This window comes from Microbacterium sp. LMX7-1.2 (genome assembly GCF_040675935.1).
Classification (GTDB): Bacteria; Actinomycetota; Actinomycetes; order Actinomycetales; family Microbacteriaceae; genus Microbacterium.
This window is the reverse complement of sequence record NZ_JBEGIL010000001.1, coordinates 1,901,569-1,956,512: the sequence shown is the minus strand read 5'-3', so window position 1 is coordinate 1,956,512 and position 54,944 is coordinate 1,901,569. Positions and strand designations below refer to the sequence as shown.

The following is a 54,944-nucleotide window of genomic DNA, read 5'->3' as shown; positions in this document are numbered from 1 at the left end:
AAGTCGTGGGCGACGAGCCACTCGCTCATCTCCTTGCGACCGCCGAGCTCGGTGACGAAGTCGGCGTCCAGCCACGGCTTGTAGACGCGCAGACGCGGGTTGGCGAGCAGGCCGTAGCGGTAGAACCGCTCGATGTCGTTGCCCTTGTAGGTGGAGCCGTCGCCCCAGATGTCGACGCCGTCCTCCTTCATGGCGCGCACGAGCAGCGTGCCGGTGACGGCGCGGCCGAGAGGAGTGGTGTTGAAGTAGGTCTTGCCGCCGGAGCGGATGTGGAACGCGCCGCACGCGAGGGCCACGAAGCCCTCCTCGACCAGGGCGGTCTTGCAGTCGATCAGACGCGAGGCCTCGGCGCCGTACTCGAGCGCGCGGCCGGGGATCGACTCGATGTCGTCCTCGTCGTACTGCCCCAGGTCGCCCGTGTAGGTGTACGGCACGGCGCCCTTGTCGCGCATCCACGCGACGGCGACGGAGGTGTCGAGTCCTCCGGAGAAGGCGATGCCGACGCGCTCGCCGACGGGCAGGGACTGGAGGACCTTGGACATGCCTTCCAGTCTATCGGCGGCGTGTCGCCTGTTTCGGACGCGGTCCGCCCCGGGTCATCCCCGTGCCGCACCGTACTTGCGGAAGGCATTCTGCTTCGACGTGCGCAGGGCGAGGCCGATCATCGTCCAGGAGTCGCCGGCGAGGCGCGCGGCGCTCACGGCGTCGCGGAGGCGTGCGTCCGCGACGTCCCTGTCTGCACGTGCCTGTGCGATCTCTCGGAGGTGCGAGCCGTCGCGCAGACTGTCGGCGGGGATGCTCGCGAGGAACGCCTCGACGTCTACTGCGTCGCCTGCGGCTGTCGTCGTGCTCCTGATCATGTCGTCTCCTCAGAGGTAGGTGAACCGGCTAGGCCTCAGTACGTCGGCGTGGATCACGAGTGCAGGATCGTCAGCGGGGACGAGAACGATCTCGAGCAGCCGTCCCGACGACGCAGGTCCGATGACCAGGATGCGCAGCTCGCCGTCGTACTCCTGCTCCCGGTAGCGAACCATGTGGTCGAGCGCGTGGAAGATGTCCTCCTCTGTGATCCCGTGCTTCCGGGCGCTGGTCGCGATCCGGATTCCGTCATCATACTGTTGACGCACGAGGATCGTCAACGATTCGTTTACGTGGAGGCTCCATCCCTCCAGGAAAGCGCGCACATCGCCGTGGCGGACGTTATCGAAGGCCCCTCCTCAGAAGGTGGGGAAAGTCCCGGCACAGCCCGGTTCCGTGGAGGGGAGCCCCATCCTCCTACGCCGGCGTCATCTCCTGCGCCGAGACTTCCGCCGGCTCCGCCTCCGACGTGGCCAGGGCGCCCAGGGTGCGACGCTGGTGCGCGGCGTAGCCGCCGCCCCACGCGGTCAGAGCCTCGACCAGAGGCATCGCGCCGCGGCCGAGGTCACTCAGCTGGTACTCGACCTTGGGCGGCACCTGTCGATACACCGTGCGGATCAGCAGTCCGTCGTCTTCGAGCTCGCGTAGCTGACGGGTGAGCACCCGTGCGGTGGGTTCGTCGAGCAATCGGCTGAGTCCTCCGAAACGCAGCACCTCGTGCTCGTCGAGCAGGCTGAGGATGCTCGGCTTCCAGGCTCCGCCGATCACCGCGATCGAGATCTCCGCATCGCAGGCGTCGCCCCACTCGCGGACGATGCGTGCCGTCTTCTCTCTCATCGGGCCGCCTTTCCTCGCGCCGATAGTATCCAGAATGGCAGTATGTAACAAGGAAGACCGTACTTGCCCGAAGGGTACTCAGCGCACGAGACTGAGTCCGTGACCTCCCCCGTGCCCGTCGCCCCGGCCCGACCGCGCCCCTCGCGGCATCCGTGGCTCGCCATGATCCCGCTGCTCCTCGGCATCCTGATCGGCGCTCTCGCGATCAGCAGCGTGTCCACCGCGCTGCCCGCCGTCCGCGGCGATCTGACGCTCTCCGACAGCGGGGCGCTGTGGCTCGTCGACGTGTATGCGCTCTCGCTCGCAGCCACCCTGATCCTCGCCGCACGCATCGGCGACGCCTTCGGCCGCAAGCGCATCGTGCTGCTCGGCCTCGCCGGCTTCGCGGCGCTCAACCTCGTCGGCGGACTCGCGCAGGACGGACTGCTGCTCATCGTGGTGCGGGCGCTGCTCGGCGTGGCCGAGGCGTTCGTCGTGGCCGGTGTCGTCGCGACGATCGGCGCGCACTACCAGGCGCGGCAGCGCGTGCTCGCCTACGGCCTGTGGACCGCGACGTTCGGCACCGGCAGCGCCCTCGGGCCCGTGCTGGGCGGGCTCGTCACCGAGGGGCCGGGATGGCGGTGGCTGCTGCTCGGCAGCGTCCCGCTCGCGGTTCTCGCCGGTGTGCTCGCGATCTGGCTGGTGCCCGACTCGCGCAGCTCGCGCCCGGCATCCTGGGACGTGCTCAGCATCGTCTCGTCGATCGTCGCCCTGGGGGCGCTCGTGTTCGCCCTGCACGAGGTGCTCGCGGCACCGGTCCCCGCGGCGGTCGCCGGCGTGCTCGCCGTCGTGACGCTCGTCTACTTCATCCGCCGACAGCGCCGGCTGCGCGATCCCCTCATCGACATGCGCCTCTTCACGGTGCCCGGATTCAGCCCGGCGGTCGTGCGCATCGTGGCGGCGAGCGGCGTGTCCTCGGCATCCGTCCTGCTCGTGAGCCTGCACCTGCAGGACCTGCGCGGGTTCACGGCGGCGGAGGCGGGGATCGCGATCCTGCCGCAGGCGGTCGCGATCGCGCTCGGCGGCGTGGTCGCCCCGCTGTTCCTGCGCTGGCTGACCTCGCCCGCGCTGACCGTGCTCGCGCTCGTGATCCAGGGCATCGGGCTCGTCTGGCTCGCGCTCGGCGCCGACCTCGTGGCGTTCCCGCTCGTGCTCGTCGGGGCCGGGTTCGGGGTGGCTGCGACGCTCGCGGCGACGACCCTGTTCGACGTCACGACAGAAGACGACGCGGGTCAGGTCGGAGCGATCCAGGAGGTGTCGTTCGCGCTGGGCGGAGGACTCGGCATCGCCCTTCTCGGCACCATCGCGACCGTCGTGGGCGTGGGCGGGTTCGCGGTGGCGCTGATCGTCGCGGCGGTCGCGGTGGTCGCCGCCGCGCTGCTGCCGCTGTGGCGTCGTTCATCGACGGATGCCGTCGCCCGATGACCCCCGCGATCGACGAAGGAGACTCCATGTCGCGCCCCCGCCCCTCCGTCCACTGGGTGCACGCGCACCCGCAGGGGAGCTCGTTCAACGCGCGCCTGTTCCGCGACGGCGTCGACGCGCTGTCGAGGGACCACGACGTCGAGGTCACCGATCTGTACGCGCAGGGCTTCGATCCCGTGCTCGGCCCCGCTGACCTCGGGCAGCCGCACGGACGCGACGGCAACCTCGTCGACCTGATGGGCGAGGCGTACGCCGCGGGGGACGTCCCCGCCGACGTGGTCGAGGAGCAGCGCAAACTCGCCGCCGCCGACCTCCTCGTGCTGCAGTTCCCGCTCTGGTGGTACGGGCCGCCGGCGATCCTCAAGGGGTGGTTCGACCGCGTCCTCACGAACGGTTTCGCCTACGGCCCGACGGACCCTGAGACCGGCCTGCCGCTGCGCTACGGGGAGGGCCTCCTCGCCGGTCGCCGTGCGCTCGTGATCGTGACCGCAGGGGAGGACGATCGGTCGATCGGCAGCCGCGGCATCAGCGGAGACATCGACTCTCTGCTGTTCCCGCTCACGCACGGCACGCTCTGGTACACGGGGATCGAGCCGCTCGACCTGCACGTCGTGCACGACGCCGACGGACTCACCGTCGACGCGATCGAGGCGGAGAGCGCACGTCTGCTCGAGCGTCTCGCCGGGATCGACACGGAAGCCCCGAGCAGCCCGTACCGCCGCCTGCGCGACGGCGACTACCGGGGCACGCGTGCGCTGCGGGCGGATCTGCTGCCGGGGCGCACCGACCTCGGCATCCATCGGCTCGTGCGCGACTGAGCGTCAGCGATCCCGGCCGCCGCGATCGAGCATCTCGTCCAGCACGTTGCCGATCACGGTCGAGACGTTGTTCCGATAACCGTCGTGGGACAGCGCTCCGGTGAAGCAGATCGAGCCCACGCTGAAGACGGCTCCGCCTCCAGCTCGTTCGAGCCAGGTCATGTCCGACCGGACGTCCGCGCTCTCCGACCCGCCGAGTCCCGCGCGTGAGGCCATCACGTCCTCGCCGGCGAGCAGGTAGAAGTCGCTGTGACCCGTCGACGAAGCGAGCACGACGGTCTCCGCCGGACTGCCCCGGTCGGGGTCGAAGCGGTCGATCTCGTCGCCCGACGAACCGTCCATGATGAGGCCGAAGTCCCCGATCACCTCGTCCGTCACGCCCGCGAACACGAACTCGAGATCGCTCGGGAGATCCGCGGACCGCCGGTACCCCGGGGCCTTCGAATCCCACCCCTGCGCCGTCATCCCGACGCCGGTGAGGGCGTTGGGCCAGCGGCCCCGCAGCCGCCACAACCCTCCGGGTTCGCCCGTGGTGCTGTGGAAGCCCTGCCCCGGAGGGGTCTCGGACGGCCGCGTCCCCACGGCGCCGCGGCGGATCTCGAGCAGGTGGGGTCGGTCCGCATCCTGGCTGGTGACCCAGTAGAACCCGTTGCCGCCCAGGTACATGAGCGATCCACCCCGGTCGGCGTGCGCGTCGAGCGCATCGAGCATCCGCGCGCTCACGTACTCGGGGTGGCTGCCCGTGATGACGACGTCGTAGCCGTCGAGCAGCGCCGCGCCGTCTCGGTGCAGGTCATGATCGGTCACGACGTCGAACGCGCGTCCCTTCTCCATGAGCCAGTCCACGAGGTACAGGTCGGCGCTCAGGTGGCGCGGTGCGTCCTGCAGCCAGGCGCGGTAGTCGGGGCGGAGGTTGGGGATAGGTCGCAGGTGCGTCGAATAGCAGCAGGTGCTGCCGTCGGAGTGCAGGTCGTACATGCTCAGGCCCCACTCCGGATGCTCGGCGAGCTCGAGGTCGCGGTGCCCTGGGTGGATCGGATGATCGCTCATCTGATCGCCCTCGAAGTCGAGGCGCGTCACCATGCGCTCGTTCGCATAGGCGATGTAGGTGAAGGTCGGCAGCAGCACGGCGATGCGCGCGTGCGGCCCTCCCGCGCGGGGACGCACCGCGAACGGGACGTGGTCGATGACGCCGTCCGCGCGGAGCTCGACCGCGTACACGCCGGACTCGAGATCGTCCGGCACCGCGAAGCTCAGGCTGGGCGGCCACCCCGCGTCGTCGAGGTCGTCGTCGTGGAAGTGGATCGCGCCGTACTGCTCGGGCACCTTGGTGAAGTCGATCTCCTGGTGCCGCCAGGTCGATCCCGTCGCGGCCCGCAGCGGGGCGTTGATCACGATGCCGTGGCGTTCCTGACCGGAGGCGTCGGCGGCCTCCGCGCTGCCGATCCGGCGCTCGAACCGCCAATCGGCGACGGTCGCGCGCGCGCCCGAAGCATCCGCCCGATCGATCCGCGGGTTCTCGATCTTCCCGTTGAAGACGCGGTCGGGCGCCCACCGGGCAGCACTGCGCGGGCAGGCGGCGGCGGCGATCACGGCCGCCGCGGCGACAGCATCCGGGAGCACGGCCGGGGGCGTCACCCCGGTCCAGGTCTCGCGGCGGTCGCGGAGCTCTGTGCACCGGATCACCGCATGGAGGTCGTGGGAGACCTCGACGCGGAACCGGTACCAGCTGCCCGCGCGCCACGGCACCGTGAGCGCCGCAGCCTCGCCGTCGGCACCGCGCAGGCTCAGCGTCCCGTTCGCATCGACGACGACGGAGACGGCGACGGAGCCGTCGGTCGTGAGCAGGGACACGACCCCCTGCTCACGACCGGCATCCGGCAGCGTCGGCTGCATCGTCAACGAGACGACGAGCCCTCCGAGCGGTTGCGCGCCGATCTCCGGCACCACGACGCACGACCCGAGGTGCACATCGCGCTCGCCGCCGGAGATCGACCGCGCTTCGAACGACGGCACCGGCAGGATCCGTCGGCCCGGCCCCTGAGGGTTCTCGTCGCCGTGACGCAGCCGCACCAGATCGACCTCCACCGCGGATGCCGTGGCGCTGACCATCAGGTCGACGACCTCCCCCGGTTCGGCGGAGAGAGTGTTCAGGTATCCGGTGAGCGTCATGTCTGCAATCCTTCGGGAAGGGGCCGGTCAGGGAGGGGTCAGTCGCACTCGGTCTTGTACCAGAGCTTCTGGCCCTCGGGGCTGTCGACGTCCTCGCTCGTGAGGATCTCGACCGGGGCGTCGACCGTCTGGTCGACCTCCTCGCCCTTCAGCTTCTTGGCGATCTGCTCGATCGCGAGCTCGCCCATGGCGTAGGGCTGCTGCGCGACCGTCGCCTGCAGCACGCCCTCCTGCAGCAGCTCGACGTTGGCGGCACCGGCATCCCAGCTGACCATCTTGACGTCGCCGACCACGCCGGCGTTGCGGAGAGCCACCGCGGCTCCCGTCGAATTGAGGAAGTTCGTCGTGTAGATCGCCTTGAGATCGGGGTACTTCACGAGCGTGGAGGCGGCGTTCGCCTGGATCACGTCCGCCGAGATCTCGGGGTAGGAGATCGATACCACCTCGATGTCCGGGTAGTCCTTCAGCGCATCCTCGAAGCCCTTGATGCGGGCCTGGGTGATCGGGTTGGTGGCGAGCGACCCGATCGCGGCGATCTGGCCCTCGCCTCCGATGAGCTCGGCGAGATACGCGGTGATCTCCTTCGCGCCCTCGTAGTGGTTCGATGCGACGAACGAGTCGTACAGCGCGTCGTCGTCGAGCTGTGCGTCGACGTCGATCACCGTCACCCCGTCTTCGCGCGCGGTCTGGATCGGGATGCCTCCGGCGACCGGGTCCGCGGGCGTGTAGATGAGCGCGTCCGGTGCGCTGGTCAGCACGTTCTGCACGATCGTGGTCAGCTGCGCCTGGTTCTGGTTCTGCGGGGCCTGCAGCTCGCCGACATCCATGCCGAGCTTCGTGCCCGCGGCCTGGGCGCCGCACGCGACCTGCACGTAATACGGGTCACCGGACTGCGGGCCGGCGATGGCGATCGTGGCGCCGGTCACGGCATCGCCCTCTCCGCCTCCCGCTGTTCCGCCGTCATCGGCGGAACAGGCGGCGAGCGGACCCACCAGCAGAGTGGTGGCGGCGAGCGCGAGGAGGATACGGCGACGCGGACGGACGGATCGAGCGTTCATGGGTACTCCTGTGTGTGGATGAGGGTGTGCAGGGTGGAGGTGAAGTGAGAGGACGTCAGCTCGAAGCCGAGCTGGATCTGCGGAGACTGCGCAGCCGGCGGAGCCGGTCGAGGTAGAGGGCGCCGACAAGCACGGCACCGGTCACGACCTGCTGCCAGAAGCTCTGCAGACCGGCGATCACGAGCCCGCTGGCGAGCACGACCGGGATGGCGTTGCCGAGGGCGGTGCCCGCGATGGTCCCGACGCCGCCGAAAAGGCTGGCCCCGCCGAGGATCGCGGCGGTCGCGGCGGTGAGGGCGTCGAGGGAGTGGCCGGAGATGTTGGTCGTGCCGTACACCGAGAGCGACAGCCAGCCGGCGAGCCCGGCGAGGAGTCCCGAGAGGCCGTAGATGACCGCGAGATGCCGTTTGACCGGGATGCCGGCGCGAACGGCGGCCTCCTTGTTCGAGCCGATCGCGTAGGTGTGTCGGCCGAACGCCGTCGCCTGCAGCGCGATGGCGGCGATGATCGCCACGATCGCGGCGACGAGCACCACCCACGGGATGCCGATCAGGCGGCCGACGCCGAACTGCGACATTGCGGTCGGCATGCCGCTGAGGTCCTGTCCGCCGGTGAACACCTGGGCGAGGCCGAGCGCGGCGCCGAACATGCCGAGCGTGACGATGATGGGGTTGAGGTCGGCGTAGGCGACGAGAAGGCCGTTGATCCAGCCCAGGAGCAGGCCGCTCGCGATCGCGACGCCGAGTCCGAGGAGCGCCGAGGTCCATCCGTCGCCGCCGACGCGCTGCATGACGATCATGCTGACGACGCCCGAGAACACGAGCACGGAGCCCACCGACAGGTCGAAGCCGGCGGTGATGATGACGTAGGTCACCCCGACGGCGAGCACGAGCATGATCGAGCCCGCGAGGAACATGTTGCGTACGTTCGCGGCGCCGAGGAAAGGCTGGCCGTTGACGATCGCGAACACGACGATCAACAGGATCAGCGCGCAGGTGACGACGAACAGCGGATGCTGCCAGGCACGCTCCACGCGGTCGCGCCAGGTCGGAGCTTCGGGGGTGGGGACGGGAGCGCCCATCGTGTCGAGCGAGGTCATCGGTCTCCTCCGATATCGGTGCGGTCCGTGGAGGTCGACGGCGCCGTCCCTCCGGTCATGGTGGACACCAGGAGTTCGAGGCTCGCTTCCTGGCGGGTGTAGCTCGCGACCCGCTGGCCGAGGCGCAGCACCTCGACGCGGTCGGCGACGCTGAGCACGTCGGACATGTTGTGGCTGATGAGCACGACGGCGAGCCCGCGGTCGGCGACTCGGCGCACCATGTCGAGCACGCCCTTCGTCTGCACGACGCCCAAGGCCGCCGTGGGCTCGTCGAGGATCACGACGGTGCGCGCCCAGCTCACGGCACGTGCGACCGCGACGCCCTGGCGCTGACCGCCCGACATGTCGCTGACCGAGCCCCGGCGCGGGTCGGCGGTGACACCGAGCTGCGCGAACTCGCGCTGCGCGACAGCGGCCATGGATCGGTTGTCGAGGAAGCCGAGGGCGCCGAGCAGGCCCTTCCGTCGCGTCTCCCGACCGAGGAACATGTTCGCCACCGGGCCCATGTCGGGCGCGAGCGCGAGGTCCTGCCACACGGTCTCGATGCCTGCGGCCTGGGCGTCGGTCGGGCCGCTGGCGCGGAACGGTTCACCGCCGACGAAGACCTCGCCCGCGTCGGCGGTCAGCGCTCCGGACAGCACCTTGACGAGCGTGGACTTGCCGGCGCCGTTGTCGCCGATGAGGGCCGTGACCTCTCCCGCTCGGCAGTCGAAGTCGGCCCCGCGGAGCGCGTGGACGTGGCCGTAGGAGACGCGGATGCCGCGGGTGCTGAGGGCCGTGTCGAGCGGGACGGATGCCGTGTCGACCAGCCTTCCGGAGCCGCGGAGATCGGAGTTCATCGGGATGCTTCCTTTCTGACGTTCGCCCGCGATCGTCAGGACGTCGGTGTCATTCCGTTTCACAGCGTGATGTGAACCGTTATCAGGGCAATGTAATGAAGTCACAGAAAATTGACAAGACCTCGGTCCTGGATTGTGAATCTGTTACATATCAGAAACACGCTGTGATAGATTCCCGTCTCGGCGGGTCACCAACCGAAGGTGATCGATCGTCTAGGAGGTGCGGATGAGCGCAACGACTCCCCAGCGCAGGCGCGCGGAGATCGAGAGTCTGATGGGGGACCGCGCCGAGGTCGACATCCAGAGCCTGGCCCTGCACTTCGGGGTCTCGGAGATGACGATCCGTCGTGATCTCGGTGCACTCGAGGAGGACGGCGTCGTCCGAAGGCTCGTCGGCGGTCGGGCACTGCTCCTCGACGCCAAGAGCCGCGAACCCGCCCTCTCGACGAGGTCGACCGCGGCATACGAGTCCAAGTCGCACATCGGCCGCGCCGTCGCCGACCTCCTCTCCGACGACGAGGTCGTCTTCATCGACGGCGGCAGCACGGCCCTCGCGGCGGCGCATTCCCTTCGCGGCACCGGGCGCAGGCTCACCGTACTGACTCGCAGTCTGCTGATAGCCGCAGAGCTCGCCGAGGAGCCGCACGTCGAGATCTTCATGCTCGGGGGGCGCGTGAAGTCCTCCGAGATGCTCACGACGACGTCCACGATGTCCGACGACCTCCGCCACTTCAACGTCGACACCTACGTGATGGGGATCAGCGGAGTGCATCCCACCAGGGGGCTCACGGATTACGACCCGGATGAGAGCGCAGGGAAGCGGCTCGCGCTCGAGCGCGCGGATCGGGTGCTCCTGCTCGCGGATCACTCCAAGCTCGGACGGGTCCTGATGTCGCGGGTCGCAGGGCTCGACGTGGTCAGCACTCTCGTCACCGACGCTGACGAGCAGAATGAGGTGCTCGCCGCATTGCCCCCGTCGGTATCCGTCGTGCGCGTGGAGCCGACGCCGTGACGTCGCGCTCGGCGGCGACCTCGGCGGTCGTGCGGACTGAGTCGCCCCGGGAGGCGGCCGAGCTCTTCATCGCCGTGACGCGCACCGGTTATGACGCGGTCCGTCTCGCGGTGTGAGGCGGACCGGGGTCGTGCGGGGCAGGCCTCAGGCCAGAACGACGTCTACCCCCAGCGCGGCGTACGTGTGCACGGCCCGCCGGTCGCACGTGAGCAGCGGGACGCCCGCGGACTTCGCGGCGAGGGCGACGAGGCCGTCGTAGACGGCTCCGCCCGCGATGCCGGCTGCGGAGAGCGTCTGCACGGCGCGCAGCGCTTCTCGAGGAGGGAGAGCCGACGACGCCGGGAACGCGGCGGCGATGAGACGCTCGGCACCTCGGGGAGTGACGCGGGCCGCGCCCGGGAGTCGGGTCAGCACCGAGTACGTCTCGACCATCGCGTGTCCGGCGAGGCCGAGGGAGCGGCCCCGGCACGTGTCGCTCACGCTGTCGTGCAGCGGGTTCTGCTCGTGCAGCAGCGCGATGGCGGCACTGGTGTCGAGCAGGAGGTCAGCGCTGGTCGGCAAGGCGCAGCTCGCGGATCTCGTCGGGAGTGAGGGCCGGACCGCCTGTGATCACGAGGCGTCCGTCCTTCTCGACGACGTTGTCGGGAGCCTCGACCTCGATGCGCACCCCGGTGCCGTCGATGATCAGATCGACCGGACCCGGCAGCATCCCGAGCCTCTCTCGGATGCTGGCGGGAATCACGATCCGCCCTGCCTTGTCCATGGTCGCTTGCATACCATCACGATACCATTCTCATGGCACCTCACAGCCGGGGACGGGAGAGCGGATGCCGTCGCCACGGCGTGCCCGCCCGCGACTCGGCGACGCGACGACCGAACCTCTCGGCTTTCCCTCACGAGCGGTGGCAGAGTGAGCGGGACGGAGGTGCACATGGGTCAGGCGGTGCTGTGGGGAGCGGTCGCGGCCGCGCCGCTGTTCGTGGGAGCCGTGCTCGCACTCCTGCGCTCATGGCCGCCCCGGTGGCTCGGCATCGTCCTGGGCTTCGGCGCCGGCGCGCTCATGGCTTCGATCGCGTTCGAGCTGTGGGAGGAGGGGCTCGCGCTCGCGGGTCCCATCCCGCTCGTCGTGGGCGTCGCGCTCGGAGCGCTGAGCTATTACGTCGCCGACCGCATCCTCGACGCCCGGGCCGCGAAGACGAAGGGCCCGGCAGGAGGGGGGCAGCTTGCGGTAGGAGCGCTGCTCGACGGCATCCCCGAGCAGCTCGTGCTCGGCATCGGTCTGGCATCCGGCGAGCCGGTGAGCGTCGCGCTCGTCGTAGCGATCCTGGTGTCCAACCTGCCCGAGTCGATCGGCTCGGCCGCCGATCTGCTGCAGGGCGGCATGGCACGCTCGCGCGTGCTGCTGCTGTGGGCCGGGGTGACCGTGGTGTGCGCGGCGGCGACCGTCGCCGGCTTCGGCCTTGCGACCGTGACCGACGACAGCTTCCGCGCTGCGGCGAGCGGCTTCGCGGCGGGCGCCCTGCTCGTGATGCTGGTTGACTCGATGGTGCCCGAGGCGCAGTCGAAGGCGAAGGAGTCGACCGGGCTCGCGACCGTGCTCGGCTTCGCGCTCGCCGCGGGCCTCGCGCTCGCGACCTGAGCCTCCCCGTCGGACCCGACATCCGGCGGTCCGTCCGCCGGGGATCGGCCGCATCCGGCGGGTTCCCGACCGTGTCGGACGGCGGGATGCTGGGCACGACGTCGCACCCGCGCGACGATGGACACTGTGAACGAAGGAGTTCCCATGACCGACACGCTCACCCGCCCGCCCTTCGATCCCGAGCTCGAGGCGGCCCTCGCGCTCGTCGGCGACCAGATGCCCTCGACGCTCACCGCCGAGATGATCCCGCTGCTGCGGCAGACGCCGATCGCCGGCGACGACGAGGTGCGTCAGGTGCTCACCGACCGCGGCTTCGTGTGGCGAGACGAGACGATCCCCGGTCATGACGGCGACGAGATCGTCGTCACCGTGATCCACAAGGACGGCCGCACGGGCACCGGGCCCGGGTTCTTCCACACGCACGGCGGCGGCATGATCATCGGCAACCGCTGGCTGGGCGTGGTCGGATTCCTCGACTGGGCCGAGCGCTTCAACGGCGTCATCGTCACGGTCGAGTACCGTCTCGCACCCGAGTTCCCCGATCCCTATCCCGTCGAGGACTGCTACGCCGCCCTGCGCTGGACGGCCGAGCACGCCGACGATCTCGGCATCGACACGACCCGTCTGCTGATCGGCGGGGCCAGCGCGGGCGGCGGGCTGGCCGCCGGCACCGCGCTGCTCGCCCGGGACCGCCGCGGACCGGAGCTCGTCGGGCAGCTGCTCATCTACCCGATGCTAGACGACCGCGACGAGAGCGTCTCGACGCGCCAGATCGACGGTGTCGGCGTGTGGGACCGCGGCTCCAACATCACCGGATGGACCGCCCTGCTGGGCGACCGCAAGGGCACGGACGACGTCTCGATCTACGCCGCCCCCGCGCGGGCCACGGACCTGGCGGGACTCCCTCCCGCGTTCATCGACTGCGGCAGCGCGGAGGTCTTCCGCGACGAGGACGTCGCCTACGCCTCACGCCTGTGGGAGGCCGGCGTGCAGGCCGAGCTCCACGTGTGGGCGGGCGGGTTCCACGGCTTCGACATGTTCGCACCCCACGCCGCCGTGGCGCAGGCGATGCTCGCGGCCCGCGACGACTGGGTGAACCGTCTGCTCGGATAGCAACCTCCGCGCACTAGGGGGTCGGGAGCTCGACCCCCTAGTGTGGAAGCCCCGCGCGATGGAGCCCGACATGCAAGATCTGCTGGGGCGGCTCACCGCCCTCGACCCGGATGCGAGCGAGACGCTCAAGGTCGTCACGTACTTCGACGCCCTCGTCGCGCGATCGGTCGGCGTGGAGAGCATGCTGCGTGGGGCGGCCGTCCTGAGCGGCGCCACGGTCGGGCAGCGCGACGGCGCGCACATCATGCGCGTGAGCGCGGACGGTGTCCGCATCGAACCGCGGGCCCCCGGCGAGGCGCACCTGCAGCGCGAGAGCGGCCCCGACGCCGTGGCCTGGATCGAGCGCGAGGGCGATCCGCACACGAACGACGCCATGATCCTCGAGAGGCTGACGCTCGCGCTCGGCATCCTGCGCGCCCGGAGATCCGTGGGCCCGGAGAGTGCGGTCGAGCTCGTGATCAGCTCGTATGCGGCTCCCGACGAACGCGCGGGCGCGCTCGCGCGGCTGCGCCTCGGTAGCGACCAGCTGCGGGTCGTCGCCTCGCCGCCGGACCCGGCGCCGGCGCCTCGGCATCCGTCCGCGGTCGTCGCGACGCGACACGGCCTCACCCGCGCCACGATCGTCGGCGCGGATGCCGATCTGACGGCCGTGTGGGAGAGCGGCGTCTCCCCGCGCTGCGGGATCGGCACGACCGCCCCGGGTGACGCCCTGCCGGAGTCGTGGGAGGGGGCGCTCATCGCCGCGCGCCTGACGAGCGACCTGGAGCCCGTCGTCCGAGCGGAGGATCTCGGGGCCGCGCTGATCGTCGCGCAGGCGGCGGAGTCGGGGCCTGTCCACCCCGATGCTGAAGCGCTCGGCCGGCTCGATGCGCGCAGCCTCGAGCTGCTCGACGCGATCGCCGAGGAACGCAGCGTGCGCGGCGCCGCCGCACGCTTGGGGCGCCACCATTCCAGCGTGCAGGAGAAGCTCACGTCTCTGATCGACGTGCTCGGCTACGACCCGCGCACCTCGCGCGGTCACACCCGGTTCGTGCTGGCACGGATGCTGCTGACCCTCGCGTCCTGAACCGCCGGCATCCGCCCCTAGTACCCCGGATACTCCTTCAGCTTCTCCTCGAACTCGGCGCGGTCGGCGTCGCTGAGCACGGCGCTCGCGATCACCGCGATCTGCAGGCCCTCCAGTGGTTCGCCGGTGCGAGCGTTCTGCGCCTCGCGGGCGGTGCGGAAGTCGCCGGTGGGGTCGTTCGACAGGTCGTAGATGTTCGCGTAGAACCGCAGCGGATCGGGGTAGTTCTCGGTGTAGTACTCCCACGTGTGCTGCAGGCGCGGGTCCTCGTTCCCGTACAGCTTCGCCTTCATCGACGGGTCGAGGCTGGAGTACTCGTCGTTGAAGGAGTAGAGGTAGGCGAGGCCGTGCTCGGCCACGACGTCGTCGATCAGGGCCATGACCGCGAGCTTCTCGTCGTAGTCCTGGATCGGCGCGGTGGTCGCCCACCCGACCGAGGTGTACTCGACGAGCATCGACTCGCCGCCGTAGCCGTTGCGCTCCGGACGGAAGTCCTCGTCGCCGACCTGCACCCACTCGTACCCGAACTCGGCCGTGACCCGGGCGCGGATGTCGGCGAACAGCGCTTCGGCCTCGGCCTGCACCTGTTCGAGCGACTGCTGACGCAGGATCTGCTCCGGGTCGGTGCCCTTGATGCCCGGGTAGGCCTCTTCGTGCTTCTGCTCCTCGGACTTCATGCCCTCGTAGGTGCCGGCGGCCGAGGTGCGCAGGGCGCTCACGCCGCCGATCGTCGCGACGTTCACGACGAGGGCGATCGCGAGGGCGATGGCCCCGAACGTGCGACCACGGCTCGTGACGAGCGCACCGATCCCGATCGCGACCACGACGAGCTGCAGGGCGATCATCGTGATCCCGTAGAGCGCGTCGGTCGCTCCGACGGCGAGCGTGATGAGCAGGATCAGGGCGAACAGGATGCCGCCGATCAGCGCGATCCAGCCGAGAACGTTCGCGCTTTTCCGCTCCTCGGGACCTGCCGTCGCACTGCCGGTCGCCGCGGGGACGCCGGGCTGCTGCACGACGCTGACGCCGGAAGGGCGCCGCGCACCCCGGTAGCCGCCGGGCGGCGGCACAGGAGGCGCGCCCTCGGTGCCCGCGACGTAGCGTGCGCGCTGCTTCTCGTGGTCCATCACCATGGCCTGTCCGTCCCGGATACGGGCTCGTTGCCGCCCTGCTGCTGGTCGCGCTCCTGCGTTCCTTGCTCGAGTTTCTCCTTGAGATCCTCGAGCTTGTCCTCCGAGGGCTGCGGCTCGTCCTGCGGCTGCTCCTCCTCCTCGGGAGGGGTCTGCTCCTCCTGCTGCTTCTGCTTCAGCCGATCCTCGAGGCCGTCCTTGCTCTCCTGCATGTCGCGGTTCGGGTCGGGGGACTGCTGCTGCGCCTCCTCGCTGCTGCACTCGGAGGGCATCTCCGTCGTGACGGTGAGCGCCTCGCCGTACAGCTGGGCCGCCGCGGTGCCGTCGCCGTCGGCGCGGGCCGCATCGCCCATCCGCTCGATCACGAGTGCGAGGTTGATCCGCACGCTGCACACCTCGAGGCCGGTCGCGAGGTCGAGCGACTCCTCGAGCTCCGCGCGCGCCTCGGGCAGGCGTTCAGCGCCGGCGAGGGCGGTGCCGACGTTGAAGGGCGCCTTGTACGGCTCGAACCAGTTGAGGAACTCCTGACCGCGGGCGGCGGATTCCGAGCTCGAGAAGTCGTCGGCGACGTAGGCGCTGATCGACTGGTGGGCGAACGCGTACATGCTGAGCAGCTTGCCGACGAACAGCAGTGCGGCGAGGGTCAGGGGCAGCGTGCCGATCGCGATCCAGCGGCGGATGCGGCGGCGGCGCCGGTTCGAGGCCAGCAGAGCGGATGCCGCCTCGGCGCGCATCTCGTCGGTCTCGGTCACGGTGGTCATGCGTCACCCCCGGTGCTCGGCGTCGTGCGGGGAGCGCGGAGGTGCCGCAGTCGCGCGATGAGCATGCTCGCCCGCAGCAGCTCGACCGCGAGCAGGGCCGCGACGACGAGCGCTGCGATCCAGTACAGCTCGATCACATTCCCGACGCTGCCCGACTCGGCGTAGGCCGTGGTCGTGGACGGCGCCTCGGGCAGCACGAGCTCGGCGTCCGCACTCCGATGCTGGTATTCGACGCCCAGCTGCGAGGCGATCCGCTCGAGGTTCGTCTCGTCGATGACCGACAGCGCATCCGCCCCCTCGTACTGGATGTAATCACCCGGGGTGCCGTCGACCGCGCCGGTCGTGAGTCGCATGGGACCGCCCTCGGCCGTGCCGTAGCCGAGCACGGCCCCGGCATCCGTGTACCGCGCGCTGCCGTCGAAGGGCTCGGGGGCCGAGTCGACCGTCTGCTCCCCGTCTCCGAAGTAGAAGACCATGCGCGAGCGGTCGGGCTGCGTCTCGGCGGCGTTCGCGAGCGTGTCGCCGAGCAGCTGGTTCGCGATGCCGACCGAGCTGCCCCGCGACTGGCTCGTGACCTCGGGGCGCAGCACGTCGAGCGACGAGATGAGCGCGGTGGTGTCGGTCGTCAGCGGCAGGCGGAGATCGGCCGAGGCGGCGGAGGTGATGAGCGCGAAGCGCGCGCCGGGGTACTCGTCGACGATGGACTGCACGTCGGCGCGCACGCCGTCGAGGCGCGGCTCGCCGTCGCCCCAGTCCTCCGCGACGATGCTCGCCGTGGTGTCGACCACGAGCACGATGTCGGTGTCGGTCGCGAGCGTCTGCGTCGATCCGCCGGGGATCCCGGGTCGCATCAGCATCACGAACACGGCGAGCAGCATCACGAGGCGCATCGCCCACAGGGCCTTGTCGCGGCCGCGCGCCTTCACGAGCGCGAGCACTCCGATCGCCGCGATCGGCGCGCACAGCAGCACGAGCAGGAACACGTTCAGGACCGGTTGGAGGATCACAGCTTCACCCTCCACAGCACCACGACGAACGACAGCATCCCGATCAGCAGCACGACGATCCAGAGATCGGGGGTGTCGGTCCACACGACCTGCGCCTGGCCCTGGAGCTCGGTCGCCTCCTGCTCCTGCACCTGCGTGACGATGTCGCTCACGGTCGTGGTGTCGCGCAGGCCGTAGGCCGCACCCCCGGTCGCCTCGGCCGCGCGGGCGAGCTCGGCGCTCACCTCGGCATCCTTCCCCTGCACCGGGTTGAGCGCGAACACGCGCACGCCGACCGACTTCGCGTAGGCGGATGCCTCGTCGAGCGTGACGATCGAGGCGCCGTTGATCTCGTTGTCGGTCGCGAAGATGATCGAGCGCGAGCGGTCGTCGTCGGGGTGATCGAAGGCCATGGTGCACGCCGCAAGACCGTCGCCGATGAGCGAGGCTCCGTTGCCGTTGAGCGTGCCGACCCAGTGCTCGGGGATCTCGTCGAGGTAGTCGAAGCTCTCGCTGATGCTCTGCAGATGCCCGCGGATGAACGCGTAGTCGTCGGTGAGCGGGAAGATCTGCACGGGCGAGCTGTTGAAGATCGTCAGTCCGATGCGCTCGCCCTCGAAGTCGTCGAGCAGTTCCTCGAACACGGTGAGCACCTCGACGTCGACCTCGCTCATCGACCCGGAGACGTCGAGGCACAGCATGATGTCGCGGCTCGTGTTCACGGGCTGGATCGTCTGCGACGACATCGGCCGGGCCGCCACCACGCCGGCCGCGAGCATCGCCACCACGCCGATCGCGAGGATGCCGGAGAGGCCGAGGACCCGTCGGTTCAGGGCGCGGCGGAAGGAGGGTAGTGCGCGCAGACGCTCGGCGCGGGCGATGCGCGCGTGGTCGTGGACGTCTCCACGGCCGCCGCCGCGCAGTCCGAGCAGCACGCCGACCACGATCGCCGCGACGAGGACGCCCGCGACGACGAGGACCAGCCATCCGTTCGCTAGTGCCACGAGCGCACCACCGTCCTGGCCGCCTCGGCACCCGCGAGCGGATCGATCGACGGCCCCTGCCGGAAGATGCTCGGGTAGTAGTGGCGGCTCATGGCGTCGATCAGCGCGGGGTGCACGCCACGCGACACGAGGTCATCGAGGGCGAGCACCGGAGCCTCCAGGCCGCTGTACTCGTTCACGAACGTGCGGACGACGCGGCTCAGCTCGAGGTTGGCGTTGCGCGCGGAGAGCGCCCGGCCGCGGTAGTCGTCCTCGATGCGCTGGATCGCCTCGAGGTACTCGACCCGCAGCTGCGAGAGCACGTCGACGGTCTGCAGGGTCGGGATGTCGCCCGCACGGGTCAGCGTGAGGTCCCGCCGCGGGCGGGTGAGCGCGACCACCAGCCACGCGGCGGCGATGAGCAGCACCAGGATGCCGATCGCGAGCAGGATCCAGCCCCAGCCGTACTGCGCCGGCGGGTAGAGCTCGTCAGAGCCGGGCATGGGACCTCCGGTTCAGCAGCTGCAGCAGCTGTGCGACGGCGTCGTCCTGGTCGGCCAGTACTCCGTGGCTGATCTCCATGCGGGTGAGGAGCTCCGCGAGACGCGCGGCATCCGCCTCGGTCCGCGCCGTCAGCTCCTGCACGATGTCGGTGTCGCCCTGCACGAAGTCGGGCACCTCCCAGAGGCTGTCGACGTCGCGGCGGGAGATCGCAGTGCGATGGTCCAGCACGGGCTCGGCGTCGCGCACGGTGAGCCAGAGCACGTCGTGCTGCACGCGCAGCCGGCGCAGCATCCGCTCGGTCTCCTCGGTCACCGGCGCCTCGTCGGTCACGACCACGACGATCATGCGCCGCGAGATCGTGCGGGCGACGTAGGAGAGGAGGGCGTCGCGGTCGCTCGGCGCCGTGCTCTCGTCGATCGCCCGGTCGATCGTGCGGAGGGCGTGCTCGAGAGCGCCCTCGCTGCGTCCCGGTGCGCGGCGGCGCACACGGTCGGCGTCCCCGTACACGAGGCTGAAGTCGTCGCCGTGACGGAGGGCGAGCACACCGAGCACCCCGGTGCTGAGGATCGCGAGATCCTTCTTCGACTTCTCGTCGCGGGCCAGAGCACCCATCGACCGTCCCGTGTCGACCACGAACATCACGGTGTGCATGCGCATCGCCCGGTGTCGCTTGACGAGCGGTGTGCCGAGTCGGGCCGTCGCGCGCCAGTCGATGTCACGCACCTGATCGCCGTACTCGTACTTGCGCAGGTCCTCGAAGTCGAGGCTGCGCCCGTGCAGCAGCGACGCGTACGCGCCGTCGAGCGCGTGCAGCGACTTGCGCGACGAGTGGATGAAGAGCTTGCTCTTCACCTGCGTGATCAGGCTGGACATGGTCGGGTCGTCAGGGAGTGGGGACCGCGCCGAAGATCTGGTCGATGATCTCCTCGCTGCGGATGCCCTCGGCGTCGGCCTCGAAGGTCAGGAGCACGCGGTGGCGCAGCACGAGGTTGCGGAGGGCGCGGATGTCCTCGGGGAGCACGTGCGCGCGGCCGTTGAGCAGCGCGAGAGCGCGAGACGCCTGCAGGAAGGCGATGCTCGCACGCGGGCTCGCGCCGTACTTGATGTAGCGTGCGCGCTCCTCGCCGATGTACGGCGCGGGGTTTCGGGTGACGTAGGCGATCGACACGATGTAGTTGCGGATGGCCGGGTCGACGTATATGCGCGAGGCGACGTCCTGCAGCATCCGCACGTCGTCGAGGGTGATCGCGCTCTCGACGTGCCGGTCCGGGTCGAGCACGCCCGAGTCGATGCGGCCGAGGATCTCGAACTCGTCGGCCGGGCTCGGGTACTCGACGATCTCCTTGAGCAGGAAGCGGTCCATCTGCGCCTCGGGCAGCTCGTAGGTGCCCTCCTGCTCGATGGGGTTCTGCGTCGCGATCACGAGGAACGGCTGCGGCAGGTGGTGCACCTCGCCGCCGATCGTGGTCTGGTGCTCCTGCATGGCCTCGAGCATCGCGCTCTGCGTCTTGGCGCTCGACCGGTTGATCTCGTCGAGCAGCACGAAGTTCGCGTGCACGGGGCCGAGCACGGTGCGGAACGACCCGGTCGCGGCGTCGTAGATCTGGTTGCCCGTGATGTCGCTGGGCAGCAGGTCGGGGGTGCACTGGATGCGCTTGAACTGCGCCTTCACGGTGTCGGCGAGCGTGCTCGCGGCCGTGGTCTTGGCGAGACCGGGCACGCTCTCGAGCAGGATGTGCCCTCCGGCGATGAGCGCGATGAGCAGGCTCATGCGCAGACGCTCCTGGCCGACCATCTTGGCCGAGTACGCGTCGGAGACCGTCTTCAGCACGGCGCCGGCTCGGCGCAGCTCGGCGTCGGTCGGGGCCTCGGACCTCGTGGATGCGGAGGGGGAGGCCGGCACGGAGCTCGCGGCGGCGTCGGCGCGCGTGGCCGGAGGCGCCGGGGGTGCGGGAGGGGCGGGAGGCGCGGCCGCGGCGGACGGCGCTGGTGGCGGCGGCGGGGTCGATCCCGCGGAGGTTCCGGGCGCGTAGGGCTCGTTCATCGGTCTCCTCGTTCCACGGGGACACCGAGACGATCCCCCGCGCACCAGCGTAACCGCATCCGCGGACGCCCTTCGGGGTGGCGGGTGGGGACTTCTCCCCATGCGCCGGGGAGACGCGGGCCGGGCTCTCAGACGGGCACGGGGTCGGATGACGCGCGCCGGCGTCCGATCCACACGACGAAGCAGGCGACGCCGATGATCGCGATCGCGATGCCGACGATGTAGCCCGCGACGCCGAGGTAGCCGCCGGGAATGAAGTGCGGGTTGAGGAAGGGGTACGGGTACCAGTACTCGGCACCCGTGGCGGGCGCGATCACGAAGTTCGCTCGGATCATCGTGTACACGGCCCACGCGAGGGGGAAGGCCGCGGTGATGAACACCGTGCCCCACGGCAGTGCCCGTCGCCGCGGTGCGAACAGCACGTCGATCAGGAGGATCAGCGGGAAGACCACGTGCAGCACCTCGTTGGACCACGGCACCGTGACGCCCTGGGGGAGCTCGTATCCGCGGAGGAGCGTGTTGTAGACGATGCCCGTCACGATCATGTAGGTGCTCGCGCACACGAGCAGGATCGCGAGCCACGAGGGCTCCTGCTCGCGGTCGCGGCGATGGCGGATGCTCCAGAGGGCCGCGATGATGAACGCCACCGCGGCGATCACGTTCGAGTCGATCGTGAAGAAGCTCAGGAAGTTCCACCACACGGTCGGCAGATGGCTGCCCCACGGTGTCGGGTCGACGGCCGCGAGTTGCAGCGTCAGTGAGAGCTGCGCGATCACGGCGGCAAGGCCGAGTGCCGCGGCTGCGAGTCGTGCGTAGGGCCACCAGGTCGTCATATTCGCCTCCGCGCACACTTTATCCATGTGTTGCGGTTTCCGACCTAGACCGGCATCCCGATATATCGCTAGGGTCGGAGCCATCGACGGCACGGCGCGGCGGAGGGGCCACATGAGCGACGGCACGGCAGAGCGGACGAACGACGCGCGCGGCAGACGCTGGCGCGGGAGGGTCGGGCTCAGCATCCAGTCGAAGCTCCTGATCATGCTGCTGGCGGTGAGTCTCGCCTCCTCGGTCATCGTCGGCACGATCGGCTTCCTCAACGGCCGGCAGTCGCTGCACGACTCGGCCATCGACCAGCTCATCACGATCCGCTCCATGCGCGCGGCCGAGATCACGACGGCGCTCGACGCCGTCAAGCGCGATGCATCGCTGCATTCCCGCAACCTCAGCGCGCAGGCGCTGTCGACCTCGATCAACGAGGGCTTCGCCGAGCTGCAGCAGGAAGAGCCCGAGCCCGAGGATCGCGCGGCGCTCGAGACCTACTACTCCGACGTCTTCATCCCCGAACTCGAAGGTCGCACCGGCGACTCGTACGGGGACGAGGCATTCATCCCCGACTCCGTCGCCGGCCAGCATCTGCAGGCGCACTTCACGACCCAGAATCAGGACTTCGACGCGGACTACGACACGCTTCTCGACGACAACGACCCGGATGACGGGTCGAGCTACGGGGCCGCGTCCGAGCAGTACGGCGACTACTTCAGCCGACTCGTGCGCGAAGCCGGCTACGAGGACGCCCTGCTCATGAACCTCGACGGGGATATCGTGTTCTCCGCGTACAAGGGCGTCGAGCTCGGCAGCAATCTCATGTCCGGCCCCTACCGCGAGACGGCGTTGGCCTCGGCCTACGCCGAGGCGATCGCCACGAACTCGGTCAGCACCGTCGTCCTCACCGACTTCGAGCGCTGGATCCCCTCCCTGAACGTCCCGACGATGTGGGTCATCTCGCCGGTGGGCAACGACAGCCGCATCACCGGTGCCATGGCGTTCCAGGTGTCGATCGACACCATCAACGCCCTGACCACCGGGAAAGAGGGATGGAAGGAGCAGGGGCTCGGCGACACCGGCGAGGTCTACCTCGTCGGACGCGACGACCTCATGCGCAGCAATTCGCGCATCCTCATCGAAGACCCGGAGGACTACGAGAAGCGCGCCGTGAACGGCGGGATCGCTCCGAGCATCGTGAAACGCGCGGTCGAGGTCGACGGCACCGTGCTGCTGCAGCCCGTCGACACCCAGGCGGTCGAGGATGCGCAAGCTGGCGAGTCCGGCACGACGACGGGCCGCGACTACCTGGGAGGAGACAGCGTCACGGCGTACGCGCCGCTCGAGGTCGAAGGGCTCGACTGGGTCATCATCGCGCGCATCGACTCCGCCGAGGCCTTCGCGCCGGTGAGCGACTTCACGCGCACCGTGCTGCTCTCGCTGCTCGGCATCCTGCTCGGCGTCTCGCTGCTCTCGCTGCTGCTCGCGCAGGTCTTCACGAGACCCGTGCACCGGCTCGTCGGCGCCGTGCACCGCGTCGCCGCCGGGGATCTCGACGTGCAGGTGCCGCAGGGGTCGCGCGACGAGTTCGGCGACCTCGGCCACGCGTTCAACGACATGGCGTCGAGCCTGCGCATCAAGCAGGAGCTCATCGACGAGCAGCAGGTCGAGAACGAGAAGCTGCTGCATACGCTGATGCCCGAGAGCGTCGCCGCGAAGTACAAGAAGGGTGACGAGGCGATCTCCGAGGCGCACGAGAACGTGTCGGTCGTGTTCGCCGAGCTCATCGGCTTCGACGACTACGCGCGCGGCCTGTCGCCCGAGCAGGAGATCAGCCACCTGAACACCCTGATGCGCGGATTCGATGAGGCGGCCGAGAAGGCCGGCGTCGAGAAGGTGCGGACGCTGCGCGGCGGGTACCTCGCCTCCTCGGGTCTCGTGGTGCCGCGCGTGGACAACGTGCGGCGCAGCGTCGACTTCGCCAGGAACCTGCTCGGGGTCGTCGAGCGGTTCAACGCGCAGAACGGCACCTCGATCGGACTCCGCGCCGGTGTCGACAGCGGCACGGTCACGAGCGGTCTGGTCGCGCGCACCACCCTCGCCTACGACCTGTGGGGCGACGCCGTGAACCTCGCGTATCGGGTGCGTTCCGTCACGGGCGACCCCGGCGTGTATGTGAGCCAGACCGTCTACGACCGCACCCGCGAGATCTTCACGTACTCGGAGGCGGGCACGGTCGAGGCCCACGGCGGCACAGAGACCGTCTGGAAGGTGGCCTGACATGGTCGAGGACGCGTTCCGCGACGGGTGGGGCTGGTGGGTCATCGCCCTCGCGGTCGGCGTCCCCGTGCTGCTCGTCGTCCTCACCGAGCTGATCAACGGACTGCGGCGTCGCAACAACCCGCTCGCCGGTCCGCTGCGTCTGCTGCGCAACGGCGTGATCCCGATCGGGGCGCTGTTCGCGCTGCTGGCCTTCGCGATCCAGTCGCCCGCCGATCAGGTGTGGACGCGGATCGTCGCGACGGTCTTCGGCTTCCTCGTCATCCTGCTGCTGCTGTCGTCGTTCAACGTGGCGTTGTTCGCGAACGCGGCCGAGGGCTCTTGGCGCAAGCGCATCCCGACGATCTTCGTCGAGATCGCGCGCCTCGTGCTCGTGGCGCTCGGCCTCGCGCTGCTCTTCTCCTGGGTGTGGGATGCCGACGTCGGCGGTCTCTTCACCGCCCTCGGCGTCGGATCCATCGTGATCGGCCTGGCCCTGCAGAACGCGGTGGGCGGCGTGATCTCGGGTCTGCTGCTGCTGTTCGAGCAGCCCTTCAAGATCGGCGACTTCCTCGATGCGGCCGGGGTGCGCGGCCGGGTGGTCGAGGTGAACTGGCGTGCGGTGCACATCGACACCGGCTCCGGCATCCAGATCGTGCCGAACTCGAGCCTCTCCGGCGCGTCGTTCACGAACCTGTCCGAACCCGAAGGGCCGTATTCGGCGGAGGCATCGGTGAAGTTCGCGACGGACGACCCGCCGCACGAGGTGATCGCCCTGCTGGTCCAGGTCGGCGACGGACTGCCGATGCTCGCCGCCGGCGAGCGGACGAGCGCGAGCTACTCCGGAGCCGGCGCGTACGGCGTCTCGATCCCCGTGGCCGGACCCGCGGATGCCGGGCGCGCACTCTCGATGTACCTGTCCTGGCTCTGGTACGCGGCCCGGCGTCGCGGATTCGCCCTCGACGGCGACGACAGTGATCCGATCGCCGAGCCCGCACGGCTCGTCGAGGCGCTCACCGCGATCTCGGGAACGCTGCACCTGCACGACGACGACCTGGAGGCGATGCTGCAGGGCTCGCATCTCGAGCGTTACGGCGTCGGTGAGGTCGTGCTCGCGAGCGGGGTCGTGCCCGACGAGGTGCGTGTGGTCGTGTCGGGTCGTGCGGTGCTGGCGCTCGAGGTCGACGGCGGACGTGTGGAGTTCGCCGCGGCCGAGAAGGGCGACATCATCGGGCAGACGGCGCTCACGCGCGAGCGCACGCAGGCGGTGACCGTGGCGGGCGAGATCCTCACGGTCGTCGTGCTGCCGCTCGCGACCGTCGACGAGCTGATCCGCACGCGGCCGCGTCTCGCGACCGAGATCGGCGAGTCTCTCGAGCTCAAGCGCAAGCTGGCGGGCGAGATGCTGCAGAGCGTCGAGGCCCAGCGCGGAGCTCTGCGCCGGGGCGGGTCGATCAGTCCCCGCTGAGCGCCGTTCAGCGCGACCGGCGACCCCAGCGCAGGCGGGTGACGAGCACGCCGAGCAGGCACAGCGCCCCGCCGAGGAACATGAGCGGCGTCGGCACCTCGCCGAGGATCGCCCAGGACAGCAGGATCGCGATCGCCGGGACGACGTAGGTCGTCGCGGAGGTCTGGCCAGCGGTGCTGCGCTGCAGCACGTACGCCCAGGTCGTGAACGCGATGGCCGTGGGGAAGACGCCGAGGTAGATCACCCAGAGCGTCGAGTCGAGCGGAGTGGTCTGCACCGCGCCGATCAGGCTCCCCGTCCACGGGAGCAGAGCGACCGTGCCGGTGACGGCGCCGAGGAACGTGAGCGTGGTGGCGTCGGACCCCGCGTTCAGCAGTCGCTTCTGCAGCAGGGTGCATCCCGCGTACATGACCGCGGCGAGCAGAGCCAGAAGCAGCCCGGTGATGTCGGGGCCGGCATCCGTCGTCGAGTTCATGCCTATCAGCACCACACCGAGGAACGCGATGGGCGCACCGACGATCAACGGCTTCGGGAAGCCCTCGCGCAGGAACAGTCCGCTGAAGACCACCACCATGAGCGGAGCGAGGTTCACCACCATCGCGGCAGTGCCGGCGTCGAGCGTGCGCTCGGCCGCATTGAGGGCGAGGTTGTACACGCAGAACCACCCCACGCCCCACACCGCGATGAGCCACCAGTGCCTCCGCTCGGGAAGGCGGATTCCGTGCCGCAGAGCGATGACCGCCAGCACGAGGCTGCCCACGGCCATGCGCAGCAGAGCCAGTGATCCCGGTTCGAAGTGCGGTCCGGCCCCACGGATGCCGATGAACGCCGAGGCCCACAGCACGACCGTGACCAGCGCGGCCGCAAGCACGAGAGGCCCCTGGCGGCGTGGCGTCGTGGCGGTGGCGTCGCTCGGGAGCTCGGTCTGTGCCATCTTCCGATCGTGGCACCGGCGTCCGACATCCGCGACCGCCGCGAACGACAGCATCCGTCGCTTTCCCGCCACCGTCCTCGGTAGGGTGACGACGTGCGCAACGGGCGCACGATCGAGGAGAGCGGGTGGGGACGATGCTGTCGCCGTACAACGCGTCTGTAGCGGGAGAGATCGAGGAGCGCTGCCGGGCGTTCCGAGCAGGGCAGGAGAGCCTCCAGGGGCTGCAATCCTTCATCTCGTCCCGACAGAACCTGTTCGAGAACGACCGCTCGGGCATCGCTCTCGCGACACTGGAACTCGACGCCGAGCTCGAGCACGTCATCTACGCCGAGGCCGAGGACCGGGCGTCCGCCCTCCGAGCGACCGATGAGTATCTCGCGCGCTTCGGCGTCGATCGAGCCTGACCGAGTCCGCCGACCGCTTACCGTCGCACTTCGTGCCGCTCGTTCGCGTCTCGGGCGGCACGAACTGCGACCGCAACCATCACCCACCTCCGAAACGGCCCCGAAACCACGCTTCGGTAGGATGGGATCGCCCGAAGAGGGCCAGCTCATCAGCCGGTGCAAACCCGGCGTCAGCAAGGGGGACACCCATGCCAGGAATCGTGATCGTCGGCGTCCAGTGGGGCGATGAAGGCAAGGGGAAGGCCACCGACCTGCTCGGCGAGCGCACCGACTGGGTCGTGAAGTTCAACGGCGGCAACAACGCCGGACACACGGTCGTCGTCGGCAACGAGAAGTACGCGCTGCACCTGCTGCCCTCCGGCATCCTGTCGCCCGGCGTCACCCCGGTCATCGGCAACGGCGTCGTGATCGACCTCGAGGTGCTCTTCCACGAGCTCGAGGCGCTCGGCGCCCGCGGGATCGACGTCTCGCGCCTCAAGGTCTCGGCCAACGCGCACATCATCACGGCCTACCACCGCACGCTCGACAAGGTCACGGAGCGCTTCCTCGGCAAGCGCAACATCGGCACGACCGGCCGCGGCATCGGTCCGGCCTACGCCGACAAGATCAACCGCGTCGGAATCCGTGTGCAGGACCTGTTCGACGAGAACATCCTGCGCCAGAAGGTCGAGGGCGCCCTCGACCAGAAGAACCACCTGCTCGTGAAGGTCTTCAACCGCCGTGCGGTCACGGTCGACGAGATCGTCGAGGAGCTGCTGTCGTACGCCGAGCGGCTGCGACCCATGGTCGCCGACACGGGCTACCTGATCGCCGAGGCCCTCGACCGCGGCGAGGTCGTCGTGTTCGAGGGCGGCCAGGCCACCATGCTCGACATCGACCACGGCACCTACCCGTTCGTGACCTCCTCGACCGCGACGGCCGCGGGCGCGGCATCCGGTTCAGGTGTCGGTCCCGGGGCCCTCGACCGCATCGTCGGCATCGTCAAGGCGTACACGACCCGCGTCGGCTCCGGTCCGTTCCCGACCGAGCTGTTCGACGAGCAGGGGGACTGGCTGCGCTCGCGCGGCTTCGAGTTCGGCACCACGACCGGTCGCCCTCGCCGCGTCGGCTGGTACGACGCCCCGATCACCCGCTACGCGACGCGGGTCAACGGCATCACCGACCTCGTGCTCACCAAGCTCGACATCCTCACCGGCCTCGAGCAGATCCCCGTGTGCGTCGCGTACGACGTCGATGGCGAGCGCTTCGATGAGGTGCCCGTCAACCAGACCGACTTCCACCACGCGACGCCGGTGCTCGAGTACTTCCCGGGCTGGACCGAGGACATCTCGACGGCCCGCACATTCGACGACCTGCCGAAGAACGCGCAGGACTACGTGCTCGCGCTCGAGGGGATGAGCAACACGCGCATCTCGGTCATCGGCGTCGGCCCCGAGCGCGACCAGGTGGTCGTCCGCACTGACCTGCTCGACTGACGCACCCGCCCGTCTATTTGCGTCATATGCGCATCGGCGGGCGGGTATTCGCGCCAAACGGCAGAAACAGACGGGTGGGGAGCGGGACATGACACGGTTCTGGCTGGGCGGCTACGGCGCCGCCATGCAGGGTTCCGCCGACGGCATCGGCCTGCTGGCGGGGGACGAGCAGACCCCCACCAAGCTCTCATACCGCGGCGCGGTCACGCAGACCCCTTCGCCCTCGTGGCTCGCGCAGCATCCGACCCTGGACGTCGTCTACGCGGCTCTCGAGGGGGATGCTGCAGCGCAGGCGTTCCGTCGTACCGGCGAATCGACGCTGCAGCCTTTCGGCGACCCGGTCGAAGCGGGCGACTCCGTGTGCCACGTCACGGTCGCGCCCTCGGGGTCGTATCTCGTGGCGAGCTGCTACGGCGACGGACGCGTTGTGCGGATCGGCATCGCCTCCGACGGGTCGCTCGTGCCGGATGCCGCGAACAAGGCCGCCGAGCTGCGCGCGGCGCTGCTCGGCGAACCGGCCGAGACCTCGGCTCCGGCGGGCGTCGCGGTCGCGGCATCCGATCCCTATGCCGGTGCTCTCACCGCGACGGGCCAGGAGCGCGTCTCACACGCGCACGCGTCCGCGTTCCTCCCCGACGGGCGCATCGCGACCACCGATCTCGGCTTCGATCTCGTGCGGTTCTGGCGTCCGACACCCGCGGGACTCGCGCTCGACCACGAGGTGACCCTGCCGCTGGGCACGGGACCGCGGCACATGGTCGTGCATCCGAGCGGCCACTTGCACGTCGTGACCGAGTACTCGTGCGAGGTGTTCACGCTCGCGGCGGGTCCGGACGGCATCTGGCGCGTCGTGTCGTCGGTGCTGTCGAGTCCGATCGCCGAGGTCGGGGTCGACTTCCCCGCGGAGCTGGCGCGCACGCGCGACGGCCAGTTCCTGTACACGGCGCTGCGCGGCAGCAATACGGTCGCGACGCTGCGGGTGCGCGGTGCGGGCGAGACTCTCGACCCGGTGGCGCTCGCCGACTCCGGGGTCGACTGGCCGCGGCATCACCTCGTGCACGAGGGCAAGCTGCTCGTGGCGGGGCAGCGCTCCGACACGATCACGCTGCTGGACCTCGACGAACGCACGGGCGCGGTGCTCGGCATCCGCCATGAGGCGCAGGTGCCGACGCCCACGCACTTCCTGCCGGTGCGCTGACCTCGGGGCGTCGGGGATCTCGCACGCCGTCGGCCGGAGGGATGCTGCGCGCTTGACTTCAAGTTAACTTGAGGTTCTACGGTCGAGATCATGACTCTCGACACGGGGACGACCCCGACCATGCGGGCTCCCGGGATCCTGAGCCGTGGCTACCTCTGGATCACGATCGGCGCGTGCGCGCTCGTCTTCCTCGGGGCTTTCGAGTCGCTCGCGGTCACGACCGTGATGCCGGCCGTCAGCGCCGACCTCGACGGCGAACGCCTCTACGCGCTCGCCTTCGCCGGCCCCCTCGCGACCGGGGTGATCGGCATGGTCGTCGCGGGCACCTGGGCCGACCGCCGCGGACCCGTCGCCCCGCTGTTCGCCGCGGTGGCCCTGTTCGTCGTGGGACTGCTCGTCGCGGGTCTCGCCCCGAGCATGGAGATGCTCGTCGCCGGTCGCTTCGCCCAGGGACTCGGGAACGGCGGCCTCATGGTCGCGCTGTACGTGGTCGTGGCCCGTGTGTACCCGACCGCACTGCATCCGGCGATCTTCGCGGGCTTCGCGGCCGCCTGGGTCGTGCCCTCTCTCGTCGGGCCGACCGTCGCGGGAGCGGTGACGGAGTTGTGGAGCTGGCACTGGGTGTTCCTCGGCGTCGTGCTGCTCGTGATCCCGGCCCTGCTCATGGTCGTGCCGGCGCTCCGCGGACTCGTGGGCGCGGGGGACCCGACCACGCCGTGGGCCCTGGGGCGACTGGGTTGGTCGGTGCTCGCAGCCGCCGCCGTGCTGGGTCTGAGCCTCGTGGGCGACATTCCGGGCGCGGGACCCGTCCTCGCCGCGGCGGCCGTGGTCGTGGCGCTCGTCGCGGTGCGTCCGCTGCTGCCGACGGGGGCGCTGCGGGCGCGACGCGGTCTTCCCTCCGTGATCCTCGTGCGCGGACTCGGCGCCGCCGGATTCTTCGGAGCGCAGGTGTACGTTCCGTACCTGCTCACCGACCGCTACGACCTGTCGCCGACCGTCGCGGGCCTCGCGCTCACGGGAGGCGCGCTCTCCTGGTCCGCCGCGGCGACCGTGCAAGGACGGATGGGCGCGCGGCTGTCGAGCGTCGCCTCCGTGCGCCTCGGCACGGCGCTCGTCGCGACAGGTGTGATCGGCGCGCTCGCCGCCGTGCTCGTCACTGCACCCCTCGCGGTGATCGTCGCCGCATGGATCCTCGCCGGCGCAGGCATGGGCCTCATGAGCCCGCGCACGAGCGCCCTCACCCTGGAGATGTCGGCGCCCGAGGCGCACGGTTTCAACAGCTCGGCCATGACCGTCGCCGACTCCTTCGGCAGCGCCCTCGCGCTCGCCGTGACCGGGGTGCTGTTCGCCTCGGCCTCCGTCGTCGACCCGTTCGCCACGGTGTTCGCGCTCGCCGCCGTGATCTCACTCGCGGCCGCCGTGCTCGCGCCTCGGGTCGCGCCGCGCGAGTGACATCGGACAGGGCCGGTGACCTTCCACCTCCCGGGGCCGACACCCCCGACACGTCGAATCCGACCCGCCCGGAACAACGCACCCGTGACTCGACGTTGCTTCTGAGCAAGACTGGGCGACGGATGCGGACCGTCGACGGAGAGGTGACCATGGCTGCGGAGAAGAACGACGAATACGACCTGATCGTGCTGGGCGGCGGGGCGGTGGGCGAGAATGTCGCCGACCGAGCCGTGCAGGGCGGGCTGAGCGCCATCATCGTCGAGAGCGAACTCGTCGGCGGCGAATGCTCCTACTGGGCGTGCATGCCGTCGAAGGCGCTGCTCCGGCCGGCGCAGGCGCTGCGCGCGGCGCAGAAGGTGGGAGGGGCGGCACAGGCCGTGACCGACACCCTCGACGTGCGAGCGGTGTTCGACCGCCGCGATTCGTTCACGAGCAACTGGTCCGACGACGGGCAGGTGAAATGGCTCGACTCGGCCGGCATCGATCTCGCCCGCGGCCACGGTCGGCTGACCGGCGAGCGTGAGGTGACGGTGACGGATGCCGACGGTGGAACGCGTGTGATCAGGGCGCGTCATGCGGTCGCGATCAGCACGGGATCGGATGCCGTCATCCCGCCGATCCCGGGGCTGGCCGATGCCGAGCCGTGGACGAGCCGCGAGGCCACGAGCGCCGAGGAGCTGCCCGAGTCCCTCGCCGTGATCGGCGGCGGCGTCGTCGCGGTCGAGATGGCGACCGTGTATGCCTCGCTCGGCTCCACCGTCACCGTGATCGCGCGCGGCGATCTGCTCGGCTCGCTCGAGCCGTTCGCGGGAGAGCGCGTCTCGAAGGGCCTGGCCGAGATCGGCGTCGACGTGCGCACCGGCACCGGCACGACGAGGGTGTCGCGCGGCGACGACGGCGTCACGATCGAGCTGTCCGACGGGTCGACGGTCACGGCATCCGAGGTCCTGGTGGCGACGGGGCGCCGGCCGCGGAGCGGCGATGTCGGCCTCGAGGTCGTCGGGCTCGAACCCGGCCGTTGGATCGACGTCGACGACACCCTTCGCGTCCCGGGTTCGGACTGGCTCTACGCCGTCGGCGACGTCAACGGGCGCGTGCTCCTCACGCACCAGGGCAAGTACCAGGCGCGCGCGGCCGGAGACGTGATCGTGGCGCGTGCGAAGGGGGATGCCGTGGACGACGCCCCGTGGGGGCGGCACGTCGCGACCGCCGACCACTCCGCGGCTCCGCAGGTGACGTTCTCGTACCCCGAAGTCGCCTCGGTCGGCCTCACAGAGGCGCAGGCGCGCGAGGCGGGGCATGAGGTCGCAGTGGTCGACTACGACCTCGGATCGGTCGCGGGCGCGAGCGTCTACGAGGACGGCTTCGAGGGCCAGGCGCGACTCGTGATCGACAGCGCGCGCGATGTCGTGCTGGGAGCGACGTTCGTCGGGCCCGAGGTCGCCGAGCTGGTGCAGGCGGCGTCGATCGCGGTCGCCGGGGAGGTGCCGATCGCGCGGCTGTGGCACGCCGTGCCCGCCTATCCGACGGTCAGTGAGATCTGGCTGCGGCTCCTGGAGGGCTACGGACGCCAGTCGGCCTGAGCATCCTGTCCTCGCAGGCAATCCACTGCGGGCATCGTGACGAACAGATCGGGAATTGTTTCGCACATTGACGACCCTTCGCGCAAGAGCGGGACGGATGTCGCACACCTCTTATACGCTCATACCCACATCCGAGGAGGCAGGACCATGAAGGCTGTACTCGCAGGAACCGTCATCGCCGAAGCAGACGAGAGCGACCTCGCCCGCATCGAGGGGAACTGGTACTTCCCGCCGGCGTCGATCACCGAGGGGGTGCTCGTCGAGAGCCCGACCCCGTACACGTGCCCGTGGAAGGGTGCGGCGCAGTACTACTCGGTTCGGGCGGGTGACGAGCTGCACACCGACTACGCCTGGTCGTACCCGACCCCCTACCCGTCGGCGTTCGACCGCGTGGGCAAGGACTTCTCGGGCTTCGTCGCCTTCGATCCCCACGTGCAGATCGAGGCATGACCACCGTCTGGCGGCGCCACGGCGCCGATGTCCGACTCGTCGATCGACCGACTGGAGCACAGCCATGATCGAATTCCGCAACGTCACGAAGAAGTTCCCCGGTGGCGCCGTCGCCGTGAACGACTTCAGTCTGGTCCTGCCATCGCGGAAGACGACCGTCTTCGTCGGGTCGTCGGGATGCGGCAAGACCACCCTGCTCCGCATGATCAACCGCATGGTGGAGCCGACCTCGGGAGAGGTCGAGATCGACGGAGAGAGCGTCCTCGCGGGCGATCCCGTGGCACTGCGCCGCAGCATCGGCTACGTGATGCAGAACTCCGGGCTCATGCCGCACTTCACGGTCATCGAGAACGTCGCGACCGTGCTCCGCCTCAACGGGGTGAAGAAGGCCCAGGCGCACCAGCGCTCCCGCGAGCTGCTCGACACGGTGGGTCTCGACCAGGCGCTCGCCGACCGGTACCCGAGTCAGCTCTCGGGAGGGCAGCAGCAGCGCGTGGGCGTGGCCCGCGGCCTCGCGGCCGACCCGAACATCCTCCTCATGGACGAGCCCTTCGGCGCGGTCGACCCGATCGTGCGGGCCGACCTGCAGCAGGAGACGCTGCGTCTGCAGCACGAGCTCGACAAAACGGTCGTGTTCGTGACGCACGACATCGACGAGGCGTTCCTGCTCGGAGACCAGGTCGTGATCCTCGACAAGGGAGCCCGCATCGTCCAGGTGGGCAGCCCCAGCGAGATCATCGAGAACCCGGCCGACGATTTCGTGGCGACGTTCATCGGCGCCGACCGCGGCCGTCGAGCGCTGCACCTCAAGACGACGCCGCACGGCACCGTGGTCGTCGACTCCGAGGGGCGCACCCAGGGTGCGATCGTCGCCGAGGCCGAGAAGGCCGACGGGCCGCTCTCCGGTCCGGACACGGCTGCCCTCGATGCCCTGCAGGGCGGTCACCCGTGAACTGGGTCGGCGACAACCTCGGGCTGATCCTCGACCTGACGCTGGTGCACCTGCGTCAGAGCATCATCCCCATCGTGATCGGGTTCGTCCTGTCGCTGCCACTGGGGTGGATCGCCTGGCGGTTCCGGCTCGTGCGCGGTCCGATCATCGTGCTGACGGGGCTGCTCTACACGATCCCCTCGCTCGCGCTGCTGATTCTGCTGCCGGCCACGCTCGGCTACTCGGCGATCAGCGAGTCGAACCTCGTGATCGCCCTCACGATCTACGCGATCGCGATCCTCGTGCGTGCAGTGTCGGACGGCCTCGACTCGGTCGACGACGACGTTCGCCAGGCCGCCACGGCGACGGGTTTCGCCGCGTTCCGGCGATTCTGGGCCGTGGAGTTCCCGCTCGCCGGTCCCGTGATCCTCGCCGGCCTTCGCGTCACCGCCGTCAGCACCATCTCTCTCGCGACGGTCGGCACGCTGATCGGCGTGACGAATCTCGGCTACCTGTTCACGAACGGGCTCGAGCGCCGCATCATCGCCGAGGTCGTCGCGGGTGTCATCGCGGTGGTGGTCATCGCCCTGATCATCGACCTGATCCTGCTGCTGCTCGGGCGCGCGCTGATGCCGTGGACCCGAGCCTCGAAGAAGTCGACCGCAGCCCGTGCCATCGCCGTGGGAGCTCCCGCATGAACCTCTTCGCCGAAGCCTTCGCCTGGATGTTCGCGCCCGAGCAGTGGACGGGAAACTACGCGTTGCCGAAGCTCCTCGGCCAGCACCTCCTGCTCACCGCGATCTCGGTCCTGATCGCGGCGGCGATCGCGCTGCCGGTCGGGTGGCTCATCGGCCACACGGGCAAGGGTCGGGAGATCGCGGTCGCGGTATCCGGTGCCGCACGCGCGATCCCGGCTTTCGGTCTGCTGATCCTGCTCGTTCTCCTCCTCGGAGTGCTGCGCATCCCCGAGGCGGCCGTCATCACGTTCGTGCTGCTCGCGATCCCCTCGCTCCTCGCCGGCGCGTACACGGGACTCGAGGCCATCGACCGGCGCGTGATCGACGCGGCGAAGTCCATGGGCATGACGGGATGGCAGGTGTTCTGGAAGGTCGAGGTGCCCCTCGGGCTGCCCCTGCTCGTCGGCGGCATCCGGTCCGCTCTCCTGCAGGTGATCGCGACCGTGACCATCGCGGCCTACGTCAACCTCGGGGGACTCGGCTACCCGATCATCCAGGGCATCCCGCTGCGCCGCTTCGACCAGGTGCTCGCGGGCGCCCTCCTGGTCGCCGTGCTCGCACTGATCGTCGACCTGCTCCTCGCCGCCGCTCAGCACGCGGCGGTCCCGGCCGGCCTCCGCGCCGCCGGTCGACCCACCCGCCGACGTGCTCGCGCAGACGCGGCGGCGACGGCATCCGCTCCCGCCACGGCCTGAGCCAGCCGCGGAACCCACCGACCCTTCGTCACACAGCAGCAGTTCCAGAGAAGAGGAATCCCATGTTCACATCACGAGGCAAGCGCTCCGTCTTCGCCGTCGGCCTGGTGGCCGCGGCGGCACTCGCCCTGTCGGCCTGCGCGTCGAGCAACCCGCTCGACGAGCCGACCGACTCCGGTGAGGGCTCGGGCAACGGCGACACGATCGTCGTCGGCTCGCAGGCGTACTACTCCAACGAGATCATCGCCGAGATCTACGCGCAGGCGCTCGAGGCGGCCGGCTTCGACGTCGAGAAGAAGCTCAATATCGGGCAGCGCGACGCATACATGCCGGACGTCGAGTCCGGCGCGATCAACGTCTTCCCCGAGTACACGGGCAGCCTGCTCGAGTACCTGTCGGACGACGAGGTCACCGTCACGAGCCCCGAGGACGTCTACACGGCCCTGGGCGACGCGCTGCCCGACGGCCTGTCGGCCCTCGACTTCGCCGAGGCCACCGACCAGGACTCCTACACGGTGCTGAAGAGCTTCGCCGAGGAGAACGACCTGAAGACGATCGGCGACCTTAAGAACGTCACCACCCAGGTCACGATCGGCGCTTCGCCCGAGTTCGAGCAGCGTCCGTACAGCCCGGCTCGTGCAAAGGAGGTCTACGGTGTCGACCTGGCGTTCTCGGCCACCGGCCAGACCACGCTGGAGTCGTTGCTCGCCGGAGCGATCCAGGTCGCGGACATCTACACCGCCGACCCGGCGTTCGAGACCGAGGACATCGTGGCCCTGGAGGACCCCGAGAACCTCATCATCTCGTCGAACGTCGTGCCGATCGTGTCGAGCGACATCGCCGACGAGGTCTCCGACGTGCTGAACGCGATCAGCGCCAAGCTCACGGGCGAGGAGCTCGTCGCCCTCAACGTGCAGAGCACGGTCGACCAGAAGTCCTCGGCCGACATCGCCAAGCAGTGGCTGACGGACAACGACCTCCTCTGAGTCGTCGTCTCACATGAAGCGCCCGGGGCCTCGGCCCCGGGCGCTTCTGCGTGAGCGCAGCGGGCTAGACACGAGCATCCTGCCGGGGCACCCACACCTGCTTGATGATGATCAGGATGGATGCCGCGACAGGGACCGCCACGAGGGCGCCGAGGAGTCCGAGCAGCGTGCCGCCGGCCAGGGCACCGATGACCACCAGCGATCCGGGGATCGAGATCGCCTTGTTCATGACCCTGGGCGTGATGACGTAGGCCTCGACCTGCATGTAGACCAGGTAGACGATCGCGAAGATCAGCGCACCGATCGGATTCGTGAACAGCGCGAGCCCGGTGCCGATGATCCAGAACATCACCGACCCCACCAGCGGGATCAGCGTGATACAGAAGGCGACGGTCGCCATGAGGGGCGGGAACGGCAGTCCCAGGAACAGATACAGGAGGAAGGCGAGGATCGCGTTGAAGAACGCGAGCACCACCATCCCCATGACGTAGCCGCCCACCGAGTCGGTGATCTGGTCGGTGATGTCGCCGGCGCGAGCCCGGTCGCGCGCGGGGGCGAGGCGCAGCAGACCGGTCTTGATGGCCGGCAGCGTCGCGACGAAGTACAGGGTCAGCACGAGCACGACGATCGCGCCGGAGATGCCCGTCGCGATCGACGCGCCGATCTGCAGCGCGCCTCCGCCGATCGCGGCGATGTTGCCGGGGTCGGTGAGGAACTTCTGCACGTCGGCGACGAGGTCCTCGAACTGGTCGCCGAACTGCGCCTCGAGCGTCGCGTAGATGTCGCTGCGCGTGAATTCCTGGATCATGCCGGGCACGGAGCGCACGAAGCTCGCGATCTGCTCGATCACGATCGGCACGATCATCCAGAGGATGAGTCCCACGACGACGATGAGCGCGAGGATCACCACCACGACGGAGATCGCCCGTGAGAGCCCGCGACGTTCGAGGAACCGGACGGCGGGGTCCAGCCCGAGGGCGGCGAACAGGGCGAGTGCGATGTAGATGAGCACGGTCGACAGGCTCGTGAGTGCGAGGCCCAGTACGAGCGCGGCGAGTCCGCCGAGAGTCACGAGGAACCCGAACACGAAGGGGCGGTCGATGCGCGTCCAGAACGACCGGCTCGGCGTCATGGGCTCGACCACGGTGCGGGCGGTGGCGACGGCATGGTGTTCACCGGTGGTCGGCGTCGCATCGGCGGGCGCGGACGTCGCAGCGACCGATGTCGGGGGAGCGGATGCGGGTGCCGCGGGCGTCTCGGGCGCGGACTGCTCTTCTTCGCTCATGTGCTCACGATAGCGGGCGGGCAGCCTCGGGCCCCCGTCGTCGCGCGTCATCCGGCGGGTCGGTGGGACCCCGGTGTCCGTAGAGTAGGGGCATGACCGCCGCCGACGATCCCCGGGCTGAACTGCTCCGCCTCCGCGCCAGCATCGACAACATCGACGCCGCGCTCATCTTCATGCTCGCGGAGCGCTTCCGCGCCACGCAACAGGTGGGCCACCTGAAGGCCGAGCACGACATGCCGGCATCCGACCCCGGCCGCGAAGAGCAGCAGGTCGCGCGTCTGCGCGCGCTCGCCGAAGAGGCGCACCTCGATCCGGAGTTCGCCGAGAAGTGGTTCAACTTCGTCGTCGCCGAGGTGATCCGCCACCACACGGAGGCCGCCGAGGGGCGCTGACCCCCGGCTCGCGGCCGCCCTCGCGCCCGCTTACTTCACGCTGCCTGCGGTGAGGCCGCCGACGAGGCGCTTCTCGATGAGCATGAAGAGGATGACGACGGGCAGGATCGCGACGATCGAGACGCCGAACACGTACTGCCAGCTCGTCTCGTACTGACCCACGAACTTCGTCAGCGCGACGGACAGGGGCTGGTTCTTGTCGGTGGAGAGGATGACGAGCGACGCGGCGAACTCGTTCCAGCACGCGACGAACGTGAAGACGATCGCGGTGACGATGCCGGGCCAGACGAGCGGCAGGTTGATCTTGAAGAGGACTGTGAGGCGTCCGGCGCCGTCGATCTGGGCGGCTTCGTCGACCTCCTTGGGGATGCCGGCGAAGAACGAGTGCATGATCCACACGGCGAACGACAGGTTGAAGGCGGCGTTGATGAAGATCATCGCGGCCCACGTGTCACCGAGGCCGAGGGTCGTGAACTGGCGGAACAGGCCCGAGGTGAGGACGGCCGGTTGCAGCATCTGCGTGACGATCACGAGGAACAGGAAGACCATGCGCCCGGGGAATCGGAAGCGCGCCGTGTAGTACGCGGCGGGTAGTGAGACGAGCAGCACGAGCAGCGTCGCGAACACGGAGATCACGACAGTCGAGATGAGGTTGTACGGCAGCGGCGTCTCGGGCGTCGACCACATCGTGAAGTAGTTCTCCCAGTGCCATTCGACGGGGAGGTAGGTGGGGTCGACGGAGCGGATCTGCGACTTGGTCTTCACGGACCCGAAGAACATGATGAGGTACGGCAGCACGAAGATCGCGAGCACGAGGAACCCGGCGGCGGTGCGCAGGATGACGCGGGGGAGGGTGACCTGGTCGGCGGTGTACCGGCGCTTGCGGCCGGGCAGACGCGGGGCGGGGGTGGTGCCGGCGGTGGTGACGAGGGCGGTCTCGGTCAGGGTCACGGTCAGACCTCCTTCATGGGCTTGACGGCTTTGACGTAGACCGCGACGATCACGATCACGATGAGGAAGGCCACGACGGACAGGGCGCTGGCGACGTCGACCTTCTTCTGCAGCTCGATGTATTTGAAGATCATCGTCATGATCGTGTCGGCGTCGTAGCCGGGGATGGAGCCGGTCATGACCTTGAGGATCGGAAGGGAGTTGAAGACGTTGATGATGTTGATGAGGATCGCGACGGCGAGGGCGCTGCGCAGCTGGGGCAGGATGATCGTCCAGTAGGTGCGGGCGGGACCGGCGCCGTCCATCTTCGCGGCCTCGATCGCGTCGGCCGGGACCGTCTGGAGCCCGGCGAGGATCGTGTAGGTCGTGAACGGCAGGGACACGAAGATCGCGATGACGATCGACCAGGTGAACGCGGTGGCGGGGTTCTTGGTCCAGCCGTAGCCGACGGCGTCGTCGGACAGGCCGATGTCGTAGAGGAACTTGTTGAACACTCCGAAGTACGGCTCGAGGCTGTAGTAGAACACCATCGTGGTCATGACCACGGAGGCCGCCCACGGCACGATCACGGCCATGCGCACGATCTGGCGTCCGGGGAACGCCTTGTTGAGGATCTGCGCGAGGCCGAGGGAGATCGCGACGGTGAAGAACACCACGGCCACGACCCACACGATCGTGCGGCCGAGGATGGGCCAGAACTCGGCGAACCCGAACACGGTCGCGAAGTTGTCGAACCCGACCGAGCCCTTGTCGAGGCCCGACAGGGAGATGTCGCGGGTGGAGTTGAAGAACATCACCCCGGCGGGGAACAGCACCACGCCGATGATGAGCACGAGCGCCGGAGCTATCCACGGCAGAGCCTGCAGCAGGTCCTTGACGCCGGGCTTGCGCGGCGCGGGGTCCGACCCGGCTCCTCTCGCTCGGGACCCGGTGGCGCGGGGACGGCCGGTGGCCGCCCCCGCGGGGTTCGAGGATTCTGTGGTCTGGCTCATGGGATTCTCGAACCTCTCCGTGATGGGTGTCTGCGGATGCGCGGCTCAGCCCGCGTCGACCTGCGCCTGGATCTCGGTCAGCACGTCCTGCGCCGACTTCGACTGCAGCTGTCCGAACAGCGACTTGAACGCACCGTCGGCGGCCGACCACTTCGGGTTCGTCGACGGGTAGAACTGCGCGTCCGGGAGCACGTCGAGGAACGGCTTCAGCTTCTCGTCACCGCCGAGCTTCTCGGCGCCGGACTTGGTGACGGGCAGGAAGCCCTCGGCCTGCACCCACGGCACGTACACGTCGGCGGAGTAGTAGTAGTCGAAGAACTTGGTGATGGCGTCCTTCTTGTCGTCGTCGTTCTGGAAGGCCATGAGCTGGTCCATGACGCCGAGCGTGAACGCCGAGCCGTCCTTCGTCGGGATCGGCACGATCGAGTAGTCGAGGTCGGGGTTGCCCTCCTCGATCTGCCCCACCGTCGGCGGCAGGCCCACCTGCATCCCGATCTTGCCCTGGATGAAGATGTCCATGAGGGGCGAGCGCTGCGTCGAGCCGGGGTCGGCCTGCGTCGCACCGGCGTCGATCATCTTCTTGATCTGCTCCGCGCCCGCGAGGTTCTCCGGGGTGTCGATCGTGATCTCGGACGCGTCGCCGAACGATCCGCCGCCGCCCCACAGCCACACGGCCGCCTCGGCCTGGGCCTCCTCCGAGCCGAGCGGCATGCCGTAACCGGCGACGCCGCCCCCGAGAGCCGACATTTTGGTCGCGGCGTCCAGCAGCTCGTCCCAGGTCTTCGGAGCCTCGGTCACACCGGCCTGCTCGAGCAGCGCGTTGTTCACGAACAGCGCACGCGCCGAGGCGATCAGCGGAAGCGCATATGCAGTGCCGTCGACCTCGGCGTTCGCGATGAACGAGTCCTGGAAGTCGGAGTACGTGTCCTCGGAGACGACGTCCTTCGCCGGGTACAGCAGCTCGTCGCCGACGAAGCCGGCGAAGGGGCCGCCGTTGTAGATGTCCGGAGCCTCGCCGGCCTGGATCTTCGTCGAGACGACCTTCTCGAGGTTGTCCCAGGACTGCACTTCCAGCTTGACGTCGATGTCGGGGTTCTCCTTCTCGAACCCGGTGATCACGTCCTCCCACAGACCCTTGGTCGCGTCGGAGTAGCTGGGGACGAGCATGTCGAGCGTGGTCTTGCCGTCGGCGTCGCCTCCGTCGCCTCCCGAGCCGCCGCTGAAGCCGCACGAGGCGAGTGTGAGTGTGGCGGTGGCCGCGAGTGCGACCGCGCCGAACCGCAGTGACTTCTTCATGTGTTGCATTCCTCACTGTTGGTGATGGTGATCGGGAGGGCAGTGCACGGTGTCGCGAACGGTCGTACGCGACGATGCGTAGAACGAGAATGATTATTTGTCAGGCCTATGAACTAATCAAGAGGTTTCTCGACGGTGTTCTGGAATCCTGTGTTTGAACGTCATACTATGATTGATATTGACGTATTTCGATCACAAAAGTGCATCAATCACGTCGAACGAGATCCGAAAGGCGAAGCCATGACCACAACCTCCGCCGGCGCGCACATGCGTGACGAGCTCACCTCGCAGCCCGAGACCTGGGCGAAGGCCGCCGATCTGCGCGATCAGCAGGCTCTGCTCCCCGCCGCCGGAGCACGCGTGGCGGTGGTGGGATGCGGCACCTCCTGGTTCATGGGGCAGGCGTATGCCGTGCTGCGCGAGACCGCCGGCCTCGGCGAGACCGACGCGTTCGCCGCGTCCGAGTCGTTCGTCGACCGCGGCTACGACGCCGTCATCGCGCTGAGCCGATCCGGCACCACGACGGAGGTGCTGGAAATCGCCGAACGCCTCAAGGGACGCTCCCGCGTGATCGGTGTCATCGGCGACGAGACCTCACCGCTGGTCGGCATGGTCGACGACGCCCTGCTCCTCCCGTTCGCCGACGAGAAGTCGGTCGTGCAGACGCGCTTCGCCACCACAGCACTCGCGCTGTTCCGCGCATCGTTGGGCGAGGATCTGACCCGAGCCATCGACGACGCCTCCGCCGTGCTCGCCGCGGACGACGATCCCGCCCTGGGCGACGCCGAGCAGTACACGTTCCTGGGCCGCGGGTGGACAGTGGGCCTCGCGCACGAGGCCGCGCTCAAGATGCGCGAGTCCTCCCAGTCGTGGACCGAGTCCTACGCCTCCATGGAGTACCGGCACGGGCCGATCGCGATCGCGGCACCCGGCCGCATCACGTGGCAGTTCGGGGACGCCCCCGACGGCCTCGCGGCGCAGGTCGAGGCGACGGGAGCGCGTTTCGTGCAGCATCCGATCGATCCGCTCGCCGACCTCGTGCGCGTGCACCGCGTCGCCCTCGACCGAGCCCTGGCGCGTGGCCTCGACCCCGATCAGCCGCGCAACCTCACGCGATCCGTCATCCTGGATGCATGACGCCAGCCTCTCTCGGAGAAGCCGATGACCACATCTGACGGCGCGCGAGCGCCCCTCACCGGGGCGCCGTCTCTCGGCGAGGGGCCCGCCGTCCTGGCGTTCGACGTGGGCGGGACGGACATCAAGTCGGCCCTGTTCGCACCCGACGGGACCGCGCTCGACCTGCGTCGCACGCCCACCCCGGTCGTCGAGGGCGATCGCACGGCGGCGGTCATCGACCGTCTCGGCGACCTCGCCCGCGAGCTCACGTCCGCGCACCCCGACGTCGTGCCGCGTGCGGTCGGGCTCGTCGTCCCCGGCATCGTGGACGCGGATGCCGGACTCGGCGTCTTCGCGAGCAACCTGGGCTGGCGCGACGCGCCGATCCGCGACCTGGCTGCGCAGAGACTCGGGCTGCCGGTCGCGTTCGACCACGACGTGCGCGCGGCCAGCTGGGCCGAGCACCGCCTCGGTGGCGCTCGGGCCTACTCGGACTCGGTCGTGCTGGTGATCGGCACGGGGATCGCCGGCGCGCTCATCCTCGGCGGCGAGCCGTACACGGCAGGCGGGTACGCGGGCGAGATCGGGCACTCGCCGATCGCCGAGGGGCCGATCTGCCCGTGCGGCGCCCGCGGCTGCCTCGAGGCCGTGGCCTCGGCCGGGGCGATCGTCCGCCGCTACCTCGACGCCACGGGCGAGGTGCCGGACGGAGCCAAGGACGTGATCGCGCGCGCCACGGCGGGCGATCCGATCGCGGCGGAGATCTGGACCTCGGCCCTCGACGCACTCGCCCTGTCGCTCGCCCAGCTCACCGCGGTCGTGGCGCCGCAGGCGATCGTGATCGGCGGAGGGCTCTCGCGTGCGGGCGGGGCGCTGTTCGACGAGCTGCGCGCGCGACTCGCGGAGCGGCTGAGCTTCCACCGCATCCCCGACCTCGTCCCCGCCGAGCTCTCCGGCAACGCCGGGATACTCGGGGCGGCGCTGCGCGCGAGGGAGCTCGCATGATCCTCACCGTCACCCCGAACCCGGCGCTCGACCTCACCTGGCGCGTGGATCGGCTGACCCTCGGTGCCACGCACCGCGCGGATGCCGGAGCAGCCCGCGCCGGCGGCAAGGGTCTCAACGTCGCCAGGGTGGCGCACGCGCAGGGCGCTTCGGTGCTCGCCCTCGCCACGGCGGGCGGCCGCACCGGCATCGCGCTCGCGGCCGATCTCGGTGCGAGCGGCGTCCCGCATCGGCTGGTGCAGGTCGCGGCGCCGACGAGGCAGACGGTCGCGATCGTCGACGAGGAGCTCGGCGACACCACCATCGTCAACGAGCGGGGCGCGAACCCCACGGATGCCGAATGGGCGGCGCTGTTCGGAGAAGTCGTCGACGCGTTGCCGAGCGCCCGCACGCTCGTGATCTCCGGCAGCCTCCCTCCCGGAGCGCCCGACACCCTCGTGCCGCTGCTGATCGGCACGGCGCGGGACGCCGGCGTCCCCGCGATCGTCGACACCTCCGGCCCCGCACTGCTCCGCGCGGCGGAGGCGGGAGCGGCCGTCCTCAAACCCAACGCCGCCGAACTCGTCGAGGCGACGGGCATCGACGACCCCGTCGCCGGGGCCCGCGCTCTGCTCGCGCTCGGCGCCGAGCTGGTGCTGCTGTCGCGTGGCGCCGAGGGCATGCTCGCGGTCACTGCGGACGCGGTGCGGCAGGCCCGACTCGACGCCCCGCTCGCGGGAAATCCCACGGGCGCTGGCGATGCCGCTGTCGCCGCCTGCGCGGTGCTGTACGCCGACGGCGAGCGCGACCCCGAGACCGTGCTGCGCCGCGCCACCGCCTGGTCGGCCGCCGCTGTGCCGATGCCGCTGGCCGGTGAGATCTCCGACGACTGGGCGGCGCTCGAAGCACGCCTCGTCGTCCCCGCCATCCCTCGAGAGGAAGAACTGTGACACTCGTGTCCGCCCGCGAACTCGTGACGGACGCCGCCTCCCGCGGCACCGGCATCGGCGCGTTCAACGTGATCCACCTGGAGACCGCAGAGGGGCTCGTGCGCGCCGCCGAAGCCGCGCAGTTGCCGGTCGTGCTCCAGATCTCGCAGAACTGCGCCGACTACCACGGAGGCCTCGAGCCGATCGCCCTGGCCACGCTCGCGGTGGCGCGACGTGCGGCGACGCCGGTGGCGGTGCATCTCGACCATGCCGAGCGCCCGGAGCTCGTCGACGAGGCGATCGCGCTCGGCTTCGGCTCGGTCATGTTCGACGGCGGTGCGCTGCCCTACGACGAGAACGTCGCGCTCACGGCCGCGGTCGTGGAGCGGGCGCACGCAGCCGGCGTATACGTCGAGGGAGAGCTCGGCGAGGTCGGAGGCAAGGACGGGGCTCATGCCCCCGGTGTGCGCACCGATCCCGCGGAGGCGCGCGCGTTCGTCGCGGCGACCGGCGTCGACGCCCTCGCGGTCGCGGTGGGTTCCTCGCACGCGATGACCGATCGCACGGCATCCCTCGACCTCGATCTGATCGCTCGACTGCACGAGGCGCTCGACGTTCCGCTCGTGCTCCACGGGTCCTCGGGCGTGCCCGACGAGGTCATCGCGCAGGCCGTGCGCGCGGGCATGACGAAGATCAACGTGTCGACGCACCTCAACGGCCACTTCACGCGCGCCGTCCGCGGGGTGCTCGAGGCGGATGCCGCGCTCGTCGACTCGCGCAAGTACCTCGCTCCGGCGAGGGACGCGCTCGCGCACGAGGCTGCGCGCCTCTTGCGGCTCTTCGCGTTCGCACCCGTCACGGCAGGATAGAGCCATGAAGCGCGCCGCCCGCCTGAACGCGATCCTCGACCTGCTCGCCGCCGACGGCGAGGTCGGAGTCGACGACCTTGTGGCGCGGTTCGGTGCCTCCCCCGCGACGACACGGCGCGACCTCGATTCGCTCGCCGAGCAGCGCCTGCTCACCCGGACGCACGGGGGCGCGGTCGCGCAGACCGTCGCCTACGAGCTGCCGATCCGGTACAAGAGCCACTTGCGCACGCAGCAGAAGGAGAGCATCGCGCAGGCCGCCGCGGCTCTCGTGACCCCCGGCATGGTGGTGGGGCTCAGCGGAGGCACCACGACCACGGCGATCGCCGCGGCCCTCGCCGCACGCGACGATCTCGGTTCGGGTTCGGGATCGGGCTCGGGATCGGGATCGGGCATCACGGTCGTCACGAACGCCGTGAACATCGCGGCCCAGCTCGCGACCCGCCCCGACATCAAGGTGGTCGTGACGGGCGGGGTGATCCACTCGCGCAGCTACGAGCTCGTCGGACCCTTCGTCGAGCAGCTGCTGCGCGGCATCCGTCTCGACATCGCGTTCATCGGCGTGAACGGCATGGACGCCGACGCCGGGGCGACCACGCAGGACGAGCGCGAGGCGGCCGTGAATCGGATGATGGCCGCGCGCGCGGGGCGAGCCGTGGTCGTGACCGACAGCAGCAAGCTCGGCCGGGTGGCGTTCGCCGCCGTCGGCGGTGCGGAGCTGTTCCCCGTGATCCTCACCGACGACGGGGCGACGCCCGCCGATCTCGCGGCCCTGCGCGCTGCGGGCTACGAGGTCGTCGCCGCAGGCTGATCCGCGGCCCGTTCCGCGGGATCCGCCCGAGGCGACTCCTGGTGGGGATGTCGCGACCCCTCGCGACATCCCCGGAGTAGATGGTGGCCGTGTCGTTCCCCGCACTCCCCAGTGCACGAGGCATCCCCAGTTCCGACCGCGCCTCCCTCGCGCTCCGTGTCCGAAGCCCTTCGCGTGGCACCTTCTGCAGATCAGGAGCGGGGGCGACCCGTTCTGATACATCGAGTGGAGAAAAGTCTCAGAGCCCGTCGCCGTGGCACTGGAACGGGGCGCGGAGCCCGGTCGACTCGGATGCCGAGGCCAGGGCGACCGCGGGCGCGACGCCCTCCGCGAGACGTGCGTGCACCGCGCCGAGCAGTTCGCATGCGACGTCGTCGGCGACGACCACCGGCGCCGCGATCACGCACCGCGTCCCCGCGTGCAGCCAGACGCGCGTCATGCCCAGGGCCTCTTCCCCCCAGCGCACCGACGAACGGCCCAGCTCGCACGCCGACAGCACCACGGTCTCGGGGACGCGCGGGATCAGATCGACGTCGTACCCGAACAGCGTGCCGTCGACGAGCTCGAATCCCGAGAACAGCGGATTGTCGACCGCGTGGCGGCCGTGCGCGGCGATGTGCAGCACGTCGGCGTCGGCGGCGAGGTGGATCACGTCGGAGACCCGCGCCGCGTCGCCCGTGAGCACTGTGGCATCCGTCCACGCGTTGGCCGCGGTGCCCACCTCCTCGTCGGCACGCACCACCCGCGGACCTGCCGCGAAACCGGCCCGGCGCATTGTCGTCGTCGCCCGCGGGGCCGGCCTGCCATCCCGCGAGTCGTCGCCGAGCCAGCGCGACACCGACGTCGCGATCGTGAACGGGACGGATGCCGTGCCGGGGAGCATCGCCCACGGGATGCCGCCGAGGATGCCGGGCACAGTGAGCGCGAGCCGCTCGGCGCCGTGCGCCGCGGCGAGGACCGGCCGCAGGAGTTCGACGTCGAGCACCTGCATCCGCTCGTCGAGCGACCGGGCGACGAGACGCGCCATCGGGCCGCCGTGCGTGAGGGCGGCGACGTCGAGATCGGCCCGGAGCCCATCCAGCGCGGCGCGGATGCGCGGCCACGACAGCTCGACGACGGTCGCGCCGTCCGCCGTCACCACGGTGCAGAGCAGATCGACGCCGGTGAACACGTAGGCGAGCACCGCCGTGCCGGACGAGAGGCGTTCGCGCGTCGCCGTGAGATCGAGTCGGCCGCGGCTGGAGCCTGCGCCGGTCGTCGACCACTGCCGGTCGCGCACACGATCGCGCAGCACCCGCACCCGCGCATCGGCGGTCCAGTCGGAGCCCGCGAGATCGGCGCGCAGCATCCGCAGCTCGGCGAGGTCCGCCGCGAGCTCCGCATCGCGCGGCGGCCGCACGGGCGCGACCTGCTGGCTCAGGTGCCGCGCCCGCTCCGACCATTCGAACAGGATGCGCGGGTCGCGCGAGCGCGCCGCCGCCGCGAGCCCCGCGAACATGAGCTCGGTACCGTGCATGGCGACGGAGGCCTGCAGATCGAGCGCACCGAACGACTGCTGCCAGGACGTGAGCAGGTCGAGTCCCGCGGCCGCGGCGCGCCGCGCGTCGGCATCGCGTCCGGCGGCGGAGGCACGGACGGCGCGCACCTCCTGGGCACGGAGTCGCAGTGGAGTGGGGGCGTCGGCGGCGAGCCGCGGCATCCGCTTCCCATCGGCCAGTCGGGCGGTCAGCGTCAGCGCGGTGGCCTCGGTCGCGAAGCCGCCGCGAGCGAGTGCCGCACTCGTGCGCGCGAACTGACCGTGATCGATGGGGCTGCCCGGACGAGCGCGCAGCCGCGCCTCGAGCCGCACGGCCTCGGCTCGCGCCGCCCACCCCTCGCTGCCGAGGGCGGTGAACCGCCCCGCGGCGGTGGTAGCCGAACGCTCGGCCGCGGCCGGGTCGTGGCGCAGGAGGGAGCGCGCCAGGTGGAACTCCGCCTCGCCGCGGGACTGCCTCATGCGCTGTGCGCCGAACTGCGTCGCGACCTGGCCGAGCAGCTCCTCGGCCTCGGTGGTCAGTCCTGCGTCGCGGAGCACCTCGGCGCGGTCGAGGTCGCTGATCGCGACGGCCAGCGCGCTCGTGGCCGCGAACGTCGGACGCGACGCGGTCATGTAACCGAGCGCCGTGATGAGGTCGCCTCCGAGCAGGGCCGCGTAGCCGAGGTTGTGGCGCGCCTCGGCCAGCGGCTCCTCGTCGCCGAGGGCTTCGTATACGGCGATGGCGGCGCGCAGGTCGGACTCGCACTGCGGGAGGTCGTGCCGTTGCATCCCGACCATGGAGCGACTCATCAGGAGGTTCGCCCGTTCGACGGAGTTCTCGTCGAGGGCGTCGATCGCTCGGGTGAGGAAGTCCTCGGCCTCGTCGAGTCGGCCGCCGTGCATGAGAAGCGTGCCGAGCTGGCCGTTCAGCACGGCGAGGGTCTCGGCGCGCAGGCCCGTCCTGGCGAGGGCGGCCCGCGACAGCTGCTCGGCCTCGGCCGGTTCGCCGGTCTGCGCGAGGACGTACGCCAGCGTGCCGTCGATGCGCGCGCGGAGGTCGTCGTCATCGGAGGCGCGGGCGGATGCCGTGGCGAGCGCGCGCCGCGCCTGTCCGAACCGCCGGGAGTTGGCCGCCGCGACGCCACGCTGATGCAGTTCGCGCGCGGTCAGAGGCATCCTCCCAGAATGCCGGTATGTGGCGTTCCGTGGAAGTGCGACGAGTCAGTCCCGCGGTGCCGGCAGTCCCTTCAGCACCGTGTCGACTGCCGCCGTCGCCGCCTTCATCGTGACTCCGGCGGGCGGTACGGACCCGAGCTGTGCGGCGATCCGTCCTGCGACGTACGGTGCCGCGAACGACGTGCCGCTCCAGATCGCGAAGCCGCCCCGATAGTCGTCCGGGTCGATCGTCTCGCGGTGCAGCCCGTCGACGTCGGCCCGCGTGGACGCCTGCTCGCCACCCACGAACCCGGGCGACGTGCTCACGACCGCCGCGCCCGGCGCGTAGACGCGCACCCACGGTCCGACGTTCGAGAACAACGCGACCGAGCGCGCGGAGGGGTTGAGGGCGCCGACGGAGACCAGCGGCGCATCCTTGTCGGGAACGATGCCGTTGTCCGCCCCCGGCCACGGCCACAGGGATGCCGGGAACGACGGCCGGTCGATCGCATCGTTGCCCGCGGAGCACACCACCACGCATCCGAGCTCACGGGCCTTCCTGAGCAGGGCGGTGAGCGTCGTGCTGAACAGGCCGTCCTCGGGGGTCTCGTGGTAGTAGCCGAGCGAGAGGTTCAGCACGTCGATCGGATGCCCGGTCGAGGGGTCCGCACGGTGGCGACGCAGCAGCTCCACGACCTGCGCGACCGTCGTGAGGAACGTGCTCTCGTCGATCACCCCGAGGGCCCCGGCCATCCGCACGGACAGGATGTCGGCATCCGGCGCCGCCTGTCGGATGATGCCCGCGATGAACGTGCCGTGTCCGGCCACGGCGTCGATCTCGCCGTCCAACTGCCCGTACAGGTCGGGGTATCGTTCCGGATCGGCGTCGTCGGTGAGTCCGATCGGCACGCCGTCGAGCTCGACCTGCCGCGTGACGATGTCATCGGGGAGCCAGTCGTGCACGCCGCATCCGGTGTCGAGCACCGCGACGACGGGCCTGCGGCCGCGCTTCGGCGCCGGTCCGCGCTGCGGCGCCGGCCCCACCCAGGTCACCGGCTGCCGGGCTCCGCGGCCCGGCTCGAGGTAGTCGTCGCTCCCGCCGGAGCCTCCGCCGCGCACCGGGTTCGTGCGACTGAACGGGTTCGTGCGGCTGAAGGGGTTGGTGCGGCTGAACGGGTTGAGCCCGACGGGGTCGATCGACACCACGTGTTCCAGGCTGGTCCGCGGCATGGTCGAACGGGTGCTCCGTCGCGCACGCTGCAGCACCCGCCAGGCGTCGGGCGCGACGGGAGACTCGCCGCGCACGGCCTCGTCCGGTGTGAGCAGTCGCGCGCGCAGGAAACCGGGCACTCCCGGCAGCAGCGGAGCCGCGTTCAGACGCGTCTCCTCGGACTCGATGTCGAGCTGCCACCCGAAGGATGCGGCGGCGTCGCGCAGCGCCTTCACTTCGCCGTCGTAGGCCTCAGTGTCGTCGTCCCGGTCGAACGTGATCAGCAGGCGCTCGGGCAGGTATGCGGTGGGGAAGGCGCGGACGCCCTCCACCGGCTCCACGTTCGGATCCAGCGCCGTCCCTCGACGGATCGATCCCTCCGCTCTGTCCTGCCAGCTCCATCCCCTCGGTTGTTCCATCGTCGGTCCCCTCCGCGGGCGTCCCCGCATCCTCTGCGGGTCGCCCCGCGTCCATGCGGACGTCGTCCGCGGTGTGTGTGCGGGAATCCCCGCTCAGTGTGCGGGTCACCCCGCTCTGTGTGCGGGAAGGCCCACGATCGATCACAACTCGAACTGCGGAGTCGCCAGAACGCGCGCTTCGCCGCCGACCGTGGTGGTCAGCCGCACGCTCGTGAACCCGTCGGGCACGTCGTCGAAGGCGAAGCGTCCGGTCTCGCTCGGCGACGTGGTGCGGATGCGGTCCCCCTGGCGCAGTTCGATCTCGGCGGCCGCCGTGTCGACCCAGCCGTCGACCCGATGCCGGCCGTTCGCCGTACCGGTGACGTGCAGCAGGATGCTGGTGGTGCCGTCGCTGAACTGGAGGGTGAGTGCGTCGGCGTCGCCGCGCACCGCACCGAGCGGCTGGTCGACGAGCGTCAGCAGGGCGTACTCCTCCGAGAGTCCCTCTGCGGCGACGGCCGCGATCATCCGGTCGATCAGGCTCGCCGGCATGGGGTCGACGTCGCGCCACAGCGACCGCAGCTGCGCGAAGAGCTCGGCGTCCTCGCGGTCGGGCGTGCTCATGACGCACCCGCCGGTGCTGATCCGTCCAGTAGGGCGCGCAGCTTGGCGAGGCAGCGCTGCCGGGTCGGCCCGATGCTGCCGACCGGCATCCCGAGCTCGCCGGCGAGTCGGGCGTAGTCGGGGCGCTCCTCGAAGGCGATCACGCGAAGCAGCCGCTGACAGCGATCCGCGAGACGCTGCACGGCCGACCAGAGCGCGCGGCTCTGCTCGCCGGTCGCGGCGCGATCCTCGGCCGACTCCTGCCGCGGCAGCAGGACGTCGAGCGTGTCGGTCTCGGTCGTCTCGACCCTGCGTCCGGCCTTGCCCGCGCGCCACGCTTCGCGTCGCGCCGTGGTCGTGAGCCAGGCCGAGACGGCGCGCGGCTCGGTGATCGACCGGTGCCCGCGGACGAGCTGCATCCAGGTCGTCTGGATCACGTCCTCGGTGAGCGTGCGCTCGAGGCCGTAGGCGCGCACGACATGCCAGAGGACAGGCGTCATGAGCCGCACGAGGTCGTCCATCGCGCGGCTGTCGCCGTCCCGCCATGCCTCGAAGAAGTCGGCGGCGCGTCGCCAGCGCGCCGCACCGTCGTCCGGTGCAGGATCGAGGGCGGCGCCGTCGGGTGCGCCGTCGATCATGAGTCTTATTGTGAGCACACCCATCAGGAGCACGGCAAGGCTTTTCTGATACATGGACGGCGTCGAAATCCGGTGGACCTCACCGCCGCTAGCGTGGGAGGCGTGACTCTTCTCGCCATCGTCCTGTTCCTCAACGCCGCGTTCAACGCGCTCGTGTGGCCGCGCTTCTACATCCGCGTCGCCAAGGACCCCAGGGCGAGGGATGCCGCGGGTAAGCCGACCGCGTTCCTCACGGTGCACATCGTGCTGATCTCGATCGCCCTGGTGCTCGCGCTGCTGTCGGTGCTCGTGGGCATCGCGGCGCTGACTGGCGCGCTGTAGTCGCAGGTCAGTCCTCGGCGGACTTCCCGGTGCCGCAGAGGATCAGGATGCGTCGCAGGTGCATGGCGCTGAGCACGCCCGGGCCCATCGTGCGATGAGCCTCGATCGTGCGGTCGTCGACCGTCTCGAGCAGCAGTCGGACGGCCCGGGCAGCGTCGGCGCGCACCCGATGGGCCTCGGCCGTATCGGGCTCGCGCTGCGCGATGACGTCGGCGACCGCGTGGCAGGCGGCGGCGAGCGGTCCGGGCAGGGCGGGGTCGAGGCGCAGGGCTCCGGGGCGATCCCAGATCGTGTCGGCGGTGGCGTCGGAGATGTCGCGGATGAGGTGGGCGATCCGGTCGAGGGACGCCAGCTCGGCGTGGACGTGCTGCGTCTCGCCGCGTCCGCCGCGCGCGCGGACGTTGCCGCGTCGGCTGTCGTCGGCGTCGGCGAGGGCCGCGCGCAGCCCGCTGGTGGTCTCGGCGAGCGATGCGGCGTCGTCGGCCCACTGCTGATGCTCGGGCGGCCAGGATTCGGTCACGGCGTTCCCGATGTCGTGCAGGTGGGTGCTGAGCTGGTCGCGGAAGGTGTCCACGCGCGCGGCGGCGGCGAGCGTGAGCGGTGCGGGAGCGATCACGATGTTGACGAGCAGCCCGATCGTGACGCCGACTGCCGTCTGCGTCAGGTAGCCGAGGGAGTAGTCGTCGGCGTTCTGGCCTCCGATGATGAGGACGAACAGCGCGGCCATCGGCACGTACTCCTTGCCGGCGCCGAACCAGTTCGTCCCCGACACCAAGACGCCGACACCGACCACCACCGGGATCGTCCACCACGTCGGGCCGACGGTGATGACGACGATCGCCGCGAGACCGATGCCGGTCGCGAGGCCCAGGAGGGTCTGAACGCTGGAGCGCATGGAGCCCATGAGGGTCGGGTACATGCTTACGAGAGCGCCGAGCGGCGCGTAGTACGGGTACTCCTGGGTCACTCCCGGCATATGCGGGGCGACGACCCAGGCGAGTCCGACCGCGAGCATGGTCTTCGCCACGAGCAGGAGCCGGGCGGGACGCACGGCGTCATGCAGGGATGCCACGATCGCCGGGCGCTGCGGGCGGATGCGCGAGCGGATGTTCGTCACGGGGTCCTCTCTGCCGACCTCCCCGGAGGAAAGGCTACGGTCGGCGGCCCGATCGCTCGACGGGGTTGTCTCGGGCGCGGGCGCGCGGTAGAAGCCTGGATCGACGTCTGCGTCGTTCGGATGCTCGGGCGAGGTGCTGTGTGACCGCCGGGCGAGGTCGTGATCGGATCTCGGGATGCTCTAGGCGGGGCGTTCCCAGGCCGAGAGGAGCAGCTTGACCCCGAGTGCCCCGAGCAGGACGGCCGCTGCTCGGTCGACTCCGGCCTTGGTCCGCTCGTAGACCCTTCTGAATACGGCGATCGACAGTCCTGCGGCCACGGCCGAGTACCATCCCGTCTCGACGACGAGGACTCCGCAGATCAGTGCGACGGCCAGCCCGAGAGTCGGGTCCGCGGGCAGGAGCGAGGCGAAGACGCTCGCGTAGACGATCGCGGTCTTCGGGTTGCTGAGCTGAACGGCGAACCCGCGGAGGAATGCACGGTGCAGTCGATGGCCTCCGACTTGCCGCCGCGTTCCTGCGGGCACCTGGGGGAGAGGGATGCGCGCTCCGCGCCAGATCTTGACGGCGGTCCAGAGGAGGTAGGCGGCGCCAAGGATCTTCGCGGCCACGAAGAGCGGTTCGACCGCCATGAGAGTGGCGATGAGGCCGCACAGGGCGAGGACGGCGAACGCGAGCCCGCCGGCTCCGACGCCGACCGCAGTGGCCACGCCTTCCCGACGCGAGGCCCCCAGAGACGCCTGGGCGACCAGGACGAAGCTCGGTCCCGGGCTCATGGCCCCGAGCAGCAGCGCGCCGGAGGCGGCGAGGACGATCGTGATCTCGTTCATCTCGTCACTCCCGTCGTCGCCGGTCCCGGCTCGTCCCCTGGTCGCCCGTCCTCAGGGTGTCGCCTCAGGGCTTGGTGATGGTGAGGTCGTCCCAGGTGAACACGGTGGCGGGGAGGGTGGATGCTCCCGAGACGGTGTTCATGAGTCCGACGGTGCCGGCGGTCTGCATGGCCGCGGTGGTGTCGGTCGCGGTGACCTGCCACGTCGCCGGCTCGGCGTCCGTGGCCTTCCAGACCTTCGCGGACAGGGTCGTCGGGTTCGTGCCGGTGACCGACAGAGCCACGTTCAGCACGGTTCCCGGCGTGTAGGTCACACCCGGCATCAGGTACGAGCCCAGAGCGGTCTCGTCGCGCAGCAGGTACAGGCGCACCCCTCCGCCGACCTCGAACCGGACCCGGGCCGAGTAGTTGGACCCGGCGACCTGACGACCGATCACGGTCGCCGTCGCCGCACCGCCGGTGGCGACCTGGTCGGCCGCGACCGACACCCGGACCACGGCATCCGTGCCCGACAATCCCAGGCGTGCCGTGCGCGTCTGCGACGGAGCCATCGACACCACACCGCCCGTGCCGTTCACGGAGTACGCCGTGGCACCGCCCTGCAGCGTCCACGCGCCGCCGAGATCGGCCGTGCCCCACCCGCCGGACGGGACCGTGCGGGTGAACGTGTCGGTGACCAGAGGCGCGTTCGCCGGAGGAGCCGTGACCGTGACGGGCTTGGTGACCGTGTTCGTCGCGCCCTTGTCATCCGTCACCGTGAGGGTGACCTGGTAGGTGCCGGCCGTGGTGTACGTGTGCGACGCCGTCGCACCCGTGGCCGTGCCGTTGTCGCCGAAGTTCCACGCGTACGACGCGATCGTGCCGTCCGGATCCGCCGACGCCGACCCGTCCACCGCCACCGACAGACCCGTCGCCGTCGGCGTGAACGCCGCCACCGGAGCCTGGTTCAGCACACCCAGAGCGATCTTTCGATGCGATGCCATCTCGCTCGGGGTCAGGACTCGGTCGTAGATGGCGACGTTCGAGATCGCGCCCTTCAGATACGGGCTGGTGCCGGCGTTCGGCCAGCCACCGATCGTGTCGCCGCCGATCCGCCAATAGCCGGAGTAGGGGTGCGCGGACGTCGTGTCGAGGCTTGCTGCGATCTCGACGCCGTCTACGTACAGCTTCTGACCGGAGGGGCTGAGCGTGGCGACGACATGATGCCAGCGGTCGTCGTTGAAGTTCGCACCACCACCGATGGCCCGCGTCTCTCCCGGATACACGCCGAACGACACACGTCCTGCGCCGTCGATGTAGACGTTGCGGTCGTTGCTCACGGAGTCGCGAGTGGCGGCGTCTCCGAAACCGATGATCTTGCCTCCGCTGGTGCTGTCGGTCTTGAACCACGCCTCGATCGAGAAGACTTGCGGCGCGGGAGCCGAGGTGAGCGTCCGTGCTCCCGAGCCTGCGGTACCCGCGAACGTGGTCGTCGGTGCGGAAGAGGTGGTGACGGGACCGGTCGATCCTCGCGTCCCGTTGTCCACGATGAGGTGGTTGCTGCCGGCCCGGTCGAATCCCGCGTTGCCGCTGCTCTCGTTCAGAGGCCAGTAACTGACCGGAGCCGCCGTGAGCACTGCATCGTCGTATGCGGTGGGCGCCGGCGTTGCCGTCGGGGTGAGCAGGCCCGCCTGCCGGTGCGCGGCGATCTCGCTCGCCGACAGTCCGCGGTCGTAGATCGCGACGTTCGAGACCGCGCCTTTGAGGAACGAGCTGCTGCC

The 54,944-nt window shown here is 70.0% G+C and carries 55 protein-coding genes (2 of these 55 only partly in view); 25 read left to right on the top strand and 30 right to left on the bottom strand.

All coding sequences use genetic code 11. The annotated features are described in order from the left end of the window. The 4 genes from argG to MRBLMX7_RS09475 all read right to left on the bottom strand — a co-directional run. Positions 1 to 542, bottom strand: partial view of an argininosuccinate synthase gene (gene argG, locus MRBLMX7_RS09490; RefSeq protein ID WP_363367924.1) — the 5' end (the start) only. The gene continues 904 nt to the left of window position 1, outside the view; the window shows 542 of its 1,446 coding nt (coding positions 1-542); its start codon is at positions 540 to 542; its stop codon lies beyond the left edge, outside the window. A gap of 54 nt (positions 543 to 596) precedes the next feature. Continuing rightward, positions 597 to 860: a hypothetical protein gene (locus tag MRBLMX7_RS09485; RefSeq protein WP_363367922.1), complete on the bottom strand. Its 264-nt coding sequence runs from the start codon at positions 858 to 860 to the stop codon at positions 597 to 599. 9 nt (positions 861 to 869) lie between these two features. After that, positions 870 to 1,127, bottom strand: a complete 258-nt coding sequence (locus MRBLMX7_RS09480; protein ID WP_363367920.1) for a hypothetical protein — start codon at positions 1,125 to 1,127, stop codon at positions 870 to 872. A 148-nt stretch (positions 1,128 to 1,275) separates the two neighbouring features. Next, entirely contained in the window at positions 1,276 to 1,695 is a 420-nt protein-coding gene (locus MRBLMX7_RS09475) for a winged helix-turn-helix transcriptional regulator (RefSeq protein ID WP_363367918.1), read from the bottom strand. Positions 1,696 to 1,794: 99 nt separating this feature from the next. Between MRBLMX7_RS09475 and MRBLMX7_RS09470 the strand changes: the two genes are divergently transcribed. Then, the gene (locus MRBLMX7_RS09470) at positions 1,795 to 3,159 is read left to right on the top strand and encodes an MFS transporter (protein ID WP_363367916.1); all 1,365 of its coding nucleotides are present in this window, start codon (positions 1,795 to 1,797) and stop codon (positions 3,157 to 3,159) included. Positions 3,160 to 3,185: 26 nt separating this feature from the next. Next, entirely contained in the window at positions 3,186 to 3,977 is a 792-nt protein-coding gene (locus tag MRBLMX7_RS09465; RefSeq protein ID WP_363367914.1) for an NAD(P)H-dependent oxidoreductase, read from the top strand. A 3-nt stretch (positions 3,978 to 3,980) separates the two neighbouring features. Here MRBLMX7_RS09465 and MRBLMX7_RS09460 read toward each other — a convergent pair whose 3' ends face one another. From MRBLMX7_RS09460 to MRBLMX7_RS09445, 4 genes are read right to left on the bottom strand one after another with little or no spacing between them, the layout of a single operon-like run. Further along, on the bottom strand, positions 3,981 to 6,149 hold the full coding sequence (locus tag MRBLMX7_RS09460; RefSeq protein ID WP_363367912.1) for a N,N-dimethylformamidase beta subunit family domain-containing protein: 2,169 nt from the start codon (positions 6,147 to 6,149) through the stop codon (positions 3,981 to 3,983). A 38-nt stretch (positions 6,150 to 6,187) separates the two neighbouring features. Continuing rightward, positions 6,188 to 7,207, bottom strand: a complete 1,020-nt coding sequence (locus MRBLMX7_RS09455; protein WP_363367910.1) for a substrate-binding domain-containing protein — start codon at positions 7,205 to 7,207, stop codon at positions 6,188 to 6,190. Positions 7,208 to 7,262: 55 nt separating this feature from the next. After that, complete coding sequence (locus tag MRBLMX7_RS09450) at positions 7,263 to 8,306, bottom strand: ABC transporter permease (RefSeq protein WP_363367908.1); 1,044 nt, start codon at positions 8,304 to 8,306, stop codon at positions 7,263 to 7,265. Next, positions 8,303 to 9,145 (bottom strand): ATP-binding cassette domain-containing protein, encoded by an 843-nt coding sequence (locus MRBLMX7_RS09445; protein WP_363367906.1) that lies wholly within the window; start codon positions 9,143 to 9,145, stop codon positions 8,303 to 8,305. The genes MRBLMX7_RS09450 and MRBLMX7_RS09445 overlap by 4 nt, the downstream gene beginning before the upstream one ends. Positions 9,146 to 9,371: 226 nt before the next feature. Between MRBLMX7_RS09445 and MRBLMX7_RS09440 the strand changes: the two genes are divergently transcribed. Further along, complete coding sequence (locus MRBLMX7_RS09440; protein WP_363367904.1) at positions 9,372 to 10,157, top strand: DeoR/GlpR family DNA-binding transcription regulator; 786 nt, start codon at positions 9,372 to 9,374, stop codon at positions 10,155 to 10,157. A 144-nt stretch (positions 10,158 to 10,301) separates the two neighbouring features. Here the strand turns inward: MRBLMX7_RS09440 and MRBLMX7_RS09435 are convergent, their stop codons facing one another. After that, complete coding sequence (locus MRBLMX7_RS09435) at positions 10,302 to 10,718, bottom strand: PIN domain-containing protein (RefSeq protein ID WP_363367902.1); 417 nt, start codon at positions 10,716 to 10,718, stop codon at positions 10,302 to 10,304. Next, on the bottom strand, positions 10,702 to 10,932 hold the full coding sequence (locus tag MRBLMX7_RS09430; protein ID WP_363367900.1) for an AbrB/MazE/SpoVT family DNA-binding domain-containing protein: 231 nt from the start codon (positions 10,930 to 10,932) through the stop codon (positions 10,702 to 10,704). The genes MRBLMX7_RS09435 and MRBLMX7_RS09430 overlap by 17 nt, the downstream gene beginning before the upstream one ends. 135 nt (positions 10,933 to 11,067) lie before the next feature. On the opposite strand from MRBLMX7_RS09430, the gene MRBLMX7_RS09425 reads away from it, so the two are divergent. The 3 genes from MRBLMX7_RS09425 to MRBLMX7_RS09415 all read left to right on the top strand — a co-directional run bounded on the left by MRBLMX7_RS09425 (position 11,068) and on the right by MRBLMX7_RS09415 (position 13,975). Then, the gene (locus tag MRBLMX7_RS09425; protein WP_363367898.1) at positions 11,068 to 11,796 is read left to right on the top strand and encodes a ZIP family metal transporter; all 729 of its coding nucleotides are present in this window, start codon (positions 11,068 to 11,070) and stop codon (positions 11,794 to 11,796) included. Positions 11,797 to 11,940: 144 nt separating this feature from the next. Next, positions 11,941 to 12,909, top strand: coding sequence for an alpha/beta hydrolase (locus tag MRBLMX7_RS09420; RefSeq protein ID WP_363367896.1), 969 nt, complete (start codon positions 11,941 to 11,943; stop codon positions 12,907 to 12,909). 70 nt (positions 12,910 to 12,979) lie between these two features. Then, positions 12,980 to 13,975 (top strand): hypothetical protein, encoded by a 996-nt coding sequence (locus tag MRBLMX7_RS09415; RefSeq protein WP_363367894.1) that lies wholly within the window; start codon positions 12,980 to 12,982, stop codon positions 13,973 to 13,975. Positions 13,976 to 13,992: 17 nt separating this feature from the next. Here MRBLMX7_RS09415 and MRBLMX7_RS09410 read toward each other — a convergent pair whose 3' ends face one another. From MRBLMX7_RS09410 to MRBLMX7_RS09375, 8 genes are all read right to left on the bottom strand, one after another. Further along, positions 13,993 to 15,108 (bottom strand): hypothetical protein, encoded by a 1,116-nt coding sequence (locus MRBLMX7_RS09410; protein ID WP_363367892.1) that lies wholly within the window; start codon positions 15,106 to 15,108, stop codon positions 13,993 to 13,995. Further along, positions 15,102 to 15,866, bottom strand: a complete 765-nt coding sequence (locus MRBLMX7_RS09405) for a hypothetical protein (protein ID WP_363367890.1) — start codon at positions 15,864 to 15,866, stop codon at positions 15,102 to 15,104. Before MRBLMX7_RS09405 ends, MRBLMX7_RS09410 begins: the two co-directional genes overlap by 7 nt. Further along, complete coding sequence (locus MRBLMX7_RS09400; RefSeq protein ID WP_363367887.1) at positions 15,863 to 16,873, bottom strand: VWA domain-containing protein; 1,011 nt, start codon at positions 16,871 to 16,873, stop codon at positions 15,863 to 15,865. The genes MRBLMX7_RS09405 and MRBLMX7_RS09400 overlap by 4 nt, the downstream gene beginning before the upstream one ends. Next, positions 16,870 to 17,856: a vWA domain-containing protein gene (locus tag MRBLMX7_RS09395; RefSeq protein WP_363367885.1), complete on the bottom strand. Its 987-nt coding sequence runs from the start codon at positions 17,854 to 17,856 to the stop codon at positions 16,870 to 16,872. Before MRBLMX7_RS09395 ends, MRBLMX7_RS09400 begins: the two co-directional genes overlap by 4 nt. Next, entirely contained in the window at positions 17,847 to 18,338 is a 492-nt protein-coding gene (locus MRBLMX7_RS09390; protein ID WP_050723423.1) for a hypothetical protein, read from the bottom strand. Before MRBLMX7_RS09390 ends, MRBLMX7_RS09395 begins: the two co-directional genes overlap by 10 nt. After that, on the bottom strand, positions 18,325 to 19,212 hold the full coding sequence (locus MRBLMX7_RS09385) for a DUF58 domain-containing protein (protein WP_363367883.1): 888 nt from the start codon (positions 19,210 to 19,212) through the stop codon (positions 18,325 to 18,327). The genes MRBLMX7_RS09390 and MRBLMX7_RS09385 overlap by 14 nt, the downstream gene beginning before the upstream one ends. A 10-nt stretch (positions 19,213 to 19,222) precedes the next feature. After that, entirely contained in the window at positions 19,223 to 20,383 is a 1,161-nt protein-coding gene (locus tag MRBLMX7_RS09380) for an AAA family ATPase (protein ID WP_363367881.1), read from the bottom strand. A gap of 128 nt (positions 20,384 to 20,511) precedes the next feature. Beyond that, positions 20,512 to 21,216, bottom strand: coding sequence for a Pr6Pr family membrane protein (locus MRBLMX7_RS09375; RefSeq protein ID WP_363367879.1), 705 nt, complete (start codon positions 21,214 to 21,216; stop codon positions 20,512 to 20,514). A gap of 112 nt (positions 21,217 to 21,328) precedes the next feature. Here MRBLMX7_RS09375 and MRBLMX7_RS09370 point away from each other — a divergent pair, with 112 nt between their 5' ends. Both MRBLMX7_RS09370 and MRBLMX7_RS09365 read left to right on the top strand, forming a co-directional pair. Beyond that, positions 21,329 to 23,485 carry an adenylate/guanylate cyclase domain-containing protein gene (locus MRBLMX7_RS09370; protein WP_363367877.1) on the top strand — a complete coding sequence of 719 codons (2,157 nt, stop codon included), beginning with the start codon at positions 21,329 to 21,331 and terminating at the stop codon, positions 23,483 to 23,485. Between the two features lies 1 nt (position 23,486). Then, on the top strand, positions 23,487 to 24,932 hold the full coding sequence (locus tag MRBLMX7_RS09365; RefSeq protein WP_363367875.1) for a mechanosensitive ion channel domain-containing protein: 1,446 nt from the start codon (positions 23,487 to 23,489) through the stop codon (positions 24,930 to 24,932). Positions 24,933 to 24,939: 7 nt separating this feature from the next. Here the strand turns inward: MRBLMX7_RS09365 and MRBLMX7_RS09360 are convergent, their stop codons facing one another. Then, positions 24,940 to 25,866: a DMT family transporter gene (locus tag MRBLMX7_RS09360; protein WP_363367873.1), complete on the bottom strand. Its 927-nt coding sequence runs from the start codon at positions 25,864 to 25,866 to the stop codon at positions 24,940 to 24,942. Between the two features lie 125 nt (positions 25,867 to 25,991). On the opposite strand from MRBLMX7_RS09360, the gene MRBLMX7_RS09355 reads away from it, so the two are divergent. The 10 genes from MRBLMX7_RS09355 (at position 25,992) to MRBLMX7_RS09310 (ending at position 35,777) form a co-directional block, all read left to right on the top strand. After that, positions 25,992 to 26,270 (top strand): hypothetical protein, encoded by a 279-nt coding sequence (locus MRBLMX7_RS09355; RefSeq protein ID WP_363367871.1) that lies wholly within the window; start codon positions 25,992 to 25,994, stop codon positions 26,268 to 26,270. Between the two features lie 188 nt (positions 26,271 to 26,458). Next, positions 26,459 to 27,745 carry an adenylosuccinate synthase gene (locus MRBLMX7_RS09350; protein WP_050723414.1) on the top strand — a complete coding sequence of 429 codons (1,287 nt, stop codon included), beginning with the start codon at positions 26,459 to 26,461 and terminating at the stop codon, positions 27,743 to 27,745. 88 nt (positions 27,746 to 27,833) lie between these two features. Then, entirely contained in the window at positions 27,834 to 28,943 is a 1,110-nt protein-coding gene (locus MRBLMX7_RS09345; RefSeq protein WP_363367868.1) for a lactonase family protein, read from the top strand. Positions 28,944 to 29,033: 90 nt separating this feature from the next. Further along, a complete protein-coding gene (locus tag MRBLMX7_RS09340; protein ID WP_363367866.1) occupies positions 29,034 to 30,395 on the top strand; it encodes an MFS transporter in 1,362 nt (453 codons plus the stop codon). 149 nt (positions 30,396 to 30,544) lie between these two features. Beyond that, positions 30,545 to 31,978: a dihydrolipoyl dehydrogenase family protein gene (locus MRBLMX7_RS09335; RefSeq protein ID WP_363367864.1), complete on the top strand. Its 1,434-nt coding sequence runs from the start codon at positions 30,545 to 30,547 to the stop codon at positions 31,976 to 31,978. A 147-nt stretch (positions 31,979 to 32,125) separates the two neighbouring features. Further along, on the top strand, positions 32,126 to 32,428 hold the full coding sequence (locus MRBLMX7_RS09330; protein WP_363367862.1) for a DUF427 domain-containing protein: 303 nt from the start codon (positions 32,126 to 32,128) through the stop codon (positions 32,426 to 32,428). A 64-nt stretch (positions 32,429 to 32,492) separates the two neighbouring features. Then, positions 32,493 to 33,380 (top strand): ABC transporter ATP-binding protein, encoded by an 888-nt coding sequence (locus MRBLMX7_RS09325; RefSeq protein WP_363367860.1) that lies wholly within the window; start codon positions 32,493 to 32,495, stop codon positions 33,378 to 33,380. Beyond that, on the top strand, positions 33,377 to 34,057 hold the full coding sequence (locus MRBLMX7_RS09320; protein ID WP_363367858.1) for an ABC transporter permease: 681 nt from the start codon (positions 33,377 to 33,379) through the stop codon (positions 34,055 to 34,057). Before MRBLMX7_RS09325 ends, MRBLMX7_RS09320 begins: the two co-directional genes overlap by 4 nt. Beyond that, a complete protein-coding gene (locus tag MRBLMX7_RS09315) occupies positions 34,054 to 34,791 on the top strand; it encodes an ABC transporter permease (RefSeq protein ID WP_363367856.1) in 738 nt (245 codons plus the stop codon). The genes MRBLMX7_RS09320 and MRBLMX7_RS09315 overlap by 4 nt, the downstream gene beginning before the upstream one ends. A gap of 62 nt (positions 34,792 to 34,853) precedes the next feature. Next, positions 34,854 to 35,777, top strand: coding sequence for an ABC transporter substrate-binding protein (locus MRBLMX7_RS09310; protein WP_363367854.1), 924 nt, complete (start codon positions 34,854 to 34,856; stop codon positions 35,775 to 35,777). Positions 35,778 to 35,841: 64 nt separating this feature from the next. On the opposite strand, the gene MRBLMX7_RS09305 is transcribed toward MRBLMX7_RS09310, so the two are convergent. Further along, on the bottom strand, positions 35,842 to 37,062 hold the full coding sequence (locus tag MRBLMX7_RS09305; RefSeq protein ID WP_363367852.1) for an AI-2E family transporter: 1,221 nt from the start codon (positions 37,060 to 37,062) through the stop codon (positions 35,842 to 35,844). 92 nt (positions 37,063 to 37,154) lie between these two features. Between MRBLMX7_RS09305 and MRBLMX7_RS09300 the strand changes: the two genes are divergently transcribed. Further along, the gene (locus tag MRBLMX7_RS09300; RefSeq protein ID WP_050723404.1) at positions 37,155 to 37,454 is read left to right on the top strand and encodes a chorismate mutase; all 300 of its coding nucleotides are present in this window, start codon (positions 37,155 to 37,157) and stop codon (positions 37,452 to 37,454) included. 30 nt (positions 37,455 to 37,484) lie between these two features. Here the strand turns inward: MRBLMX7_RS09300 and MRBLMX7_RS09295 are convergent, their stop codons facing one another. Genes MRBLMX7_RS09295 through MRBLMX7_RS09285 form a run of 3 tightly spaced genes read right to left on the bottom strand, consistent with a single transcriptional unit; the run spans position 37,485 to position 40,693 of the window. After that, on the bottom strand, positions 37,485 to 38,405 hold the full coding sequence (locus MRBLMX7_RS09295; protein WP_363367849.1) for a carbohydrate ABC transporter permease: 921 nt from the start codon (positions 38,403 to 38,405) through the stop codon (positions 37,485 to 37,487). Between the two features lie 2 nt (positions 38,406 to 38,407). Next, the gene (locus tag MRBLMX7_RS09290; protein WP_363367847.1) at positions 38,408 to 39,397 is read right to left on the bottom strand and encodes a carbohydrate ABC transporter permease; all 990 of its coding nucleotides are present in this window, start codon (positions 39,395 to 39,397) and stop codon (positions 38,408 to 38,410) included. A 45-nt stretch (positions 39,398 to 39,442) separates the two neighbouring features. Then, positions 39,443 to 40,693 (bottom strand): extracellular solute-binding protein, encoded by a 1,251-nt coding sequence (locus tag MRBLMX7_RS09285; RefSeq protein ID WP_363367845.1) that lies wholly within the window; start codon positions 40,691 to 40,693, stop codon positions 39,443 to 39,445. 240 nt (positions 40,694 to 40,933) lie between these two features. Between MRBLMX7_RS09285 and MRBLMX7_RS09280 the strand changes: the two genes are divergently transcribed. The 5 genes from MRBLMX7_RS09280 to MRBLMX7_RS09260 are packed head-to-tail and all read left to right on the top strand — an operon-like array spanning position 40,934 to position 45,399. After that, complete coding sequence (locus MRBLMX7_RS09280; protein ID WP_363367843.1) at positions 40,934 to 41,830, top strand: SIS domain-containing protein; 897 nt, start codon at positions 40,934 to 40,936, stop codon at positions 41,828 to 41,830. A 24-nt stretch (positions 41,831 to 41,854) separates the two neighbouring features. Continuing rightward, the gene (locus MRBLMX7_RS09275) at positions 41,855 to 42,814 is read left to right on the top strand and encodes an ROK family protein (protein WP_363367841.1); all 960 of its coding nucleotides are present in this window, start codon (positions 41,855 to 41,857) and stop codon (positions 42,812 to 42,814) included. After that, positions 42,811 to 43,743 (top strand): 1-phosphofructokinase family hexose kinase, encoded by a 933-nt coding sequence (locus tag MRBLMX7_RS09270; protein WP_363367839.1) that lies wholly within the window; start codon positions 42,811 to 42,813, stop codon positions 43,741 to 43,743. The genes MRBLMX7_RS09275 and MRBLMX7_RS09270 overlap by 4 nt, the downstream gene beginning before the upstream one ends. Further along, positions 43,740 to 44,591, top strand: coding sequence for a class II fructose-bisphosphate aldolase (locus tag MRBLMX7_RS09265; RefSeq protein ID WP_363367837.1), 852 nt, complete (start codon positions 43,740 to 43,742; stop codon positions 44,589 to 44,591). Before MRBLMX7_RS09270 ends, MRBLMX7_RS09265 begins: the two co-directional genes overlap by 4 nt. 4 nt (positions 44,592 to 44,595) lie before the next feature. Then, positions 44,596 to 45,399 (top strand): DeoR/GlpR family DNA-binding transcription regulator, encoded by an 804-nt coding sequence (locus MRBLMX7_RS09260; protein WP_363367835.1) that lies wholly within the window; start codon positions 44,596 to 44,598, stop codon positions 45,397 to 45,399. A gap of 238 nt (positions 45,400 to 45,637) precedes the next feature. Here MRBLMX7_RS09260 and MRBLMX7_RS09255 read toward each other — a convergent pair whose 3' ends face one another. From MRBLMX7_RS09255 to MRBLMX7_RS09240, 4 genes are all read right to left on the bottom strand, one after another. After that, the gene (locus tag MRBLMX7_RS09255; RefSeq protein WP_363367833.1) at positions 45,638 to 48,091 is read right to left on the bottom strand and encodes a CHAT domain-containing protein; all 2,454 of its coding nucleotides are present in this window, start codon (positions 48,089 to 48,091) and stop codon (positions 45,638 to 45,640) included. 45 nt (positions 48,092 to 48,136) lie between these two features. Continuing rightward, positions 48,137 to 49,699, bottom strand: a complete 1,563-nt coding sequence (locus MRBLMX7_RS09250; RefSeq protein WP_363367831.1) for a S8 family peptidase — start codon at positions 49,697 to 49,699, stop codon at positions 48,137 to 48,139. A gap of 141 nt (positions 49,700 to 49,840) precedes the next feature. After that, complete coding sequence (locus MRBLMX7_RS09245) at positions 49,841 to 50,302, bottom strand: hypothetical protein (protein ID WP_363367829.1); 462 nt, start codon at positions 50,300 to 50,302, stop codon at positions 49,841 to 49,843. Beyond that, positions 50,299 to 50,973 carry an RNA polymerase sigma factor gene (locus MRBLMX7_RS09240; protein ID WP_363367827.1) on the bottom strand — a complete coding sequence of 225 codons (675 nt, stop codon included), beginning with the start codon at positions 50,971 to 50,973 and terminating at the stop codon, positions 50,299 to 50,301. Before MRBLMX7_RS09240 ends, MRBLMX7_RS09245 begins: the two co-directional genes overlap by 4 nt. Before the next feature lie 48 nt (positions 50,974 to 51,021). Here MRBLMX7_RS09240 and MRBLMX7_RS09235 point away from each other — a divergent pair, with 48 nt between their 5' ends. After that, positions 51,022 to 51,240 carry an SCO4848 family membrane protein gene (locus MRBLMX7_RS09235; RefSeq protein WP_363367824.1) on the top strand — a complete coding sequence of 73 codons (219 nt, stop codon included), beginning with the start codon at positions 51,022 to 51,024 and terminating at the stop codon, positions 51,238 to 51,240. A gap of 7 nt (positions 51,241 to 51,247) precedes the next feature. Here MRBLMX7_RS09235 and MRBLMX7_RS09230 read toward each other — a convergent pair whose 3' ends face one another. The 3 genes from MRBLMX7_RS09230 to MRBLMX7_RS09220 form a co-directional block, all read right to left on the bottom strand. Continuing rightward, a complete protein-coding gene (locus MRBLMX7_RS09230) occupies positions 51,248 to 52,357 on the bottom strand; it encodes an FUSC family protein (protein WP_363367822.1) in 1,110 nt (369 codons plus the stop codon). 180 nt (positions 52,358 to 52,537) lie between these two features. After that, positions 52,538 to 53,185 (bottom strand): LysE family translocator, encoded by a 648-nt coding sequence (locus tag MRBLMX7_RS09225; RefSeq protein WP_363367820.1) that lies wholly within the window; start codon positions 53,183 to 53,185, stop codon positions 52,538 to 52,540. Positions 53,186 to 53,249: 64 nt separating this feature from the next. Then, a protein-coding gene (locus tag MRBLMX7_RS09220) for a LamG-like jellyroll fold domain-containing protein (RefSeq protein ID WP_363367818.1) crosses the window boundary here: on the bottom strand, positions 53,250 to 54,944 show its end. Its footprint extends 2,322 nt past the window's final position; 1,695 of the gene's 4,017 nt are visible here — the last part of the coding sequence; its start codon lies off the right edge, out of view — the gene reads right to left on this strand; it ends in the stop codon at positions 53,250 to 53,252.

What these genes read in the sequence shown, in the direction of transcription:
- MRBLMX7_RS09270 (WP_363367839.1), top strand. Translation starts at nt 42,811, where the DNA reads ATGATCCTCACCGTCACCCCGAACCCGGCGCTCGACCTCACCTGGCGC.
- MRBLMX7_RS09255 (WP_363367833.1), bottom strand. Translation starts at nt 48,091, where the DNA reads ATGCCTCTGACCGCGCGCGAACTGCATCAGCGTGGCGTCGCGGCGGCC.
- MRBLMX7_RS09300 (WP_050723404.1), top strand. Translation starts at nt 37,155, where the DNA reads ATGACCGCCGCCGACGATCCCCGGGCTGAACTGCTCCGCCTCCGCGCC.
- MRBLMX7_RS09430 (WP_363367900.1), bottom strand. Translation starts at nt 10,932, where the DNA reads ATGCAAGCGACCATGGACAAGGCAGGGCGGATCGTGATTCCCGCCAGC.
- MRBLMX7_RS09325 (WP_363367860.1), top strand. Translation starts at nt 32,493, where the DNA reads ATGATCGAATTCCGCAACGTCACGAAGAAGTTCCCCGGTGGCGCCGTC.
- MRBLMX7_RS09410 (WP_363367892.1), bottom strand. Translation starts at nt 15,108, where the DNA reads ATGGTGATGGACCACGAGAAGCAGCGCGCACGCTACGTCGCGGGCACC.
- MRBLMX7_RS09245 (WP_363367829.1), bottom strand. Translation starts at nt 50,302, where the DNA reads ATGAGCACGCCCGACCGCGAGGACGCCGAGCTCTTCGCGCAGCTGCGG.
- MRBLMX7_RS09225 (WP_363367820.1), bottom strand. Translation starts at nt 53,185, where the DNA reads ATGAACGAGATCACGATCGTCCTCGCCGCCTCCGGCGCGCTGCTGCTC.
- MRBLMX7_RS09380 (WP_363367881.1), bottom strand. Translation starts at nt 20,383, where the DNA reads ATGAACGAGCCCTACGCGCCCGGAACCTCCGCGGGATCGACCCCGCCG.
- MRBLMX7_RS09440 (WP_363367904.1), top strand. Translation starts at nt 9,372, where the DNA reads ATGAGCGCAACGACTCCCCAGCGCAGGCGCGCGGAGATCGAGAGTCTG.
- MRBLMX7_RS09280 (WP_363367843.1), top strand. Translation starts at nt 40,934, where the DNA reads ATGACCACAACCTCCGCCGGCGCGCACATGCGTGACGAGCTCACCTCG.
- MRBLMX7_RS09465 (WP_363367914.1), top strand. Translation starts at nt 3,186, where the DNA reads ATGTCGCGCCCCCGCCCCTCCGTCCACTGGGTGCACGCGCACCCGCAG.
- MRBLMX7_RS09310 (WP_363367854.1), top strand. Translation starts at nt 34,854, where the DNA reads ATGTTCACATCACGAGGCAAGCGCTCCGTCTTCGCCGTCGGCCTGGTG.
- MRBLMX7_RS09290 (WP_363367847.1), bottom strand. Translation starts at nt 39,397, where the DNA reads ATGAGCCAGACCACAGAATCCTCGAACCCCGCGGGGGCGGCCACCGGC.
- MRBLMX7_RS09485 (WP_363367922.1), bottom strand. Translation starts at nt 860, where the DNA reads ATGATCAGGAGCACGACGACAGCCGCAGGCGACGCAGTAGACGTCGAG.
- MRBLMX7_RS09340 (WP_363367866.1), top strand. Translation starts at nt 29,034, where the DNA reads ATGACTCTCGACACGGGGACGACCCCGACCATGCGGGCTCCCGGGATC.
- MRBLMX7_RS09370 (WP_363367877.1), top strand. Translation starts at nt 21,329, where the DNA reads ATGAGCGACGGCACGGCAGAGCGGACGAACGACGCGCGCGGCAGACGC.
- MRBLMX7_RS09335 (WP_363367864.1), top strand. Translation starts at nt 30,545, where the DNA reads ATGGCTGCGGAGAAGAACGACGAATACGACCTGATCGTGCTGGGCGGC.
- MRBLMX7_RS09460 (WP_363367912.1), bottom strand. Translation starts at nt 6,149, where the DNA reads ATGACGCTCACCGGATACCTGAACACTCTCTCCGCCGAACCGGGGGAG.
- MRBLMX7_RS09305 (WP_363367852.1), bottom strand. Translation starts at nt 37,062, where the DNA reads ATGAGCGAAGAAGAGCAGTCCGCGCCCGAGACGCCCGCGGCACCCGCA.
- MRBLMX7_RS09445 (WP_363367906.1), bottom strand. Translation starts at nt 9,145, where the DNA reads ATGAACTCCGATCTCCGCGGCTCCGGAAGGCTGGTCGACACGGCATCC.
- MRBLMX7_RS09275 (WP_363367841.1), top strand. Translation starts at nt 41,855, where the DNA reads ATGACCACATCTGACGGCGCGCGAGCGCCCCTCACCGGGGCGCCGTCT.
- MRBLMX7_RS09330 (WP_363367862.1), top strand. Translation starts at nt 32,126, where the DNA reads ATGAAGGCTGTACTCGCAGGAACCGTCATCGCCGAAGCAGACGAGAGC.
- MRBLMX7_RS09350 (WP_050723414.1), top strand. Translation starts at nt 26,459, where the DNA reads ATGCCAGGAATCGTGATCGTCGGCGTCCAGTGGGGCGATGAAGGCAAG.
- MRBLMX7_RS09365 (WP_363367875.1), top strand. Translation starts at nt 23,487, where the DNA reads ATGGTCGAGGACGCGTTCCGCGACGGGTGGGGCTGGTGGGTCATCGCC.
- MRBLMX7_RS09360 (WP_363367873.1), bottom strand. Translation starts at nt 25,866, where the DNA reads ATGGCACAGACCGAGCTCCCGAGCGACGCCACCGCCACGACGCCACGC.
- MRBLMX7_RS09415 (WP_363367894.1), top strand. Translation starts at nt 12,980, where the DNA reads ATGCAAGATCTGCTGGGGCGGCTCACCGCCCTCGACCCGGATGCGAGC.
- MRBLMX7_RS09390 (WP_050723423.1), bottom strand. Translation starts at nt 18,338, where the DNA reads ATGCCCGGCTCTGACGAGCTCTACCCGCCGGCGCAGTACGGCTGGGGC.
- MRBLMX7_RS09375 (WP_363367879.1), bottom strand. Translation starts at nt 21,216, where the DNA reads ATGACGACCTGGTGGCCCTACGCACGACTCGCAGCCGCGGCACTCGGC.
- MRBLMX7_RS09240 (WP_363367827.1), bottom strand. Translation starts at nt 50,973, where the DNA reads ATGTATCAGAAAAGCCTTGCCGTGCTCCTGATGGGTGTGCTCACAATA.
- MRBLMX7_RS09285 (WP_363367845.1), bottom strand. Translation starts at nt 40,693, where the DNA reads ATGAAGAAGTCACTGCGGTTCGGCGCGGTCGCACTCGCGGCCACCGCC.
- MRBLMX7_RS09385 (WP_363367883.1), bottom strand. Translation starts at nt 19,212, where the DNA reads ATGTCCAGCCTGATCACGCAGGTGAAGAGCAAGCTCTTCATCCACTCG.
- MRBLMX7_RS09475 (WP_363367918.1), bottom strand. Translation starts at nt 1,695, where the DNA reads ATGAGAGAGAAGACGGCACGCATCGTCCGCGAGTGGGGCGACGCCTGC.
- MRBLMX7_RS09450 (WP_363367908.1), bottom strand. Translation starts at nt 8,306, where the DNA reads ATGACCTCGCTCGACACGATGGGCGCTCCCGTCCCCACCCCCGAAGCT.
- MRBLMX7_RS09315 (WP_363367856.1), top strand. Translation starts at nt 34,054, where the DNA reads ATGAACCTCTTCGCCGAAGCCTTCGCCTGGATGTTCGCGCCCGAGCAG.
- MRBLMX7_RS09345 (WP_363367868.1), top strand. Translation starts at nt 27,834, where the DNA reads ATGACACGGTTCTGGCTGGGCGGCTACGGCGCCGCCATGCAGGGTTCC.
- MRBLMX7_RS09405 (WP_363367890.1), bottom strand. Translation starts at nt 15,866, where the DNA reads ATGACCACCGTGACCGAGACCGACGAGATGCGCGCCGAGGCGGCATCC.
- MRBLMX7_RS09250 (WP_363367831.1), bottom strand. Translation starts at nt 49,699, where the DNA reads ATGGAACAACCGAGGGGATGGAGCTGGCAGGACAGAGCGGAGGGATCG.
- MRBLMX7_RS09260 (WP_363367835.1), top strand. Translation starts at nt 44,596, where the DNA reads ATGAAGCGCGCCGCCCGCCTGAACGCGATCCTCGACCTGCTCGCCGCC.
- MRBLMX7_RS09455 (WP_363367910.1), bottom strand. Translation starts at nt 7,207, where the DNA reads ATGAACGCTCGATCCGTCCGTCCGCGTCGCCGTATCCTCCTCGCGCTC.
- MRBLMX7_RS09420 (WP_363367896.1), top strand. Translation starts at nt 11,941, where the DNA reads ATGACCGACACGCTCACCCGCCCGCCCTTCGATCCCGAGCTCGAGGCG.